General features: G+C 71.3%; 47 protein-coding genes and 1 tRNA gene. 21 read left to right on the top strand and 27 right to left on the bottom strand.

The features are described 5' to 3' along the window. Window positions 1-233: 233 nt before the first annotated feature. Window positions 234-1,265, bottom strand: coding sequence for an aldo/keto reductase (locus DEJ23_RS12070; protein WP_111240511.1), 1,032 nt, complete (start codon window positions 1,263-1,265; stop codon window positions 234-236). Between the two features lie 75 nt (window positions 1,266-1,340). Continuing rightward, window positions 1,341-2,126, bottom strand: coding sequence for an alpha/beta fold hydrolase (locus DEJ23_RS12065; RefSeq protein ID WP_111240510.1), 786 nt, complete (start codon window positions 2,124-2,126; stop codon window positions 1,341-1,343). A gap of 23 nt (window positions 2,127-2,149) precedes the next feature. Between DEJ23_RS12065 and DEJ23_RS12060 the strand changes: the two genes are divergently transcribed. Beyond that, on the top strand, window positions 2,150-2,932 hold the full coding sequence (locus DEJ23_RS12060; RefSeq protein ID WP_111240509.1) for an NAD(P)H-hydrate epimerase: 783 nt from the start codon (window positions 2,150-2,152) through the stop codon (window positions 2,930-2,932). 32 nt (window positions 2,933-2,964) lie between these two features. Here DEJ23_RS12060 and DEJ23_RS12055 read toward each other — a convergent pair whose 3' ends face one another. Further along, a complete protein-coding gene (locus DEJ23_RS12055; RefSeq protein WP_111240508.1) occupies window positions 2,965-3,906 on the bottom strand; it encodes a 2-deoxy-5-keto-D-gluconate 6-phosphate aldolase domain-containing protein in 942 nt (313 codons plus the stop codon). Between the two features lie 65 nt (window positions 3,907-3,971). Further along, window positions 3,972-5,114 (bottom strand): glycerol dehydrogenase, encoded by a 1,143-nt coding sequence (locus DEJ23_RS12050; RefSeq protein WP_111240507.1) that lies wholly within the window; start codon window positions 5,112-5,114, stop codon window positions 3,972-3,974. 90 nt (window positions 5,115-5,204) lie between these two features. On the opposite strand from DEJ23_RS12050, the gene DEJ23_RS12045 reads away from it, so the two are divergent. After that, complete coding sequence (locus DEJ23_RS12045) at window positions 5,205-6,095, top strand: neutral zinc metallopeptidase (RefSeq protein WP_111240506.1); 891 nt, start codon at window positions 5,205-5,207, stop codon at window positions 6,093-6,095. 108 nt (window positions 6,096-6,203) lie between these two features. Here DEJ23_RS12045 and DEJ23_RS12040 read toward each other — a convergent pair whose 3' ends face one another. Beyond that, complete coding sequence (locus DEJ23_RS12040) at window positions 6,204-7,136, bottom strand: thioredoxin domain-containing protein (RefSeq protein WP_181429243.1); 933 nt, start codon at window positions 7,134-7,136, stop codon at window positions 6,204-6,206. A 248-nt stretch (window positions 7,137-7,384) separates the two neighbouring features. Here DEJ23_RS12040 and DEJ23_RS12035 point away from each other — a divergent pair, with 248 nt between their 5' ends. After that, window positions 7,385-8,485 (top strand): ABC transporter ATP-binding protein, encoded by a 1,101-nt coding sequence (locus DEJ23_RS12035; RefSeq protein ID WP_111240504.1) that lies wholly within the window; start codon window positions 7,385-7,387, stop codon window positions 8,483-8,485. 83 nt (window positions 8,486-8,568) lie between these two features. Beyond that, window positions 8,569-9,876, top strand: coding sequence for a DUF4032 domain-containing protein (locus tag DEJ23_RS12030; RefSeq protein ID WP_111240503.1), 1,308 nt, complete (start codon window positions 8,569-8,571; stop codon window positions 9,874-9,876). Window positions 9,877-9,953: 77 nt separating this feature from the next. Here the strand turns inward: DEJ23_RS12030 and rlmB are convergent, their stop codons facing one another. The 4 genes from rlmB to DEJ23_RS12010 are packed head-to-tail and all read right to left on the bottom strand — an operon-like array spanning window position 9,954 to window position 14,123. After that, window positions 9,954-10,964, bottom strand: coding sequence for a 23S rRNA (guanosine(2251)-2'-O)-methyltransferase RlmB (gene rlmB / locus DEJ23_RS12025; protein ID WP_111240502.1), 1,011 nt, complete (start codon window positions 10,962-10,964; stop codon window positions 9,954-9,956). 28 nt (window positions 10,965-10,992) lie between these two features. Continuing rightward, window positions 10,993-12,402, bottom strand: a complete 1,410-nt coding sequence (gene cysS / locus DEJ23_RS12020; RefSeq protein WP_111240501.1) for a cysteine--tRNA ligase — start codon at window positions 12,400-12,402, stop codon at window positions 10,993-10,995. 17 nt (window positions 12,403-12,419) lie between these two features. Beyond that, complete coding sequence (gene ispD, locus DEJ23_RS12015; RefSeq protein WP_111240500.1) at window positions 12,420-13,589, bottom strand: 2-C-methyl-D-erythritol 4-phosphate cytidylyltransferase; 1,170 nt, start codon at window positions 13,587-13,589, stop codon at window positions 12,420-12,422. A gap of 51 nt (window positions 13,590-13,640) precedes the next feature. After that, a complete protein-coding gene (locus tag DEJ23_RS12010) occupies window positions 13,641-14,123 on the bottom strand; it encodes a CarD family transcriptional regulator (protein ID WP_111240499.1) in 483 nt (160 codons plus the stop codon). Window positions 14,124-14,281: 158 nt separating this feature from the next. Between DEJ23_RS12010 and DEJ23_RS12005 the strand changes: the two genes are divergently transcribed. Next, entirely contained in the window at window positions 14,282-14,917 is a 636-nt protein-coding gene (locus DEJ23_RS12005) for a hypothetical protein (RefSeq protein WP_111240498.1), read from the top strand. Window positions 14,918-15,055: 138 nt separating this feature from the next. Here the strand turns inward: DEJ23_RS12005 and DEJ23_RS12000 are convergent, their stop codons facing one another. Both DEJ23_RS12000 and DEJ23_RS11995 read right to left on the bottom strand, forming a co-directional pair. Continuing rightward, entirely contained in the window at window positions 15,056-15,736 is a 681-nt protein-coding gene (locus DEJ23_RS12000) for a response regulator transcription factor (RefSeq protein WP_111240497.1), read from the bottom strand. Next, window positions 15,733-16,899 carry a cell wall metabolism sensor histidine kinase WalK gene (locus DEJ23_RS11995; protein WP_111240496.1) on the bottom strand — a complete coding sequence of 389 codons (1,167 nt, stop codon included), beginning with the start codon at window positions 16,897-16,899 and terminating at the stop codon, window positions 15,733-15,735. Before DEJ23_RS11995 ends, DEJ23_RS12000 begins: the two co-directional genes overlap by 4 nt. Before the next feature lie 158 nt (window positions 16,900-17,057). Here DEJ23_RS11995 and phoU point away from each other — a divergent pair, with 158 nt between their 5' ends. Both phoU and DEJ23_RS11985 read left to right on the top strand, forming a co-directional pair. Beyond that, window positions 17,058-17,729: a phosphate signaling complex protein PhoU gene (gene phoU, locus DEJ23_RS11990; RefSeq protein WP_111240495.1), complete on the top strand. Its 672-nt coding sequence runs from the start codon at window positions 17,058-17,060 to the stop codon at window positions 17,727-17,729. A 105-nt stretch (window positions 17,730-17,834) separates the two neighbouring features. Continuing rightward, window positions 17,835-18,383, top strand: coding sequence for an AAA family ATPase (locus tag DEJ23_RS11985; RefSeq protein ID WP_111240494.1), 549 nt, complete (start codon window positions 17,835-17,837; stop codon window positions 18,381-18,383). An 81-nt stretch (window positions 18,384-18,464) separates the two neighbouring features. Here the strand turns inward: DEJ23_RS11985 and DEJ23_RS11980 are convergent, their stop codons facing one another. Then, entirely contained in the window at window positions 18,465-19,211 is a 747-nt protein-coding gene (locus tag DEJ23_RS11980) for a phosphoglyceromutase (RefSeq protein WP_111240493.1), read from the bottom strand. A gap of 56 nt (window positions 19,212-19,267) precedes the next feature. On the opposite strand from DEJ23_RS11980, the gene DEJ23_RS11975 reads away from it, so the two are divergent. Further along, a complete protein-coding gene (locus DEJ23_RS11975) occupies window positions 19,268-20,041 on the top strand; it encodes a class I SAM-dependent methyltransferase (protein ID WP_111240492.1) in 774 nt (257 codons plus the stop codon). Window positions 20,042-20,052: 11 nt separating this feature from the next. Here the strand turns inward: DEJ23_RS11975 and DEJ23_RS11970 are convergent, their stop codons facing one another. The 3 genes from DEJ23_RS11970 to DEJ23_RS11960 form a co-directional block, all read right to left on the bottom strand. After that, window positions 20,053-21,120: a folate-binding protein YgfZ gene (locus DEJ23_RS11970; RefSeq protein WP_111240491.1), complete on the bottom strand. Its 1,068-nt coding sequence runs from the start codon at window positions 21,118-21,120 to the stop codon at window positions 20,053-20,055. Next, window positions 21,120-21,722, bottom strand: a complete 603-nt coding sequence (locus tag DEJ23_RS11965) for an FABP family protein (protein WP_111240490.1) — start codon at window positions 21,720-21,722, stop codon at window positions 21,120-21,122. The genes DEJ23_RS11970 and DEJ23_RS11965 overlap by 1 nt, the downstream gene beginning before the upstream one ends. A gap of 136 nt (window positions 21,723-21,858) precedes the next feature. Then, window positions 21,859-22,137, bottom strand: coding sequence for a hypothetical protein (locus DEJ23_RS11960; RefSeq protein WP_146240287.1), 279 nt, complete (start codon window positions 22,135-22,137; stop codon window positions 21,859-21,861). A gap of 131 nt (window positions 22,138-22,268) precedes the next feature. Between DEJ23_RS11960 and DEJ23_RS11955 the strand changes: the two genes are divergently transcribed. Genes DEJ23_RS11955 through DEJ23_RS11945 form a run of 3 tightly spaced genes read left to right on the top strand, consistent with a single transcriptional unit; the run spans window position 22,269 to window position 25,857 of the window. Further along, the gene (locus tag DEJ23_RS11955) at window positions 22,269-22,952 is read left to right on the top strand and encodes a response regulator transcription factor (RefSeq protein ID WP_111240488.1); all 684 of its coding nucleotides are present in this window, start codon (window positions 22,269-22,271) and stop codon (window positions 22,950-22,952) included. After that, a complete protein-coding gene (gene mshD, locus DEJ23_RS11950) occupies window positions 22,952-23,803 on the top strand; it encodes a mycothiol synthase (protein WP_111240487.1) in 852 nt (283 codons plus the stop codon). The genes DEJ23_RS11955 and mshD overlap by 1 nt, the downstream gene beginning before the upstream one ends. Window positions 23,804-23,850: 47 nt before the next feature. Next, window positions 23,851-25,857 carry a serine/threonine-protein kinase gene (locus DEJ23_RS11945; RefSeq protein ID WP_111240486.1) on the top strand — a complete coding sequence of 669 codons (2,007 nt, stop codon included), beginning with the start codon at window positions 23,851-23,853 and terminating at the stop codon, window positions 25,855-25,857. Window positions 25,858-26,064: 207 nt separating this feature from the next. On the opposite strand, the gene DEJ23_RS11940 is transcribed toward DEJ23_RS11945, so the two are convergent. From DEJ23_RS11940 to DEJ23_RS11930, 3 genes are read right to left on the bottom strand one after another with little or no spacing between them, the layout of a single operon-like run. Further along, window positions 26,065-30,393 carry an FtsK/SpoIIIE domain-containing protein gene (locus tag DEJ23_RS11940; RefSeq protein ID WP_111240485.1) on the bottom strand — a complete coding sequence of 1,443 codons (4,329 nt, stop codon included), beginning with the start codon at window positions 30,391-30,393 and terminating at the stop codon, window positions 26,065-26,067. A gap of 45 nt (window positions 30,394-30,438) precedes the next feature. Continuing rightward, window positions 30,439-31,908, bottom strand: a complete 1,470-nt coding sequence (locus DEJ23_RS11935; protein WP_111240484.1) for a hypothetical protein — start codon at window positions 31,906-31,908, stop codon at window positions 30,439-30,441. Beyond that, window positions 31,905-34,700: a hypothetical protein gene (locus DEJ23_RS11930; protein ID WP_146240286.1), complete on the bottom strand. Its 2,796-nt coding sequence runs from the start codon at window positions 34,698-34,700 to the stop codon at window positions 31,905-31,907. Before DEJ23_RS11930 ends, DEJ23_RS11935 begins: the two co-directional genes overlap by 4 nt. 273 nt (window positions 34,701-34,973) lie before the next feature. On the opposite strand from DEJ23_RS11930, the gene DEJ23_RS11925 reads away from it, so the two are divergent. Then, complete coding sequence (locus DEJ23_RS11925; protein WP_111240482.1) at window positions 34,974-35,939, top strand: hypothetical protein; 966 nt, start codon at window positions 34,974-34,976, stop codon at window positions 35,937-35,939. Between the two features lie 119 nt (window positions 35,940-36,058). On the opposite strand, the gene DEJ23_RS11920 is transcribed toward DEJ23_RS11925, so the two are convergent. From DEJ23_RS11920 to DEJ23_RS11895, 6 genes are all read right to left on the bottom strand, one after another. Further along, window positions 36,059-37,087: a DUF3592 domain-containing protein gene (locus DEJ23_RS11920; protein WP_111240481.1), complete on the bottom strand. Its 1,029-nt coding sequence runs from the start codon at window positions 37,085-37,087 to the stop codon at window positions 36,059-36,061. Between the two features lie 26 nt (window positions 37,088-37,113). Next, window positions 37,114-37,788 carry a hypothetical protein gene (locus DEJ23_RS11915; protein ID WP_111240480.1) on the bottom strand — a complete coding sequence of 225 codons (675 nt, stop codon included), beginning with the start codon at window positions 37,786-37,788 and terminating at the stop codon, window positions 37,114-37,116. Between the two features lie 160 nt (window positions 37,789-37,948). Then, entirely contained in the window at window positions 37,949-38,419 is a 471-nt protein-coding gene (locus DEJ23_RS11910; RefSeq protein ID WP_111240479.1) for a hypothetical protein, read from the bottom strand. A 64-nt stretch (window positions 38,420-38,483) separates the two neighbouring features. Further along, window positions 38,484-38,810, bottom strand: a complete 327-nt coding sequence (locus DEJ23_RS11905; protein WP_111240478.1) for a hypothetical protein — start codon at window positions 38,808-38,810, stop codon at window positions 38,484-38,486. A 562-nt stretch (window positions 38,811-39,372) separates the two neighbouring features. Then, the gene (locus DEJ23_RS11900; protein ID WP_111240477.1) at window positions 39,373-44,793 is read right to left on the bottom strand and encodes a DUF6531 domain-containing protein; all 5,421 of its coding nucleotides are present in this window, start codon (window positions 44,791-44,793) and stop codon (window positions 39,373-39,375) included. Between the two features lie 164 nt (window positions 44,794-44,957). Next, window positions 44,958-45,239, bottom strand: a complete 282-nt coding sequence (locus DEJ23_RS11895) for a hypothetical protein (RefSeq protein ID WP_058729289.1) — start codon at window positions 45,237-45,239, stop codon at window positions 44,958-44,960. A 252-nt stretch (window positions 45,240-45,491) separates the two neighbouring features. On the opposite strand from DEJ23_RS11895, the gene DEJ23_RS11890 reads away from it, so the two are divergent. The 6 genes from DEJ23_RS11890 (at window position 45,492) to pstB (ending at window position 53,139) form a co-directional block, all read left to right on the top strand. After that, entirely contained in the window at window positions 45,492-47,657 is a 2,166-nt protein-coding gene (locus tag DEJ23_RS11890; RefSeq protein WP_111240476.1) for an RNA degradosome polyphosphate kinase, read from the top strand. Further along, on the top strand, window positions 47,654-48,601 hold the full coding sequence (locus DEJ23_RS11885; RefSeq protein ID WP_111240475.1) for an NUDIX domain-containing protein: 948 nt from the start codon (window positions 47,654-47,656) through the stop codon (window positions 48,599-48,601). The genes DEJ23_RS11890 and DEJ23_RS11885 overlap by 4 nt, the downstream gene beginning before the upstream one ends. A 333-nt stretch (window positions 48,602-48,934) precedes the next feature. Then, a complete protein-coding gene (gene pstS, locus DEJ23_RS11880; RefSeq protein ID WP_111240474.1) occupies window positions 48,935-50,035 on the top strand; it encodes a phosphate ABC transporter substrate-binding protein PstS in 1,101 nt (366 codons plus the stop codon). Window positions 50,036-50,258: 223 nt separating this feature from the next. Further along, on the top strand, window positions 50,259-51,209 hold the full coding sequence (gene pstC, locus DEJ23_RS11875) for a phosphate ABC transporter permease subunit PstC (protein ID WP_111240473.1): 951 nt from the start codon (window positions 50,259-50,261) through the stop codon (window positions 51,207-51,209). 14 nt (window positions 51,210-51,223) lie between these two features. After that, window positions 51,224-52,309 carry a phosphate ABC transporter permease PstA gene (pstA, locus tag DEJ23_RS11870; protein WP_111240472.1) on the top strand — a complete coding sequence of 362 codons (1,086 nt, stop codon included), beginning with the start codon at window positions 51,224-51,226 and terminating at the stop codon, window positions 52,307-52,309. A gap of 50 nt (window positions 52,310-52,359) precedes the next feature. Beyond that, window positions 52,360-53,139 carry a phosphate ABC transporter ATP-binding protein PstB gene (gene pstB, locus DEJ23_RS11865; RefSeq protein WP_111240471.1) on the top strand — a complete coding sequence of 260 codons (780 nt, stop codon included), beginning with the start codon at window positions 52,360-52,362 and terminating at the stop codon, window positions 53,137-53,139. A 220-nt stretch (window positions 53,140-53,359) separates the two neighbouring features. Here the strand turns inward: pstB and DEJ23_RS11860 are convergent, their stop codons facing one another. The 3 genes from DEJ23_RS11860 to DEJ23_RS11850 form a co-directional block, all read right to left on the bottom strand. Continuing rightward, window positions 53,360-54,223, bottom strand: coding sequence for an anti-sigma factor domain-containing protein (locus DEJ23_RS11860; RefSeq protein ID WP_111240470.1), 864 nt, complete (start codon window positions 54,221-54,223; stop codon window positions 53,360-53,362). After that, window positions 54,220-54,819: an ECF RNA polymerase sigma factor SigK gene (gene sigK / locus DEJ23_RS11855; RefSeq protein WP_111240469.1), complete on the bottom strand. Its 600-nt coding sequence runs from the start codon at window positions 54,817-54,819 to the stop codon at window positions 54,220-54,222. The genes DEJ23_RS11860 and sigK overlap by 4 nt, the downstream gene beginning before the upstream one ends. 647 nt (window positions 54,820-55,466) lie before the next feature. Next, complete coding sequence (locus tag DEJ23_RS11850) at window positions 55,467-56,096, bottom strand: DNA-directed RNA polymerase subunit beta (RefSeq protein WP_111240468.1); 630 nt, start codon at window positions 56,094-56,096, stop codon at window positions 55,467-55,469. Window positions 56,097-56,223: 127 nt separating this feature from the next. Here DEJ23_RS11850 and DEJ23_RS15480 point away from each other — a divergent pair, with 127 nt between their 5' ends. From DEJ23_RS15480 to DEJ23_RS11840, 3 genes are all read left to right on the top strand, one after another. After that, entirely contained in the window at window positions 56,224-56,385 is a 162-nt protein-coding gene (locus tag DEJ23_RS15480) for a DUF2207 domain-containing protein (protein ID WP_146240285.1), read from the top strand. A 53-nt stretch (window positions 56,386-56,438) separates the two neighbouring features. Then, window positions 56,439-56,514 (top strand) — tRNA-Lys (locus DEJ23_RS11845). Between the two features lie 236 nt (window positions 56,515-56,750). After that, window positions 56,751-57,071, top strand: coding sequence for a hypothetical protein (locus DEJ23_RS11840; protein WP_111240467.1), 321 nt, complete (start codon window positions 56,751-56,753; stop codon window positions 57,069-57,071). Window positions 57,072-57,176 lie beyond the last annotated feature (105 nt).

The following is a 57,176-nucleotide window of genomic DNA, read 5'->3' as shown; positions in this document are numbered from 1 at the left end:
GAGGGCCCGGACGCGGTCGTCCGGGCCCTCCGGCGCGTGGAACACGGATCAGGGGGCGTTCCGGGCGCTCGACGCGGTAACCAGCCGGTCGTGCATCGATGGTGACACCGGTCCGGGCGACGTGTCCATGGTTCTGCATCGATCCGCGCGATCCCGCACGGATCGATGCAGATCCACCGACGCGTCTGCGCTCCCGCTGCTGGCCCGCGGGGTGCCCGCCGGGCGGCTCCCGGTCAGCGCCCGCCGGTGATGCGGCGCTCGCGCTGTGCGACGCCCGCCGTGCCGTAGGGGTAGTCGTCGACGCGCGGTGCGCTGGCCTCGGTCAGGGTCCGCAGCTCGTCGTCGGTGAGCACGAGGTCGGCCGCTCCGAGGTTGTCCTCGAGCTGCGAGACCGTGCGGGCGCCCAGGATGACGCTGGTGACGGCGGGCCGGGCGAGGAGCCAGGCGAGGGCGACCTGCGACTTCGACGCACCGTGGGCCTCGGCGACCGTGGACACCGCGTCGAGCACCTTCCACGTGCGCTCGTCCGCGTTCCGGGCCTCCCACGCCTCCATGCCGCGCTGCGGGTTCTCACCGAGCCGCGTCGAGCCGGTCGGCGCCTCGTCGCGCTGGTACTTGCCGGAGAGCCAGCCGCCGGCGAGGGGCGACCACGGCAGCAGGCCGATGCCGGCGTCGAGGCAGGCCGGGACGACCTCGTGCTCGATGTCGCGGACGAGCAGGTTGTACTGCGGCTGCAGCGTCACCGGCGGCGCCCAGCCGTGGGCCTTCGCCTCGTACACGGCCTTCGTGACCTGGTAGCCGAGGTAGTTCGAGAAGCCGTACGAGCCGATCTTGCCGGCGGACACGGCGTCGTCGAGGAAGCGGAGCGTCTCCTCGATCGGCGTCAGGGCGTCCCACGCGTGCATCTGGTACAGGTCGATGGTCTCGACGCCGAGCCGTTCGAGCGATGCGTCGAGGGCACGCGACAGGTGGCGGCGGGACAGGCCGAGGTCGTTCGGGCCGTCGCCCTGCGGGAAGCGCCCCTTCGTGGCGAGGACGACCTGCTGCGCCTCGGTCGGGTGCGCGGCGAGCCATCGGCCGATGATGCGTTCGGACTCGTTGCCGGAGTAGACGTCCGCCGTGTCGATGAGCGTGCCGCCGGCGGCGACGAACGTGTCGATGATCTGGTGGGAGGTGGGTTCGTCGGCCTCGCTGCCGAACGTCATGGTGCCGAGGGTCAGCGTCGACACCGATGTCCCGCTGTTGCCGAGGAGTCTGTAGTCCATGGGCGGGACGCTACGCCCGGTCCCCTCCGCCAGCGAGGACCTGCCAGTACCCGTCATGGGGTCAGCGCCGCCCCCTCAGCGCCCCTCGGACAGGAAGGCGATCGCGCGCTCACGGAAGTCACGCGACGTGGGGGCGTTGAAGTGGTTCCGCCGCGGGATCTCGAAGAACGACGCGTCGGGTGCCGCCTCGGCCAGCCGCACGGCGCTGTCCCGGATGCCGTCCTCGCTGCCGGCCGCCATGAGGATCGGCTGGGCCGGCGCGTTCTCCGGCGTCGGCTCCACACTGTTCCGCATGCCCTCGACCATCGCGACGAGTGCTCGCAGGTCGTTCCCCTCGACGTTCGCCGCCATCTGCAGGTACCCGTTCGTGACGCGGTCCTCGGCCGGGGTGCCGTCGGCGATGTACGCCTTCGCCTGGTCGACGGCCACGCGGCGCATCGGGTCGGCGTCCGGGATCCCGCCGAGCACCGCCCGCGAGATGCGGTCGGGGATCCGCTCGGCGGTGTGCCAGCCGACCCGGGCCCCGAGCGAGTACCCGAGGAAGGCGACGTCGTCGAGCAGGTACGTGTCGATGACGGTGGTGACGTCGGCGACGAGCAGGTCCATCGAGTAGGCGGCCGGGTCGTGCGGCTTCGACGAGGCCCCGTGTCCGCGCTGGTCGAGCGCGACGACGCGGTAGCCGGCGCGGACGAGGTCGCGGGTCCAGCCGGAGGCGTGCCAGTTGAGGACCGCACCGGACGCGAAGCCGTGCACGGCCACCACGACGGGGGCGTCCGGGTCGCCGAAGTCGTACGTCGCGAGCTTCAGGCCGTCCGGGGACATCACGGCACGGGGACGGGGCGCTTCGGGGACGAGTGACATGGCGCGACCAGGTTACCGGGGGCATGGTGGTGGGCATGGACGGCTACGGCGGCGATCAGGTCCGGGCGGCGGAGCGGCCGCACCTCGAGGCGGGGGAGCCCCTCATGCAGCGAGCCGCGGACGGCTTGGCGCGGATCGTCGCCGACCTGCTCGACGACCCCGCGGTCCGCCCGCAGGACGGCCCGGGCTCGGTGCTGCTGCTGGTCGGCAGCGGCGACAACGGCGGCGACGCCCTGTTCGCGGGCGCACGTCTGGCGACGGCCGGGAGGCACGTGGCGGTGCTGCGGGTCGGGCCACGTGTCCACGAGGCGGGCCTGGCAGCCGCGCTGGACGCCGGTGCGCGCCTCCTGGACGCGCCGTCGGACCCGCGGGCCGACGCGACCGAGGCGGGGGCCGCGGACATCCTGCGCGCGGCAGCGGTCCCGGACGGCGAACGCCTGGCAGCGGCCGCCGCCGACGCAGCGGCCGGGGCCGACATCGTGCTCGACGGGATCCTCGGCATCGGCGCGGGCGGCGGCACGCCCCTCCGCTCCCCCGCCCGGCAGGTCGTCGACGCGATCCGGGAGCTCGCCCGCGACCAACGCGCCCCGTTCGTCGTGGCCGTCGACGTCCCGAGCGGTGTCGACGCCGACACCGGGGCGGTGGCGGATGACCACGTGCTCCACGCCGACGTCACCGTGACGTTCGGCGGTGTGAAGGCCGGTCTGCTCACCGGACCGGGGGCCACCTTGGCCGGGCGCATCGAGCTGGTCGACGTCGGCATCGGCGACGACCTGGCGGCGGTGGAACCGCTGATCAGCACCTGACGCCGCGCCGCCCCCGGGTCCCGGCCGGTGGGTCAGGCCGCGCCGGCGTCCACCCCGTGGACGACGTCGGGGCGAGCCTCGAGCCAGGTGTCGACGAAGTGCCGGTAGTTCGCGGCGATCAGACGCTCGGCCGCCTCGTGGTCCAGGCCCTGCTGCACCACGTCGTCGAGGGCGTCCTCCCAGTTGCTCCGGCCGATCGCGAAGCCGACGAAGCCGTCGACGGGTGCGGCGACCCGCAGCCAGTGGTCGAGCTGCTCCTCGGGGGCGTCGCGACCGAGCACGATGCACTGCACGCCGTCACGGCCACCGGCGCGGACCGCGGCGACGACCCGCTCGGCGTCCTCGCTGCGGTCGAGGCCCTCGAGCTTCCAGACGTCGGGCTCGACGCCGTGCTCCTGCAGGTAGCCGACCACCTCGACGACGAGCCCGGGCCGGACGTCACGGTCGTAGTCGTCCGTGGACGCCTGCTGCTCGTCGGTGCCGGGCACGAGCAGTTCGACCAGGAACGCCCGGTCGGCCTCGTGCAGGGCGCGGGAGACCTCGGCGAGCCGCTCGGCCTGGGCCTGCCGGTCACCCGCGTCGAACGCGGGGTTGTCCCGGACCAGGACCTTCACGAAGTCGGGGTCGAACGCGTCGACGTGCGCGATCCAGTCGTCGCCGTACTCGAGCTCGAACCAGTCGCGGCCGGAGCGCTCGATCGGCATCGCGAGCTGGAGCCCGGCCTCGCGGACGAGCCGGGCGACGTCGGCGCCGTAGCGCTCGTCGACGAGGACGCCGGTCCGCTCGCGCGACGCCCCCGCGGCGAGCGCGCTGAGCACCCCGCGGTAGACGAGCTGCTTGCCCGCGCGGACGCGTTCGGCGTCGGCCTCGTCGGCGGGCTCGCCGGACTCGTCACCGTAGGTGTGCGACAGGAGCGAGGACCGCTGGTCCATCGCGAGGAGGAAGAGGGGGTGCTGTTCGTCGAGGTCGGCCATGCCGCCATGCTGCTCGCACCCCCTGGCGTGCCGACTCAGTCGGCGTGGGCTCGGTCTGCTCGCGCTCAGTGGGCTCGGTAGGGCTCCGGCTCCGGCAGTCCGTGGGCGGCACGGATGCTGCGCGAGATCCCCTCGATGGCGACGAGCGCGTCGACGACGGCCTCGGCGGTCACCGGGAACGGCATGTTGTGGATGGTCTCGCTCTCCACGGTGGCCGCCTCGGCGACGGCCTGCAGCACGTCGCGGTCGTCGACGGCCAGCCCGATCTCGGTGAGCGTGTTCGGCAGGCCGACCTTCGTGGTGAACACGACGAAGTCCTCGATCTCCTCGGCTGGGGCGCCTTCGAGCACGAGCTGCGCGACGGTGCCGACGTTGACCTTCTGCCCGTGGGCGAGGCCGTGCGCCTGCGGTGCCGCGGTGAGGCCGTTGTGGATGGCGTGCGCGGCCGCGAGCCCGCCGGACTCGAAGCCCAGGCCGGACAGCAGCGTGTTCGCCTCGACCACCTTCTCGAGCGCCGGCGTGACGACCTTCGCCTGCACGGACTCGATGGCCTGCAGGGCGTTCTCGTGCAGGAGTCGCCAGGACAGCTCGGCGAGGGCGACACCGGTCTCGGTCTGCAGCCCACCCGCCATGGTGTCGGCGTTGGCGCGCTTCGCGGCCCTGGCCTCGACCCAGGTGGCGAGGGCGTCGCCGATGCCCGCGACGAGGAACTGCACGGGGGCGTTCGCGACGAGCTTCGTGTCGATGAGCACGAGGTCGGGGTTGTGCGGGAAGAAGCGGTACTCGATGAACTCGCCCTCCTCCGAGTACACGACCGCGAGCGCCGAGGTCGGTGCGTCCGTCGAGGCTGCGGTCGGCACGCTCACCCAGCGGACACCGGCGAGGTGCCCGGACGCCTTCGCGGCGTCGATCGCGGAACCGCCGCCGAGCCCGACGACCACGTCCGACCCCGTCTCGCGGATCGTCGCGGTGAGGTCGTCGATGGCCTGCGGGGTGGCGAAGCGCCCGAAGCCGACGCGTTCCACGGGCAGCCCGGCCCCGTCGAAGCTCGAGCGGACGGCGTCCTCGACGATGCCCCAGACGACGTCGTCGGCGACGAGCAGCGGACGCTTCCCGATCGGCGCGACGAACTCGCCGACCCGGGTGATCGCGTCCTTCCCCTGCACGTAGCGGGCGGGGCTCATCACGGTGCTGACGGGAGTGACCATGGTCCTGTTCCTTCCGGTTTGTGCGACATGTGTCGTCGGTCTTCGACGAGCCCGACGCTACGCGGGCCGGCTCCGGGTACGGTCGGCGGCATGACGTTCAACGAGGACTCGCAGCTCTCCGGCGGGAAGGTGCAGCGCCGCGGTCGGACCGCGGCGATCGGCGGGGGCGGCGTGGGCGTCGCGGCGATCGTGGTGTTCCTCATCGCGCAGTTCACCGGCGTGGACCTCAGCGGCATCGTCGGCAGCGACGGCACCACGCAGATCCAGCAGCAGGACCAGACGGTGCAGCCCGCCGAGGAGTGCCGCACCGGTCGAGACGCGAACCTGCGCGTGGAGTGCCGCATGGAGGGCGCTGCCGAGTCCCTCGACGACTACTGGAGCGACGAGGCCGGCACCCTCGGCATCTCGTACACGACGCCCGGGTTCGTGCTCTTCGACGGGTCGACCGGCACCGGGTGCGGGCAGGCCTCCGCCGCGACCGGACCGTTCTACTGCCCGCCCGACCGCTCGATCTTCCTCGACACCGCCTTCTACGACGACCTGCAGTCCCGCTACGGCTCGTCCGGCGGTCCGCTCGCGCAGATGTACGTCGTCGCGCACGAGTGGGGACACCACGTGCAGCAGCTCCAGGGCACGTTCGCGGACACCGACCGCTCGGGGACCGGGGCGTCGTCGGGCAGCGTCCGCGTCGAGCTGCAGGCCGACTGCTACGCCGGCGCCTGGGTGGGGTCGGCCGCCACGACCGAGGACGCGAACGGCGAGACGTTCTTCGAGCCCGTCACGCGGTCGCAGGTCGCCGACGCCCTGTCCGCGGCGAGCGCCGTCGGCGACGACAGCATCCAGGAGCGGGCCACGGGCCGCGTCGACCCGGACTCGTTCACGCACGGCTCGAGCGTGCAGCGACAGGCCTGGTTCGTCCGCGGGTACGAGCGCGGCGCGACCGCGTGCGACACCTTCAGCGTGCCGGGCTCGTCGCTCTGAGCACGTCGTCGGCCGCAGCGCGCCGACCCGCCAGGGACGGACGGGAGGCTCCCCACCGGTCCGGTGGGGAGCCTCCCGTCGGTCACGTCGCGGCACCGACCGCGTGGATCAGCCGGCGGTCGGGCTCGCCGAGGGCGTGCTGCGGGGCGACCGCGTCGACGAGGGGGTCGGCGTGGGCGTCGACTCCGTCGCGCCGGCCGCCGAGAGCACGAAGGTGCGGAAGTCGTCGTTCGTGATCGGCGAGGTCAGCTCGTACTGCTTGCCGTTCACCAGGACGAGGGGCGTGCCCGGGAACTCGCGGAGCGACGAACCGGGGATCTCCCCCTCGGTCACCTCGGTGGTGCGCTCGTCGACCCACTTCGCGTAGGTCTGGTCCGCGATGCAGTCGCGGATGGCGCCCTTGTCCTGCACGCCGTCGACCCCGGTGACGAGCTGCTGGAGCTGCGCGTCGGTCAGCCCCGTCGTCCCCTCCTCCGGCTGGCGGGCGAAGAGCGCCTGGTTCACGGCGAAGAACTGGTCGGGCGAACGGTCGGCCACGCACGCGGCGGCGTTCGCGGCGCGGAGCGAGTACTTCGTGCCCTGCGACCGGTTCGTCAGGACGGCGACCGGGTGGATGTCGACCGTGGCGGCGCCGGAGTCCACCAGGCTCGCGATGTAGTCGCCGTTCGCCTCCTCGAACGCGCCGCACGTCGGGCAGAGGTAGTCGACGTACATGGTGATGCGCACCGTGCCGGACCCGTCGGTCGCGCTCGGCGACGGCGACGCGGACGACCCGACGGCCTCGAGGTCCTGCCCGATCGTGATGCCGCCCTGCGACATCGTGGCGGGGCCGGGACCGGCGGGCTTCACCGAGTCGACGAGCACGAGCGTGACGATCGTCGCCGCGGCCAGGAGCACGACGCCGAGGCCGATCTGCAGCCCGAGACGGGTCCCGCGCTGCCGGCGCTTCTGCTGGGCCCGCGCGCGTTGGGCGCGCTGGCGTGCGGCTTCCCGTCGTTCGTTCCGCGCGGCGCGGGCGTCACCCTCGGGGAGGTTGGTCATGCGTCGTTGGTCCTCACGTAGTTGCCTGACGTCCGCTCGGCCTCCCCCGGACGCCGGACGGACCCGCCGATCGTAGTGGTCCTTCCTGGGACCAGCCAACCAGGCGGACCGGACACTGGCGCTCGCCCGGGAAGTCGTGTTGTATGAACAGCGATGGTCGACGGCGACCATCCGGGGCCCCCACGGGCAACCGCTTCACTACGGATCGTCCGGCACGTACCTGCCGGTGAAGGAAGGACCGAACGCTCATGGCGTCCGTCACCTACGACAAGGCAACCCGTCTCTACCCCGGAGGCACCCGCCCCGCGGTCGACTCCCTCGACCTGGACATCGCCGACGGCGAGTTCCTCGTCCTCGTCGGCCCCTCGGGCTGCGGCAAGTCCACGTCCCTGCGCATGCTCGCCGGCCTCGAAGAGGTCAACTCGGGCGCGATCCGCATCGGCGAGCGCGACGTCACCGACGTCCCGCCGAAGGACCGCGACATCGCGATGGTGTTCCAGAACTACGCGCTCTACCCGCACATGACCGTCGCCGAGAACATGGGCTTCGCGCTCAAGATCGCCGGTGTCGGCAAGGAGGAGCGCGCCACCCGTGTGCAGGAGGCCGCCAAGCTCCTCGACCTCGAGCAGTACCTCGGCCGCAAGCCGAAGGCGCTCTCCGGTGGTCAGCGTCAGCGCGTCGCGATGGGCCGCGCCATCGTCCGTCAGCCGCAGGTGTTCCTCATGGACGAGCCGCTGTCGAACCTCGACGCCAAGCTCCGTGTGCAGACCCGCACCCAGATCGCCTCGCTGCAGCGTCGCCTCGGCGTCACCACGGTCTACGTCACGCACGACCAGACCGAGGCGCTCACCATGGGCGACCGCATCGCGGTGCTCAAGGACGGCATCCTGCAGCAGGTCGGCACCCCGCGCGACCTGTACGAGAAGCCGAACAACGTGTTCGTCGCCGGCTTCATCGGCTCGCCGGCCATGAACCTGCTCCCGGCGGACGTCGTCGAGGGCGGCATCAAGTTCGGCACGCTGAACCACCCGCTCGACCGCGACACCCTGTCGAACGCCCGTGCCGGTTCGATCACCGTCGGCATCCGCCCGGAGGACGTCATCGTCTCCCCGTCGGGTGACGGCCTGCCGGTCACGGTCGACGTGGTCGAGGAGCTCGGCGCCGACGGCTACCTGTACGGTCACGCCGACGTGAACGGCCAGCGCGCCGACATCGTCGCCCGTGTCGACGGCCGCTCGCACCCGTCGATCGGCGACACGATCGTGATCTCGCCGAAGCAGGGCCACGTGCACGCCTTCGCCACCGAGTCGGGCGAGCGTCTCGACGACAAGGCCGTCGTCAGCGCGTAACACCGGAAGTCGAACAGGAGGCGCGGTGCCGGCGGGCACCGCGCCTCCCGTCTGTCAGACCACCGCACCGACTGGAGCCAACCGTGCCCGACTCCCTCTCCATCACCGCAGCGACCGTCGACCCCGGGCTGCTCGACCTGCCGTGGGACCTGCCGCTCGAGGACTGGCCGGACGACGTCATCGTCGCGCTGCCGAAGGGCATCTCGCGGCACCTGGTGCGCTTCGTGCACCTGAGCGGGTACGTCGCCGCGGTCAAGGAGACCGGCGAGGAGGTCGCGCGGGCCGAGTACGAGATGCTCCGCACCCTGCAGCGGATGGACGTGCCGTGCGTCGACCCCGTCGCCGTGATCACGAACCGGGTCGACGCCGACGGGGAGCCCCTGCACCCGGTCCTCGTCACCCGACACCTGCGCTTCTCGCTGCCGTACCGGGCGCTGTACTCGCAGACGCTGCGCCCGGACACCGCCACGCGACTCGTCGACGCCCTCGCGCTGCTGCTCGTCCGCCTGCACGTCATCGGCTTCTACTGGGGCGACGTCTCCCTGTCGAACACGCTGTTCCGGCGTGACGCGGGCGCCTTCGCCGCCTACCTGGTCGACGCGGAGACCGGCAAGCTCTACCCGGGCGGACTGTCGAACGGGCAGCGCGAGAACGACCTCGAGGTCGCGCGGGTGAACATCGCCGGTGAGCTCCTGGACCTCGAGGCGGGCGGGCGGCTCGACGAGAACGCCGACCCCGTGGACGTCTCGAACCGGATCGTCGCGCAGTACCGGACGCTCTGGAAGGAACTGACCGGCACGGAGCAGTTCGACGTCAAGGAGCGCTGGCGCATCAACGACCGCGTCGAGCGGCTCAACGCGCTCGGGTTCGACATCGAGGAGCTCTCGATCCACACGACCGAGGGCGGTTCGCAGGTGCGGATCCAGCCGAAGGTCGTCGACGCCGGGCACCACCAGCGCCGGCTGCTGCGCCTGACCGGCCTCGACGCCGGCGAGAACCAGGCCCGCCGACTGCTCAACGACCTCGACGCGTACCGGGCGCGGAACGGGCGCGACCAGCTCGACGAGGAGATGGTGGCGCACGAGTGGGTGTCGCGGGTGTTCGAACCCGTCGTCCGCTCGATCCCCCGCGACCTGCGTGGTCGGCTCGAGCCGGCGGAGGTGTTCCACGAGCTGCTCGAGCACCGCTGGTACATGTCGCAGGAAGAGGAGCGCTCGGTCTCGCTCCCGGAGGCCACCACCGCGTACATCAACGACGTGCTGCGGCACCGTCGTGACGAGCGGTTGCTCATCAACCCGCCGACGTCGTCGATCACGTTGCCGATCCCGGTGCTCGACGACGACGGGGTGTCGGACGAGGACGACGTCGAGGACTGGCGCGCGTCGGTGTAGTCGGACGGACAGGAGGCCCGGTGCCGGTCCCCGGGACCGGCACCGGGCCTCCTGGCGGTGCGCTGGTGCGGCCTGCGCTACTCGGCGCGACGGCGTCGGGCGACCTCCCACAGGGTGACGCTCGCGGCGATGCCGGCGTTCAGGGACTCGGTGGCGCTCGAGATCGGGATCGAGACGACCGCGTCGCAGGTCTCGGTCACCAGGCGCGACAGGCCCTTGCCCTCCGAGCCGACGACGATCACGATCGGCCGGTCGGCGAGCTCGAGCTGATCGAGCTGCACGTCGCCGTCGCCCGCCAGGCCGAGCACGAAGAGCCCCATCGACTTCAGCGACTTGAGGGTCTGCGTCAGGTTCGGGGCCATCGCGACGGGCGTCCGGGCAGCGGCACCGGCACTCGTCTTCCACGCGGAGGCGGTCACACCCACCGAGCGGCGCTGCGGCACGATGACGCCGTGCCCGCCGAAGGCCGCGGTCGAGCGGATGATCGCACCGAGGTTGCGCGGGTCGGTGATGCCGTCGAGCGCCACCATGAGCGGCACCTGGTCGCGCGAGAACGCGCGCTCGGCGATGTCCTCGGCGACGGCGTACTCGTACGCGGGCACCTTGAGCGCGACGCCCTGGTGCACGCTGTCGTGCCCCGTGATCCGGTCGAGCTCCGGACGCATGATCTCCATGATCGGCACACCGCGGTGGTTCGCCAGCGCCAGGATCTCCTTGACGCGGTCGTCGACCTCGATGCGGGCGGCGACGTAGAGCGTCGTCGACGGCGTCTTCGTGCGCAGGGCCTCGAGCACCGAGTTGCGCCCGGTCACGAGCTCCGAGTCGTCGGCCTTGCGCTGCGGCGGCCGGCTCGTGCGCTGCTGCGGCGAGCTCGATGCGCCGTGCCGACCACGGGCCGCGTCGAGCCGCTCCTTCGCCGCCTTGCGCTTGCCGGCCGGGTGGTACGGGCGGTCCTCGGCCTTGGGCGTCGGCTTCCGGCCCTCGAGCGCCTGCGCGCCCTGGCCGCCGGAGCCGACCTGCTTGTTGCCCTTGCGGCCGGAGCGGACGGCGCCCGGCCGGCCCTTCTTGCTCCCCGAGACGTTCTTCATTGCTCTCTCCTGTCCGGCACGGCCGTTGTCAGGCGATGCTCCAGCGTGTTCCTGCTGCGGTGTCCTCGATGGTGATCCCCGCGGCTGCGAGGTCGTCGCGCACCCGGTCCGCCGTGGCGAAGTCGCGTGCCGCACGGGCGTCGGCGCGCTCCTGCACGAGGCGGTCGACGAGCGCGGCGAGCGGTGCGGCCGAGACGTCCTGCGCACCGCCGGACCAGTGGGCCGCTCGCGGGTCGATGCCGAGGACCTCGACCATCGCGGCCACCTGATGGTACGCGGTCCCGAGCGCTTCCGCATCGTCGGCGTCGAGGGCCGCGTTCCCCGCGCGGACCGTCTCGTGCAGCACGGCGAGGGCCTGGGGCACCGCGAGGTCGTCGTCCATCGCGGCCGCGAAGGCCTCGGGCACGGACGGGGCGTCCCGGAGCACGACCCCCTCGAGCCGCGGTTCGGCGCGCGAGAGGAACCCCTCGATGCGGTCGTACGCCGCCTCGGCCTCGGTCAGCGACCCCTCGTGGTGGTCGATCGACGACCGGTAGTGCGCGGCGCCGAGGAAGTAGCGGACGACCGCCGGCCGGGCGGACCCGAGGAAGTCGGCTGCGAAGATCGAGTTGCCGAGCGACTTCGACATCTTCTGTCCCTCGACGGTCACCAGCCCGTTGTGCAGCCAGTACGACGCGAACGCGTCACCGGCCGCGGTCGACTGCGCGAGCTCGTTCTCGTGGTGCGGGAAGCGCAGGTCGAGCCCGCCGCCGTGGATGTCGAACGCGGGGCCGAGGTAGCGCCGTGACATGGCGGAGCACTCGATGTGCCAGCCCGGGCGTCCCGGCCCCCACGGCGAGTCCCAGGTCGCGGTGGCGGGCTCTCCCGGCTTCGCGCCCTTCCAGAGCGCGAAGTCCCGCGGGTCGCGCTTGCCCCGCGGGTCGGCGTCCGCCGCCTCGACCATGTCCTCGCGACGCTGCCGGGTCAGGGCGCCGTACGCCTCCCAGCTGCCGGTGTCGAAGTAGACGTCGCCCGACCCGTCGGACGCGGCGTACGCGTGACCGCGGTCGACGAGCCGCTCGATGATCTCGTGCATCTGCGGCACGCTCGCGGTGGCCCGCGGCTCGTAGGTCGGGGCGAGGATGCCGAGGGCGTCGTACGCGGCGGTGAACTCCCGCTCGACGCGGTACGCCCGCGCGAACCACTGCTCGTCGGTGCCCGCGGCGAGGTCGAGCACCTTGTCGTCGATGTCGGTGACGTTCCGCACCAGGGTCACCCGGTAGCCGCGGTACGTCAGCCAGCGCCGCCAGATGTCGTAGACCAGGGCCGAGCGCAGGTGACCGATGTGCGGCGACGACTGCACCGTCGGTCCGCACACGTACATGCTCACCTGTCCGTCGACCAGGGGGACGAGGTCGACGACGGCTGCGGCGCGGGAGTCGTACAGGCGAACGGTCACGGCCCAAGCCTAGGACGTCAGACCGGTCGGACGACGGCCGTCGCGATCGCGGCGAGCCCCTCGCCGCGCCCGGTCAGGCCGAGGCCGTCCGTGGTGGTGCCGGAGACCGCGACGGGAGCGCCGACGACCGCGCCGAGGGCCGCCTGCATCTCGTCGCGCCGGGCGCCGATGCGGGGGCGGTTCCCGATCACCTGGACCGTGACCGAGGTCGGGACGAGTCCGGCCTGCAGCAGGAGCTCGACGGCCCCGCGGACGAAGACGTCCCCGGAGGCGCCGGCGTACCGCGGGTCCGACGTCCCGAAGCGCGCACCGATGTCACCGAGGCCGCCGGCGGACAGCAGGGCGTCGCAGACCGCGTGCGCCACGGCGTCACCGTCGCTGTGCCCGGAGAGGCCGGCCTCGCCCGGGAAGTCGAGCAGGCCCACCCGGCACGGCGACGCCGCGTCGAAGGCGTGCACGTCGACCCCGAGGCCGACACGGACGACCGGTGCCGAGCCGGCGGCGACCTGTCGGTCCGCGACGAGCGCCTCGGCGCGTGCGAGGTCCCACCTCGTCGTGACCTTGAACGCGTCGGCGTCGCCCGGGACCGTGCGGACCGTGCCGCCGGCGGCCCGGAACACCCCGGCGTCGTCGGTCTCGGACTGCACGGCGACCGCGTACGCGGCCCGCAGCGCGCCCAGCGGGAAGACCTGCGGCGTCTGCACCCCGACGAGGGCCGACCGGTCGACGGTCTCGACCACGACGTCGCCCTCGACCCGCTTGACCGTGTCCGTGACGGGCAGGGCCGGCACGACGCCGTCCCCGGTCTCCCGCGCACGGGCGAACACCGCGTCGAACTGCGCGGCCGGGGTCAGGCAGCGCGCGGCGTCGTGCACGCCGACCCACTCGACGCCCTCCGGCAGGGCGTCGAGGCCCGCCTGCACCGAGGCGTGCCGGTCCGCGCCGCCGGCGACGACCGCGGTGAGGTCGGCCGCGGGCCCGGCGACGGCGGTCACCAGCGCGCGGCACTCGTCGAGCCGGGCGGCGGGGGCGACGACCACGACGGCGGTGGGTTCGGCGAGCGTGAACACCGTCCGGAGCGCCCGGGTGAGCATCAGCTCGCCGGCGACCGGGACGAACGCCTTGGCGTCCCCGATGCCGAGCCGGGTGCCGGAACCCGCCGCGACGACGACGACCGCCCTGCTCACCCGTTCGGGGAGCAGGGCGGTCGTCGTCGTGTGGTCCAGCTGCGGTTCGCGCTAGGAGGCGAGGACCTCGTCGAGGACGGTCGATGCCTTGTCCTCGTCGGTCTTCTCGGCCAGGGCGAGCTCGGAGACGAGGATCTGCCGGGCCTTCGCCAGCATCCGCTTCTCGCCCGCGGACAGCCCGCGGTCCTGGTCGCGACGCCAGAGGTCGCGGACGACCTCGGACACCTTGATGACGTCACCGGACGCCAGCTTCTCCAGGTTCGCCTTGTACCGGCGCGACCAGTTGGTGGGCTCCTCGGTGAAGGGGGCCCGCAGGACTTCGAAGACCTTGTCGAGGCCTTCCTTGCCGATCACGTCACGGACGCCGACGAGGTCGACGTTGTCCGCCGGCACCTCGATCGTCAGGTCACCCTGCGTGACACGCAGCTTCAGGTAGACCTTTTCCTCGCCCTTGATGACGCGCGTCTTGACTTCAGAGATGGTTGCCGCCCCGTGGTGGGGGTAGACGACGGTCTCGCCGACCTCGAATTGCATGTATCAGGCTCCGTTCCCAGGACCCCCAGTTTACCACAAGCCCTTTTCGGGTAAGGGGGCCTGGGCACCCCACCACCCCGGTGATCGGTAGGATGGCGTCGGACCGTCCGGTCCACATCGTGATCTTCCGGAGGAATCTCTTGCGAGCTCGGGTACTCGTGTCCGTCGCCGTTGCGGCATCCATCGCGCTCGGCGCCACCGGCTGCGAGTTCATGTCGCCCGCCCACACCAAGGAGATCAAGCAGATCACCGACGGCGTGAACGTGACGACCGGTTCGGTGGACATCCGGAACGCGCTCCTCATCTCCGACAGCGGTGACGCGGCCCGGTTCCTCGGCACCCTCGTCAACACCTCGTCCGACGAGGACGTGACCCTCTCCATCGAGGTCGGCGGCGACACCCAGACCGTCGAGGTCCCGGCCAACAGCCGCCTCGACCTGGCGAACCCGACCGACCCGACCAGCGACGACAGCAGCCAGCAGGGCACGACGCAGCAGGGTTCCGAGGTCGCCACGGGGCGCGAGGTCCTGTTCGACCAGGCGGACGCCACCCCCGGCTCGCTCGTCAAGGTCTACTTCTCGTACTCCGGCGCGGAGGGCGTCTCGGCCAGCGTCCCCGTGCTGACCAGCTCGCTCGAGGAGTACCAGACGCTCGCACCGACGCCGACCCCGTCGAGCACCGCGACCTCGCCGTCCGAGAGCGGCTCGCAGCCCACGGGCGATGCGACCGCACCGGGTACGCAGTCGGACGACTCGCAGACCGACTCATCCGAGGGCGACAACGGCACCGAGTGATCCCCGCGCGCCGGACCGGCGCGACGAACGGACGCAACGCACCGGAGGCCCGGTGCCGGTTCTCGGAACCGGCACCGGGCCTCCGGTGCGTCGCCGGCCAGCGTCACCGGTCGGCGCCGTCGACGACGGCTGGCGGGCTCAGCCCTCGATGCGGTACCCCAGGCCGCGCACCGTGACCAGGATCTCCGGCGTGCTCGGCACGCGCTCGATCTTCGACCGGATGCGCTTGATGTGCACGTCGAGCGTCTTGGTGTCGCCGAAGTAGTCGGAGCCCCACACCCGGTCGATCAGCTGCCCCCGGGTGAGCACCCGACCGGCGTTGCGGAGCAGCAGCTCGAGCAGCTCGAACTCCTTGAGCGGCATCGGCGTCTCGGAGCCGTCCACCGACACCGTGTGCCGTTCGACGTCCATCCGGATGCCGCCGACCTGCAGGATCCCGGTGTCGCCCGGGTCCTCCTCGGTGCGGCGCCGCAGCACGGCACGCAGCCGGGCCAGGAGCTCGCGCGTCGAGTACGGCTTCGTCACGTAGTCGTCGGCGCCGAGCTCGAGCCCGACGACGATGTCCACCTCGGAGTCCTTCGCGGTGAGCATGATGATCGGCACGTTCGACCGCGTGCGGATCTGCCGGCACACCTCGGTGCCGCTCAGCCCCGGCAGCATGAGGTCGAGCAGCACGAGGTCCGGGTTCTCGGCGTCGAACTTCGACAGCGCGGTCACGCCGTCGGCGGCGACGGAGGTCTCGTACCCCTCGCGCTGCAGCAGGAACTCCAGGGGCTCGCTCAGGGCCGGCTCGTCGTCGACGATGAGGATCTTGGTCACGATGGCTGCTCTTCCAGTTGCTCTTCGAGTGCGGTGGTGAGTTCGGGATCCGCCTCGGGCAGACGGATCGTGAAGGTCGAGCCCTTGCCGGGCTGGGACCAGACGCGCACGTCGCCGCCGTGGTTGCCGACGACGTGCTTGACGATCGCGAGCCCGAGGCCGGTGCCGCCGGTCGCGCGCGAGCGTGCGGGGTCGACGCGGTAGAACCGCTCGAACACCCGGTCGAGATCGGCCTCGGGGATGCCGACGCCCTGGTCGGTCACCGCGATCTCGACGAACCCCTTCGACAGCCGGACGCCGACGCCGACGCGGGTGTGGTCCGGGGAGTACTTGACGGCGTTCGCGATGAGGTTCGACACCGCGACCTGCAGCAGGCCCGGGTCGCCCATGACCCGGAGCTTCGACCGCTTCGCACGCACGAGTTCGATGTCACGGGCACGGGCGACGACCTCGTTCGCGTCGACCGCGGCCTGCACGATCTTGTCGACCGAGGTCTCCTCGCTGTTCTCGAGGGTGTCCACCGACTGCAGCCGCGACAACTCGATGATGTCCTTCGTCAGGGCGCCGAGCCGCTCGGACTCGGTGATGAGCTGCGTCGCGAACTTCTTCACGTGCTCGGGGTCGTCCGCGGCGAGCACGAGGGTCTCGGCGAGGAGCCCGATCGCCCCGATGGGCGTCTTCAGCTCGTGGGAGATGTTCGCCACGAAGTCCCGCCGGACCTCGTCGATGCGTCGGCTCTCGGTCAGGTCGTCGGCCGTGACGAGCACGTAGCGGTTGCCGAGCTGCGCGGCCCGGAAGCTCAGGTAGCCGACCAGCTCGCCGCTGCGTCCGCGCGGGAGCTCGAGTTCGTCGGACGCCATCTCGCCGCTCCTGCGCACCCGGTCGACGAGCTCGGCGAGCTCGTCGTGCACGAGCTTCCGCCGCACGACCAGCCCGACCGTGAGCGCCTGCGGCGACGCGGCGACGACCGTGTTCGACGGGTCGACGACCACGGCCGGGTTGTGCATCGTGGCGATGACCGCGGCGACGCCGTCGGGCAGCGTCCGTTCCGCGACGTCGGCTGCCCGGGCCGTGCGCTCCGCCGTGATGATCAGCACCACGACGCCCGCGCCGAAGACCCCGCCGAGGAGCATCGACAGTGGCACGAGCCACGCGTTGTCCATGCCGCCAGTGTAGGGATCGTCACACGGGGTTCCGACGCCGTTCACCCCGTGGTGGCGGGATTCCGGGTCCGGATCGCGATGTGTTCAGCCGCAGGTCACCGTTCGTTCACCTGGGCTGACGACACTCGACCGGTACGCATCAGAGAGGCACATCCCCCATGCGCGAAGTCTTCCAGCAGGAGCTCCAGGACGTCCAGGAGCGTCTGACCGAGATCGCCGGGCTCGTCGAGTCCGCGATCACCCGTGCGACCCAGGCGTTCAGCGAGTCGGACGTCGCCCTCGCCGAGGAGGTGATCGCCGACGACGCCAAGATCGACGCGGCCGCGAACAGCCTCGACGAGATCGCGATCGACATCCTCGCGCGGCAGGCACCGGTCGCCCGCGACCTCCGCGTCGTCGTGACCGCCCTGCGCGTCAGCTCCTCGCTCGAGCGCATGGGCGACATGGCCGAGCACATCGCCCAGCTCGCCCGGCAGCGCTTCCCCGAGAAGGTCGTGCCGAAGGGGCTCCGCGGTACCTTCAAGGAGATGGGCGCGCACGACGTGCAGATGGCCCAGAAGCTCACGCGGCTGCTCGCGACCGAGGACATCGCCCTGGCCGCCGAGATCCGCGACGAGGACGACGCCGTCGACGAGCTGCACGCCAGCGTGTTCGACTTCGTGCTCGGCGAGACCTGGAAGGGCAACCCGATCGACACCGTCGACGCGACCCTCGCCTCGCGCTACCACGAGCGCTTCGCCGACCACGCGGTGTCGATCGCCAAGAAGGTCGAGTACCTGGCGACGGGCGACTGGGCCGGTGCGTCCTCGGTGACGACCTCCCCCGCCTGATCCCGCAAGACGCAACCTCGGCGGTTGCCCGCAGCGCTGTACCGCTGCGGGCAACCGCCCTCGTTCCGTTTTGCGAAGGGGTGCCGAGGACGCGAGGATCGGGGCATGGCTCAGGTCGCGATCGTCGTCAACGGGATGCCCGGCTCGGGCAAGAGCACGGTGGGCGCAGCCCTCGCCGAGGTGCTCGGCTGCCCCTTCCTGTCGAAGGACCGCATCAAGGAACCCCTGGCCGACGTGGTCGGCCCGATGATCGGCTCCCGCGACCTCGGCGGCATCGCGATGGACACCATGTGGTCGATGGCCCGGGCCGTCGAGAACGGGGTCGTCCTCGACGCCGTCTGGCTGCCGTCACGCGACCGGGACCGTCTGGAGGCGGGACTCGCCTCCGCCGGGTCACCCCGCGCCGTCGAGGTGTTCTGCCACGTCGACCGGGACACCGCCGCGGACCGGCTGCGCGACCGGTACGAGCCGGGCACGCTGCCGGTGCGGCACGAGGTGCACGGGGACCTGTCCGACGTGCTGGCGTTCTGGGACGAGCACGGCGCCGAGGCGGAGCCCGTCGCGCTGCCGGGCGTGCCCGTCGTGCGGGTCGACACCGCACGGCCCTACGACGTCGGGGCGCTCGTCCAGGAGATCGCCGCGCACTTCGTCTGAGCCCGCAGACCCCGCTGCCCGGAGCCCCCAGGGCGCAGGAACGCCCCGCCGGTCACCGGCGGGGCGTTCGTCGTGCGGGTGCTACTTCTTGGCGCCCTGCGCGGCCACGGCGGCGGCACCGGCAGCGGCGGCCTCGGGGTCGAGGTAGTACGAGGGCTTCGTCGGACGGAACTCGTCGTCGAGCTCGTACACGAGCGGGATGCCCGTCGGGATGTTGAGGCCCGCGATGTCGTCGTCCGAGATGCCGTCGAGGTGCTTGACGAGTGCACGGAGCGAGTTGCCGTGCGCGGTGACGAGGACGGTCTTGCCTGCGGCGAGGTCCTTCGTGATGTCCGACTCCCAGTACGGCAGCAGTCGGTCGATCACGAGCTTCAGCGACTCGGTGCGGGGCAGCTGGTCGCCGAGGTCGGCGTAGCGGCGGTCACCGGCCTGCGACCACTCGGCGTCGTCGGCGATGGGGGGCGGCGGCACGTCGAACGACCGGCGCCACTCCATGAACTGCTGCTCGCCGTACTGCTCGAGCGTCTGGGCCTTGTCCTTGCCCTGGAGGTCGCCGTAGTGGCGCTCGTTGAGGCGCCAGTCGCGCTTGACCGGCAGCCACGCCAGGTCGGCCTCGAGCAGGGCGATGTCCGCGGTCTGGATGGCGCGGGTCAGGAGCGACGTGTACAGGACGTCCGGCACGATGCCCGACTCGGCGATGAGCTCGCCGGCGCGCTTCGCCTCCTTCTCGCCCAGCTCGCTGAGTCGGACGTCCACCCAACCGGTGAACAGGTTCTTCTGGTTCCAGTCACTGTTGCCGTGACGGAGCAGGACGAGCGTGGAGGTCATGCTGCCGAGTCTACCGAGCGCCGTGCCGACGTTCCGGGCGCCCGTACCCTGGACGCATGCCCATCGGGAACGTCACGCGCGGGACCACCGGCTACAACCGACTCCGCCGTGTCGACCGGTGGATCGCCGCGCTCCCCGCCCTCCGCCGCACCGCGGACCCGCTGGTCGCCGACGTCGGGTACGGCGCCCGCCCCACGACGACGCTCGAGCTCCGCGACCGCCTGGCGAGGGTCCGCCCCGACGTCGAGGTGACGGGCATCGAGATCGAGCCGGCGCGCGTGGCCCTGGCGAACGCGGGGACCCGCGACGGCGTGACCTTCCGGCTGGGCGGCTTCGAGACGCCGACCCCGGGCGGTCGGCGACCCGCCGTCATCCGGGCGTTCAACGTGCTGCGCCAGTACGACGAGGCCGCCGTCGTGGACTCGTGGCGCATCATGCAGGACCGCCTGCAGCCCGGGGGTGCGCTCGTGGAGGGCACGTGCAACGAGGTCGGACGGGTGGCGTCCTGGGTCACGCTCGACGAACACGCTCCGCACACCTTCACGGTGTCGCTCCGTGTCGCCGACCTCGAACTGCCGAGCATCGTCGCCGAACGGTTGCCGAAGGCGTTGATCCACCGGAACGTGCCCGGCGAGCGGGTGCACGCGTTCCTGCTGGACCTCGACCGGTCGTGGGCGGTGGCAGCGCCGCTCGGCACGTACGGGCCGCGGCAGCGCTGGATCGCGACCGTGCAGGGCATGCGCGACCGCGGGTGGCCGGTCCTGCACGGCGTCACGCGGTGGCGGCTCGGCGAACTCAGCGTCCCCTGGTCCGTCGTGGCGCCCGCCTGAGGCCGCTCGGTTCAGGAGCGGCGGACGGCTCCGAGTCGCGGCAGGCGCGGCACGTTCGCGGTGGCTCCGGCACCCGGCGGCACGATGACCTCCTGCGCCGCGGTGACGACGACGTCGTCCACCGTCAGCGTGAGCGTCGCCGCGGGGTCGAGCGAGCGCTTCACGACCGCGAGCCCGATCGGCCCGAGTTCGTGGTGGAGCGCCGACGCGGTGAGGCGCCCGACCTCCTTCCCGTCGAGCTCGACCGTGGTGCCCGGAGCCGGCAGCACGCCGTCCGAGCCGTCCAGGTGCAGCATCGCGACGCGGCGGGGCGGGTGCCCGAGGTTGTGCACCTTCGCGACGGTCTCCTGTCCGCGGTAGCAGCCCTTCGACAGGTGCACGGCGGAGCGGAGCCAGTCGAGCTCGTGCGGGATGGTGCGCTCGTCGACGTCGGACAGCGCGGGGCGCCAGGCGGCGATCCGCAGCGCCTCGACCGCGAGCAGCCCCGCGACCGGCGCGTCCGACGCGGCGATCGCGGCAGCGGTCTCCGGGGTGACCACGTCGATGCGGAGGGTCCAGTCGGACGCGGGGTGGGCCTCCAGGGCGGCGTAGCCCCACCCACCGGGCGTCACCGACGACCACGGGTCGACCCACTCGACGACCACGTCGTCGGGCGCTGCCGAACCGTCGAAGCGGCCGAGCGTGACGAAGTCGGCCGAGCGATCGGCGACCTCGACGCGGAGCATGAAGCGCATCGAGTCGAGCCACCCCGCGAGCGGTGCTGCGTCGGCGGCCTCGGTGAGGAGCCACGTGACCTCGCCGTCGTCGACCACGCGGGCGGCGTGCTCGACGCGGCCGGACTGGTCGAGCACGAGCGTCTCGGTGCTCTCCCCGGGCGCGAGCCCGGTGAGCAACTGGGACGTGATCGAGTTGAGCCAGGACAGGCGGTCGGGCCCGCTGACCGTGACGACCCCGAGCCCCAGCTCGACGACCGCACGACCGGACGCGAGCGCCCGTTGTTCGCCGGTCGGGTTGCCGAAGTGGGCCGCCGGACCGGCCTCGGTCGCGACGAAGCCGTCACGCCCGCTGAAGGCGGACATCAGTCGACCTTCGCGAGCTGCCCCGACGCGTGCGAGGTGAGCTGCTGCCCGAGGGCGGCGATGTCCCACGCCCAGAACAGCTTGCCCTCGACCAGCCCGTACAGGCGGGTCGCGGCGGAGTAGTCCTTCGCGTTCGGCGAGCGCATCACGGCGTCGGTGGCCAGGTCGATCCGGCCCTTCTTGACGCGGCCGACGTAGAGCTCGTTGACGCCCGTCGGGTGGATGATGGCCGCTTCGACGTCGAAGCCGTCGGTCGTGTTGCGGAGCGTCTCGACGCTCTCCACCGTGCTGAACGGGGCCGGTCCGTCACCCATGAGCATCCCCGGACCGCGGTCACCGGGCTCGTTCGGTCGGTCGATGCGCCAGTAGCCCATCTCCGCGGCGAGCGGCGTGTGCTCGTCGTCGAGCAGCCACGTCGTCGAGGAGTAGTTGAGGTAGGGCAGGCCGTCGTGGCTGAAGCTCACGCGCTGGCCGAACTCGTACTTGCGGGGCTCGTCCTCGTCGCCCACGGGGTACTCGACCACGCCCGTGCCCTCCCACACGCCGACGAGCCAGGACAGCGGGACGAGCTCGGGCGCCAGGCCCTCCGGCAGTTCGATCAACGCTGACCCTTGAAGAGCTTCACGACGACGACGACCGAGATGAACGCGATCGCGAGCGACGCCAGGCCGAGGAGGCCCACGTAGAACAGCTCGAGCGCAAGCAGCGAATCCATGCGGCGAGTCTACGCGTCGGACCTCATCGCGCCAGGAGCACCACGGCGGTGACGAGCACGACGACGAACGCCCCCGAGGACGCGATGCTGATCCGCTCGACCAGTCCGTCCTTCGTCGCGGTGATGAGCTGCAGCACGAAGCTGACGAGCACGCAGAGCACGAACACGAGCAGCAGCCACGCGAAGTCGTCCTTCTCGGGGAGGGTGAGGACGAGCACGGCCCCGACGACCGCGAGCACCCACACCGGCAGCACGGACGTCAGCCGCAGTCGGCGCTGGTCGAGGGGCGTGGGCTCGGTCACGCCCTCCATCATGACAGGACGACGGCAGGACGCACTCCGGACCGCCCCCGACCGACCGACCGGCCGGTCGGCGGTCGACTGCGCGGGCATCACTAGGATGGCTCCACGCGTCCCCTCGTCCTGGAGGTCCTGTGGCCCAGCTCCTGGTACTCACCTCAGCCGCGCCCGGCGACGTCCTGCCGAGTCTCGGCCTCCTGAGCCACCGGATCCGCCACGTCCCCGCCGAGGCCGCCCAGCTGGTGAACGCCCCGCAGAGCGACCTGATGTTCGTCGACGCCCGCCTGGACCTGGTGAGCGCGAAGGCCCTCTGCAAGATCCTCGCGACGAGCGGTTCGACGACGCCGGTGATCCTGGTCGTGACCGAGGGCGGCCTGACCGCGGTGAACAGCGAGTGGAACGTCGACGACGTCGTGCTCGAGAGCGCCGGCCCGGCCGAGGTCGACGCGCGCATCCGCCTGACGACCGGTCGCGCCGCGAGGAACCCGACGGGTTCGAAGATCCAGGCCTCGGGCGTCGTCATCGACGAGGCCAGCTACTCGGCGAAGGTCCGCGGCCGGCCACTCGACCTGACGTTCAAGGAGTTCGAGCTCCTCCGCTTCTTCGCCTCGCACCCGTCTCGGGTCTTCACCCGTGAGCAGCTCCTCAGCGAGGTCTGGGGCTACGACTACTTCGGCGGCACACGCACCGTCGACGTGCACGTGCGGCGCCTCCGCGCGAAGCTCGGCGACCTCGAGTCGCTCATCGGCACCGTCCGCAACGTCGGCTACCGCTTCAACGTGCACGACGACGAGGCCGAACGCCTGGCGGGTCAGTAGTGCTCGCCGTCGTCGAGATGCTCGCCGCCGCGTCGGTCGCGGCAGGCGAGGCGCCGCCGTTCTCCGACCAGACACTGGTCGACGTCCGCGCAGGGCGCGCCACCGTCGTCGGTGACGAGCGCGGTGTCGCCGTGGTGCGGGACGGCGAGCTGGAGCTCGTGGTCGCCCGGGAGGCCCGTGGCCGGGGCATCGGGTCAGCCCTCGTCGAGCAGGTGCTCACCCCGGGCGGCGGGGCCGCCGCGTCCGACCGCGACGTACCGCGGCTCGCGTGGGCGCACGGAGACCACCCGGCGGCGCGCGTGCTCGCCGACCGGCACGGCTGGTCCGCCGTCCGGACGCTCCTGCAGCTCCGCGCTCCGGTCGCGTCGGACGGGTCGGACGTGCTCGACGCCGGCGTGCCCGCGGGGTACTCGCTGTCGTCGTTCCACGCCGGCGACCCCGACGACGAGGACGCCTGGCTCGCCCTCAACGCCGCAGCCTTCGCCCACCACCCGGAGCAGGGGCGGATGACCCTCGAGGACCTCCGTGCCCGCGAGGCCGAGTCGTGGTTCGACGGCGAGGACCTCCTGCTCCTGCGTGACGCCGACGGTGCGCTCGCGGGCTCGTGCTGGCTCAAGGTCGAGGACGGCGTCGGTGAGTACTACGCGGTCGCGGTCCGCCCGGACCTGCAGGGCCGGGGGCTCGGCGGCGTGCTCATGCGTGCGGGGTCGGCACGGCTCGCCGGTCGCGGTCTCGACGCGGCGGCGCTCTACGTCGAGGGCGACAACGAACCGGCGCTCGCGCTCTACCGCCGCTCCGGGTTCACCCAGCACGCGATCGACGTGCAGTACGCCGCGGGCCCCGGCCGGTAACATGACGCGAGGTCGACGAGGGGTCGGCCAGGGCACTCGGGGGCAACGTGACGGACCAGGGGCGGGCGCAGTACGGCCGCGGTGAACCGCTCGGTGCGTCGTACCGGCTCGTCGACCTGCTCGGCACGGGCGCGACGGGCGAGGTCTGGCGCGCCGAGCACACCGCGACCGGCGAGCACGTCGCCGCGAAGCTCCTGCGTGCGGAGCTCGCCGCCGACCCCGCCATCGTCGAACGGTTCGTCCGCGAGCGCACCGTGCTCCTCGGTCTGCAGCACCCGTCGATCGTCCGGGTCCGCGACCTGGTCGTCGAGGGCGACCGGCTCGCCATCGTCATGGACCTGGTGGCCGGCGGCTCGGCGCGCGACGTGCTCGTCACCGCCGGCACGCTCCCACCCCGTGACGCCCTGACGATCACGGCCGAGACGCTCGACGCTCTCGCCGCCGCCCATGCGCAGGACGTCACCCACCGCGACGTGAAGCCCGACAACGTGCTGCTCGCGACGCCGTTCACGACCGGGGCCACCGGTGACGTCCGGGTGTCCGACTTCGGCATCGCGTCCGTCGTGGCCGACCGGCAGCGCACGACGACCGGACTGCTCGGCACCCCGCAGTACATGGCGCCCGAGTCGATCAGCCAGGGCCGGTCCGGTCCCGCGGCCGACGTCTACGGCGCCGGCGTCATGCTCTACGAGCTCCTGGCCGGGCGCACGCCGTTCGCCGGGCCCGGGACGGACTTCGCGGTGGCCTACCGGCACGTGACCTCGGACCCACCGCGCCTCGACGTCCCCGAGCCGCTGTGGTCGGCGCTCGCGACGATGCTCGCGAAGGACCCGTCCGCACGCCCGGCCGCCGCCGACGCCGCCGCGACCCTCCGTCGCCTCGCGCGGCAGCTCGCCGACGCCCCGGCACTGGCTCCGTCGGCCGACCCGGACTCGTTCACCGAGGTCGAGCGTCCCGCGACCGTCGTCCGCGGTGTCCGGCAGGACGCCGCCGAGTCCGGCCCGACGTCCGCCGAGGACGCCGGGCCCGCGCCCGAGCTCGGCCCGGCAGGGTCGCAGACCGTCATCCGTCCGCTCGCGCGGCAGCCGTTGCCGGTCGAGCGCGAGCCGGAGGCGCCGCCACGACGCCGCTGGCAGCGCCCCGACTGGCTCACGAACCGGATGCTCGGGGTCGGCGCACTGGGCGTCGTCCTCGTCGCCGCGCTCGTCGTCGGCGGTGTCGTCTGGCTGCCGGGTGCCCTCGGCGGCGACGGGACCCCGAGCGATGCGCGCACGGCGCAGGCCGCGAGCGCGTACCAGCAGGACCGCCCCCTGCCGACGGGGCTGTCGACCACGCGCAAGGCCACGATCGACCCCGAGCGCGGGACGGTCGAGCTCGCGATCACGTACGCCGCGCAGTCGGCGACGCTGCGCGGCCCCCTGCTCGAGGTGCTCCCGGGCGCGGACGGACGAGCCGACTGCCCCGCGGCGACGTGGACCGGGGACGAGGTCTCCGGCGCACGGAACCAGCCCTCGCTGACCGGGGTGGACGCCCGGTGTGCGTGGGCGCTGTCGGACGTCGTCGTCCCCGCCGGCGAGGACCTCACCGTGCAGGCGACCGTGCAGCTGGCCGACGTCCTCGACCAGGCCGGTCTGCAGGAGTGGCTGGACGCCGCCGGCGCCGCCACCACCGCGGCCGTGACGGACGACACCGTCACCGGGACCGCCTACCCCGTGCAGCGGCTGCAGGGCGTCGAGGTCCGCACCCCCGACCGCACCGTGAGCCAGACGACGCTGCCCGTGACGCTCGTGCCGGTGTGGCCGAGCGGCGCCGACGAGCTCAACCCGCTCTACCGCAGCCCGTCGACCGGCCGGCCGTCCGAGATGCTCACCGACGTGGCGGGCGGCGAGTCCGGCGTCCGCTTCGCCGACGGGTGTTCGGGAGCGCTGGCCGTGTCGTCGGACGGGTTGGTCGTCACCGCGCTGTCCGTCGCGCCCTCGTGCACGGTCCGGGCGACGGTGGGGAACTTCACGAACCTCGAGAGCTCGCCGTTCGGCATCACGACCCGCGACTGAGCCCGCGGACTCCGGCCCCACGGCCTCGCCCGTGCCGCGTCGTCGCCGTCCGTCCCTCGTCTTCCTCCTGTGGAGCAGCAGACGTCGGGTCTCGGCGCACGAGGCGACGTCTTCTGCTCCACCGAAGGCGTGTGCGGGCCGCGGGCCCACCGGACGGGAGGCGCGTGGCGGCGGGGTGCCGCGCCTCCCGTCCGGTGGGAGCGGCGGTCACGCGCCGGGCGCTGCCGTCTGCACGAGTCGGACCGCACCGCCCGACGCGGCGTAGCCGCGACCGACCGACAACGCGACCGGTGCGCGACGCGGCAGGGTGACGCCGAGCAGCTCGCCGTCGTAGTCGACGTCCGGCTGCAGCAGCACGCCGCACCGCGACTTCCGGACCGAACGCGTCCAGTGGCTGTAGAGCGAGCGGAGGTCCGCGGAGCGACCAGCGGCGACCACGCACAGGCCGGGGCGCTCGGACGACAGCAGCGACGCGATCGCCTGGTCGCCGTCGTCGAAGCGCTCGGCGTCGTCGACGAGCAGCAGCACGGGGCCGCGTTCCAGGCGGATGCCGGCCAGCAGGGCGGGCACCTCGTCGGCACCGACCGCGACCCGGTCGAACGTGGCGTCCGCGAGCGGGGACCGTCGGTCGCAGATCGCCCAGACCGCCGGCCTGACGCCCTCTGCGGAGCGTGCCAGGTCGGCCAGGGCGAGGAGCACCGTGGACTTGCCGGAGCGGGCCGGGCCGGCGACGAGCACGTGCTCGCCGTCGTACACCTCGAGCGCTGCCGTACCGAGGTCGTCCTCGGCGATGCCGACCGGCAGGCGCCAGGGCTCGGTGGCGAACTGTGCCGCGGCCCCGAGGTCCTGCACGCGCACGGCGTCGGGCAGACGTCCGACCGCGCTCGTCTTCGGGGCGGTGTCCGGCCAGGCCGCGGCGACCTCGGCGACGGCCTCCGCCAGCGACACCGTCGGGGTGGCGATGTGGCTCTGGAGCTTCGTGGTCGCATCGACGTACCGGCCAGGCACGGGCGGCGGGACGTCCTTCGGGCGCACCCCGATCGACGCGTAGTCGTAGGGGTCGGCCAGGCGGAACATCCACTTCTGCGTCGTGACCTCGTCCATCGCGGACGGCACGGCCTTGGCCCGGGACGTCGAGACGGCGAAGGAGATGCCGAGCGCCGGGCCCTCCGCGTAGACGCGGTACAGCGCGTCGAGCAGCTGCTGGCCCTCGAAGTCCTGGTACTCGTCACGCAGGGCGGCGAGCCCGTCGATCAGCACGACGGCACGCCGACCACCGGGGCTCGCTCGGCGGCGCTCGAGGTCTGCACGCAGGTGCCGGAGGAACCGGGCCTGCAACTCCCCCGCACCGGCACCCGACCCGACGTAGGCGGTGGTGTGCGGCAGCTGCGCGAGCGGCGCGAGGTCGCCGGGGCCCATGTCGAGCACGAGGAGGTCCAGGTCGTCCGGGCTCGTCGTCCGCGCGAGGCGCAGTGCGACCGCGGACAGGGCGGTGCTCGTGCCGCTGCCGGGGATGCCCATGAGCACGAGGTTGCCCTCGTCGAGGTCCCAGCCGCCGGCCACCTGCCGCTGGTGGTCCGGGTCGTCCGCCAGGGCGACGGCGACGAAGCGGTCGTTCCGGGCCCCCGGTCCGGACGTCGGGAGCTCCGGGACGGCCGCCAGGTCGACGCGTTCGCCGAGGGCCTCCGGCCAGATCGGACGGGGCGCCGCGTACCCGGCGGCGTCGTTCGCCCGTCGGATCGCGTCGATGAGGACGTCGAGGTCCGTCTCGTCCGACGCGCTCGGGGCCGGAGCCGGGTGCGGCGCCGGGACGCCGAAGACGTCCGTCGGTCGGACCGACACCGCCTGCTCGACCCGCTCGTCGCGGGCACGACCGGTGACGAGGGCGGTCTGCACCGGCGTGATGTCGTCCTGGCCGAGCTTCACGAACGCACGACCGGTCTGCTGCCGACCGATGCCCGCAGCGGCGGGCACACCGATCACGTTCGTCGAGTCCTCACGGCTCTGCACGCGCAGCGCCACCCGGAGGTTCGTGTTCGCGAGGATGTCCTCGCTGACGACACCCGCCGGTCGTTGCGTGGCGAGCACCATGTGCACGCCGAGGGTCCGACCGACCGCGGCGATCGCGACGAGCGAGGTCAGGACGTCCGGGAACTCCTTCGCGAGCATGGCGAACTCGTCGACGACGAACAGCAGGCGGGGCATCGGCTCGGTCGGGTTCGTCGCGAGGTACGCGTCGAGGTTGTCGATGTCGGCGCCCGCGCTCGCGAAGACCCGCTGGCGACGCTCGAGCTCGGCCTCGAGCGCTCGGATCGCCCGGTCGGCGAGCTGCTCGTCGAGGTTGCTGATCGTGCCGATGGTGTGCGGGAGCCGCTCACACGCGGCGAAGGCCGCACCGCCCTTGAAGTCGACCAGCAGGAAGTTGAGGCGGGTCGGGTCGTTGCGGGCGGCGAGCCCGGCGACGAAGGACCGGAGGAACTCGCTCTTGCCGGAACCCGTCGTGCCGCCGACCAGACCGTGCGGGCCGTCCCGCACCAGGTCGATCTCGAGGACGCCGGACTCCGACGATCCGACCGGCGTCGAGGTGCCGGTGCGGGCCTCCCAGAGCGCGCGGATGCCCTCGGGCGTGGTGGTGTCGACGGTGGTGTCGGCAGTGCCGTGCGCCCCGCCCGCGCCCGTCCGGCCCGCGCTCGTCCGGCCCGCGCTCGTCCGGCCGAGCAGCTCGGGCAGGCGCACGAGCGACGGCAACGACGCACCCGGCACGGTGAGCTCGGGGTCGTCGAAGTGTGCGACCGCTCGGGCGGTCCGTTCGGCGGTGTCGGTGGCGAGTCCGGCGAGCACGACGTCCTCGACCCGGGTGCGGTCCTCGGGTCGGTACACGGTCGCGGCGGCATCGGTGGCGACCGTGATGATCGAGGTGCACGCGGCGGGCAGCTGCTGCTCGTTCGTCGCGATGACGATGCCGCTCACCCGCTGCCGACGCTCCCCCGGGCGGAGCGAGACGCCGGGCACCGAGCGGCCCTGGCCGAGCAGGCTCCTGGCGGGGGCGTCGCGGCCCTCGGTGAGCACCTCGGAGTCCACCACGACGAGCAGGTTCGGCGTGGGGAGTTCGTCGAGCGACTCCTTCAGCCCGCGCAGGACCGCCACGCTCTGGTCGCGCTGCGCCGACATCCACCGCGCGCCGGTGCTGCTGCCCGCGACGCGGGTGTGCGGCAGCCAGGAGGCCCAGGACCAGTCCTGCTCCCGGCCCGCGTCGCAGAAGACACCGACCGTCAGGTCCGCGGGGCCGCAGTGCACGGTCGCCTGCGCGAGCAGGCTGCGCGCGAGGGCGAGTGCACCGTCGCGGTCCCCCACGATGCCGACGACGCCCGCGTCGGACAGGTCGGCGACCACGGGGGCGGCGGTCAGGCGGCTGTCCGCGATCGCGGCCTTCGCCTCGTCCTCGAGCTTCGTCGACGCCGCACGCTGGTCGACCTCCGGCCGCCACGGTGCGTCACCGGTGCCTGCGTGCAGGCTGAGGAAGTCGTCGTCGTCCGAGCGGCGCTGCCACAGGTCGGTCGTCGGCAGGAGCGCCCGGCGCACGACGGTCGCGGGGTCGGGCACGAGGTCCTGTCGGCGGGCCGCCTCGATGGCCGCGGCGGCAGCGATCTCACCGCGGAAGGTCTCCACCGCTTCGGCGAAACGGGTCTCCTCCTCCTTGAGGTTCTTCGCGCGGCGGTGCTTCTGCTCGAACCACATGCCGATCGCGGTGACCGGGCTGAGCAGGGCGAACAGCGCGAAGCGTGGGTCACCGAGCAGGAGCACCATGGCGCCGGCGAGCACGAGCGGGGCGGCAACCGTGATCCAGCTGAACTTCGATGCCGGGGCGACGTCCTTCCGGGTCGGCGGCGAGACCGGTTCGGAGTCCGTCAGGCGCCCCGGTCGCGGCGGGCGGTTGAACGGTGCGGTGGCAGCCGGCGTGAGGTTCGGCAGCGAGCCGGCCGGCGGTACGGTCGTCTCCCGGAGCTCGGGACGGACCAGCAGGACGGCCCCGCCGACGATGACGCTCGTGGTCCCGGTGAGCAACACGCCCTCGTCGTCGATCCGCTCGCCCGCGATCACCGTGCCGTTCGTCGAGCCGGCGTCGCGCACCCGGACGCCGTCCTCCTCGCGCTCCACGGTGCAGTGATCCCACGACGCGCTCTCGGTCGGCAGCACGACGTCCGCCTGCGGGGCCCGACCGATGACGAGCTTGCGGCTCCGCGGCACCGGCACGACGAGGCCGGTGTCGAGGCCGCCGGCCAGGGTCACGCTCCAGCCGTCGATCGTGCGCGGCGGCTCCTCGGCGGTCCGTGCCACCCGTGACCCCTCGAGCAGCACGAGGTCCCGCAAGGGTGTGTCGGAGCTCGTGTGGTGTCCGTCGACCGCCAGCGTCGTGCCCGGGTCGAGCGAGGTGCCGGTCGTCGCCGCGACGAGCTCGCCCAGCGTCGAGGTCCCCGCCCACCCGTCGGCCTCGATCGTCTCACGGCGGTCGTCGAGCTCGATGAGCAGGCGCATGGTCGGTCCTCCCTGGGGTGGTGCGGCGGAGCGGGTGGGACGGGATCAGTCCGTCGAGTCGGAGAACCAGACGAGCGCGGGCGTCGCCCCGTCGTCCTCGGACGCAGCGGCGGGCCGGAGCCCGAGGTCCTGAGCGGAGGCGGCGAGCACGCCGGCCGGGTCGGCGAGGGCCTGCTGCGAGCCGAAGTCGAGCGCCGGACCGGCGAGGCCGTCGTCGGCCCCGAGGTCGAGCCCCGTCAGGGCGTCCGACACCTCGGCAGGGTCGGTGCTCCGGGCTGCGCCGACCGCCGTCACGAGGGCGACCACGGCATCGTGGCTCCGGGCGTCCGCGACCGCCGCGACCTCGTCGAAGGTCCGGTCTCCCGTCAGGTTCTCTGCGTCCGCGTCGTCGGCGAGGACCCGGACGCCGCCGAGGAACGCCGACATCGCGCGGCCCTCGGCGTCGGACGACAGGGCGCGGGCGTCGTCGGTCTCGACGCCGACGGTGCGGAACGTGCCGCTGAGGCTGCCGCCGGCCTGGGCGAGCGCCGCGGCGAACGCGGGGCTGGTGGCCTCGGGGGTCAGGACCACCGGCGCGGTGACGTTCGCCTCCTGGAGTGCGGCGACGAGGGCTCCCTGACGAGCGCCCGCGCCGCTGACCACGACGGCGTCGGAGTCCGGGGCGGCCTGTTCCGTGGTGTCCTGTGCGCTGCCGTCCTGCGCGCCTTCCTGCGCGCTGCCGTCCTGGTCGTCGGTCGACGTGGCGTCGGTCGAGCCGGCCGCGGCACCGGTCCGCTGGGCGATCGTCGTCGCGAGCGCGCCCAGGTCGGGTGCCCGCGTGGCGTCGAGGACGTGGGCGAACCGCACGCCGGACGGCGCTCCGCCCCCCAGGTCGACGAGCAGCGGGGACCCGGCGTCGCCGAGCGCGACCTGCAGCGCCGCTGCGACCGAGTCCGTGGACGGCGCGGTCGACCAGGCGTCGTCGTCGCCCGTGGTGTACGGCGCGACGACCGGGATGCCGGCATCCGCGGCGGCGGCGAAGGCACCGCGGACGTGTTCGCCGGACGTCGCCACGACGATGCCCGAGACACCGTCGGAAGCGAGCGCCTCGACTGCCTTGCGGGCGCCGTCGACGGAGCCCCCGTCGTTCTTCGTCACGAGTTGCACGTCGGTGCCGCCGAGCTCCAGTCGACGCTGTGCGACGAGCGCTCCCTGAGCGGCGTCGTCCCACTGGGCGCCCTCGCCGTCACCGAGCGTGACCACGACGCCGATCTTCGTGCCGTCGGGGACGTGTGCGACGTCGATCGGCACCGGGGCCGTCGCGGAGACCGCCTCGGCCGGGGTCGATGCCGAGACGCGCACTGCGAGCACCGCGGTGACGACGGCGGCGACCACGAGGACGGCGACCGCGACGATGATCGCGGTCCGGCGACGCTTGCGGGTCCGGGCCGCGTCGGTCGCTGCGGCCGTGGCCGGCTCGTCGGTGCGCTGCTCGTCGGGGGTCGACTCCGTCGACTGGTCCTGCACGTGGCTCATCGCTCGGCTCCGATCCGGAAGGCGTAGAGCGTCGTCGACGTCGCGCTGGACGGCACGTCGAGACGGAATGCGGGGAGCTTCGCCGCTCGGTCGAGCGACGCACGGAACTGCTCCTGCTGCAGGAGGATGCCGGCGACGTCCTCGGCGCGGACGTTCGCGTAGCCCGAGGCGTTCTGCGACGCGAGGGCCAGCTGGTAGTCGGCGGAGTCGGACTTCGCCGCGCTCGTCGCCATCGCGCCGAGGATGCCGGAACCGTTGACCTTGCGGTCGCCCAGGTCGAGCATCACGCGGTTGAGGTCGCCGGTGAGCAGCGTGCTCGCGCCCTCGACGTCGCGGACGGAGGCGCTGGTGCTCGCGTCGATGCGCTGCAGGCTCGCCGCGGTCTGCTCGTCCACCGCCGAGGCGAGGCCGCTGCTCTGCTCCTCGAGCGAGCCCTTCTGCTCGTCGATGGTGCCCTTCGACTGCTTCGTCACGTCGTCAGCCGTGGACCGGAGACCGGCGATCGACTTGTCGAACGCGTCACGAACCTCCGACGCATTCGTCGACGCGGACTTCGACACGTCCGTCACACGTTCGTCGAGCAGCGCCCGGATACTCGACTCCACGCCCTTCTGCTGGTCGTCCGCAGTCTCCCGGAGCTTTTCCTTGACCTCGTCCTGCTGGGCTTTCAGATCGTTGAGATCCGCACTGACAGCGTTCGACTGGGCGACCGCAGCATCGATATCGGTCTTCAACTCATCGAGCTGAGCGGCGGCGCCCACACCGTCCGAGCCCGCACGTCGGACCTCCTCCACAGCCGTACGAACGGCCGCGACTCGATCACCAAGGTCGACGAAGGCTCGACTGAACTGGCTCTCCGGCTTGTCCAAGTCGGTCGACTGCGCAACCTCATTCCAAGTGGCTGCCTGATCCTTCAGGCGCTGCTCCAGCGGCTCGGAGAACGGGAACGGAGGCTTCAGCGCCCCGGGACCGTCCTCCGACTCGTCGCATGGAGTTTCCGTCAGGTAAGCCCGCAGGTCGTCCGCCTGTTCCTCAGTCAGACCAGAAGCCGGGCCGCCGATGATGGGAAGGTCGATCTCGGAAGCACCGTCGTTTTCGCGCTTCGTGACGAGCGCACAGATGGCATCGGCGAGTGCCGCATTCTGCGCTTGCATCGAAACGGCATAGGAGAAATCGTCGGCAACGCCGACGATCTTCCGAGCAGCGTCAGCCTTGCCGTGGACTGCGCTGATGTCCTCCCTGAGCCTTTCGATGCTCTGCTCGACGGCATCGATGCTCGCGTTCAGTTCGCGGAGAGAATCGTCGAGCGACCCTGACGCGGAACCGGCCTGTGCCGCGAGGTCCGAGAGCGCCTTCTGCAGGGCTGAGACCGTGTCAACCGCGGCATCGGCCTTCTCTGTCTGGAGGGAGTCCGCGAGCGCCTTCCCGCTGCTGGTGACGACGAGGGCACTCTCCGTGATGTCCTTCGAGGACAAGAAGAGCGCACAGGTGAAGGACGTGGAGCCCTCAGGGCAGACAGCGTCGGTGGGGTCTGCGGGACCGATGGAAGCCGCAAGATCGCTGGTGAGCTCCTGCTTACATGCCTCGCTCGCCTCGGCGTAGCCCTCGAGCTGTGCGGACACGCGCAGCAGGTTCCCGTAGACGCTCGAGCCCGCCGCACCGGTCTGCGGCACGGCGTTGCATCCGTCGTCTTTCAACACGGGCTTCGGGGCGGTCGCCGAGGTGTCGCCGAGCAGCGCGTCCAGGCTGCCGGTCGTCTGCTGCAGCTGCTGCAGGACGGTCGACTGCGTGGCCTGCACGGTCGAGCCGAGGTCCCCGTTCAGCGAACCGAGCTCGCCGGACAGCGACTGAATCGTGCTCGCGAGCGAGGCGCTGCTCTCCTGCAGCCGCTCGGCGGTGCGCACGCCGAGGGTCTCGGACGTCGACTCGAGGTTGGTGCGGACCTCGGTGATCGTGCCACCGGCACGGGCGAGGACCTCGTTGACCTGCGCGATGAGGTCGATCGTCCGGCGCTGCAGTGCGAGCTCGGAGTCCGTCTCGGACCCGAACGCTCCGTTCATCACGCCGGTGCTCGAGAGGTCCGTCGTCAGCCCGGGCTGCGCGGCGATGTCGATCGCGGGCGTCGAGAAGTCGCGGACGTCGGCGACCAGGTGGAGCGTGCTGCTCGCACCCGAGGTCGGCGGTGCCAGGAGGCGACCCCACTGGACGACGGCATCACCGGACGGGTCCGTGCTCACGACGCCGTCGGTGGCCGCCCCGCCGTCGACCGACTCGGTCACGATGCGGTCGGGTGCGACCCCCTCGAGCACGGTCGATGCGGCGACGCTGAACGGTGCGCCGACCAGGGCCGGGGTGGAACGGGAGGCTCCTGCGACGTCGTAGGACAGGTTCTCCGACCGGACCGTCAGGTTCTCGACGGTCACGTCGATCTCCACACGCCCCGAGTACCCGTCGAGGTCTGCGAGGTCCGTCCCCGACCGCTTGTCCGTCGTGTACTGCGTGGTGATGCGGAGGGGCAGGTCACCCGCTGCCTTCGTCACGTCGTGGTCGACGGTCTTCGAGGACGACCGCTTGCCGGCGACCGAGATCGTCGTGTCCGACACGGCGTTGACCGCGCCGTTCGTGGTGAGCGTCGTGTCGACGGTCTGCAGCACGCGCGACGGATCGGTGACCTGGTCCTGGTCGGCGGTGCACCCCGCGAGGACGAGCGCGACGGCGCCCGTCACGGCCACCACCCCTGCGATGCGGCTCCCTCGCTGGATCCCGGTTCCCCCGGCGCGCGTCAACGTCACGATCGTCCCCCTCAAGAATCGACTGCGTGCTCGATCCTAACCGCTGAAATACCGTGAGGTTCCGTCCTCCCCAGGAGAAGACCACCCCCGTTCGAGCCACAGGACAGCGACATACGAACTTGCGGACGGTTCCGGAATTGATACTCTGCACAACGCAACTGGGGGGACCGCGAACGCCGATCGCGTTCGGGGATGCAAGATCGAGTGGCCGACCGTTCTGAACGTGTCGGTCGGCCACTCGGTTCAGTGGCCGCGGCACGAGGGGGAGAACACGTGTGGATCACGATCACGTCCGTGGGCATCGCGATGATCGCGGCGTTCGTCATCACGAGGTCCGTGACGGCCGCGACGCGGAACAGTGACCGCCGCCGCCGTGAGCGCGGGGAGTCGCTGCCCAACGAGGAGGGCGCGGTCGTCACCGTCCGACTCCGGACCTTCCAATGGGTCCTCATCCGCGTCGTCAGCATCCTCTTCGTCGTGGTCGGTGCACTGCTGTCGCTCGGCGCCGCCACGATGATCTCGACCGGCGTCGAGCCCAGCCTCGTCATCGTGGCGATCATCCTCCTGCTGGCAGGCATCGGGGGCGTCGTGCTGTCCCGCTCGATGCGCCGAACGCGGGTGCTCGCGATGGACGACCACCTGCTGGTGCGACAGGGGTTCCGCCCAGAACGTCGCGTCGACCTGGGCGAGATCGCTGCGATCCTGCCGATCGCGAACCAGTACGGCGGCCTGCAGGCGCGCGACACTACGGGGACGCGGCTCTTCCACGTGATGGGTCTGGCCCGCGGCTACGCGGAACTCGAGGCGTACCTGCAGGAGCGCGTCGTCCGCCCTCGCGCGACGGCCCCCGCAGCGCTCGGACCGAACGGCGTCTCGGTCCCGCCCTGGCGCGGTGTCGCGTGCAGCGCCGACTGGACCACCGCTCCGCTCGGCCCTGGCGGTCGCCTGCATCCGGTCATCCGGCTGTTCGTCGGAGGCGACGTCGTCGTGCTGCACATCTCCGAGGTCCGGGCGCTCATCGACGGCCGGAGGGCGGTCGCTGAGTCCGACTCGCAGCCCCTCGCGTTCCTTGCCAGCCCTGCGCTCGTCGACCCGTCATCGCTCGGCGGTCGGCAGTTGGCCGGTCTGCCGCCGGAGAGCCTCGCGCTCCTGTACGACGCGCAGGACGCACCGGCGGTCGTGCTCCGCGACGGCGACGCCCTCACGTTCCGCGCGTGGGTGAGCGGGCTTCCGCGCTGACCGTCGGCGCCTGATCCCACGACCCGGTCTGGAGGCGCGGTGCAGGCCCGACGGACGACTCACTCTGTCGGGTCGGTCGCCTCACTCTGTCGCCAACTGCTCCTGCAGGGGTTGCGTGATCACTCGGCCGGCGTGCGCGGCTCGCGGGGCGACTGCGCGACGCTCGGCGGGAAGACTCCGGCGCGGTGGGCTGACGCGACACCCTCGGCCAGCCGTCGAGCGCGCCGTCGAGCGGCGAGCACCTGTCGTCTGGCCTTCGCCCAACGCCGGGTGTGCCTGGTCCGGATCCTCCGCGTGATGCCCTCGACCGTCTGCACCGCGAGGAGCGGCGCCCCGACGGCCAGCAGCGGCAGTGCGGTGAATGCGTAGTTGCGACCGTCGTCGACATTGCGCACGAACATCCCGTGCAGTTCCTCAGAGCGGACCCCGGCGGTCGTCGGATCGTCCGGGTCGACCATGATCACCAAACGCTGCCCGACGCGGTAGAAGTCGGGATCACTCGACACCGCGTACTCGTCGAGCGCCGTCTCGTACTCCACGCCCTCGTACCGTTGCCGCGTCACCGGCGTGTACTCAGTGTGCCCACGTCCCTTGTAGCCCGTGTAGTGCACACGTTCCACGTCCACGACCTCGCCACTGACGACGACCCCGGTCCGGCGGAGCGCGTCGTCGTAGCGCAGTGTTCCTGCCCCCTCGCTGTGCAGGAGCGCCCCGATCGCGGCGACGCAGAACGCACCGATGCACAGCATGAACGGGCCGAGCTCGCGCAGCCACTCCCCGCCAGCCGTGCGCAGCTCGCGGCCCGTCGTCTCCTTGCGCCTCCGACCCCCGACGCTCGGCAACAGCACCCTGGCGAGGAACGCACCGCCGAGCACCGCGGGCAGCCATCCGTACTGCAGCGGCCCCCAGTCCGACGCATGCTCGACCAGGACGCCGAGCACCACGAAGCTCCCGAGGAACAGCACCGTCGGCACGAGGCAGCCCGCCGCGCCGATGCGGACGAGCGCCGCGCCGTGAGCGAGCCCGACGACGGAGACGATCGCGAACGCCCAGACCGGGACGTCGAAGTGCTCGACCTCGATCCACGCACTGCTGGTCAGGGCCACCGCCGCGAGCAGGGTGTGGAAGACCCGGCGTGCTGGGGTCACCGCGCGTCAGTCCTGCCGCTCGGGTGTCAGCAGTCGGCGGTGGTGACCGCGAAGTCGATAGTGCGGTCGGTGCCCTCGAAGACGTACGAGTAGCGCATCACGATCGCCTTCGACAGCAGGTCGCGCGACTCCTTCTTCTGGCAGACGTTCGACACGACCGACGACTTGAGGTCCGCCGCGGTCAGGCTCGCCGGATCGACCGAGGAGTCGATCGTGTAGGCGTAGTCGAGCTCCGCGCCGTCCGCTGTCACGCCGTCCCACCGCGTGACCTCGTCGAGTTCGAGCGGGAACGTGTAGTTCTCGTTGACCTGCTTCGCCGCTTCGGTCGCGAGCGCCGACGGCGAGGGCTCCGCGGTGGCGTTGAAGAGCGCGCGGACGCCCACGGAGGCACCGACAGCGGCGAGGACGGACACGACCGGGATGAGGATGCGGAGCGCGACGCTCTTCCCCTTCTTCTCCGGGGTCGGCGGCTGCCAGGCGGGGACACCGGAGCCGGTACCGGCGTAGGGCTGCTGCTGGTACCCGGGCGTCTGCTGGTCCGGCTGCCCGAAGCCGGGTGCCTGCTGCTGGTTCGGCTGCCCGAAGCCGGGCGCCTGCTGGTTCGGCTGCTGGCTCGGCTGCTGGAACCCGGGCGTTTGCTGGTCCGGCTGCGCGTTGTTCGGCTGCCAGTCGCCGGGCTGCCCGTTGTTCGGCGTCGTCATGATGGTCCTTCGCGGTCAGCACTCACGCGCCGGACGTCCCCGAAGTTCCGTGCTCCTGCCGCCCCGCGGCCGGTCGTACACGCCCCCTCGAGCGCCGGCGCCCCCTGTGCGCGGTACTCGATGTCAGGCGCCGGCAGGGCCAGCACCTGCATCCAACGTATCAGGTGGGGATGGCTCCGATCCGGCTCCCGCCCCCGACACGGTCAACCGCGGCAGCATCGCCGCATCGGGTCGCTTCGCGTACGAAGACGGCCTGTCGCACGCGGTGGAGCAGATCCCTCAGCTCGTAGGAACCGCGACCGACCGTGAAGCACCACCTTCCACCAGCGTCGAGACGTCGGGTCGTCTGCTCGATGTTGGCGCCCGTCACGCCCCAGCGGAGCGCGAGCGGCCCGCAGTCCTCCGTCTTGATGGCGATCCCCAGCGTCGAGGCTCCGACGCCTCGCGACGAATACGAGGAGTCGGTGCTCGGCTCCGCCGACGAGACCGAGCAGACAATCTTGATCTGATGGCCAGCGTCGTAGCTCTTCAGCGTGATCGGTCCGACGTAAAGGAACAGGGCCGGGACGACCAGGAACACCACGAGCAGCAGCGCGGCGACGACGCGCCCGCGCAACACGCGCCTGTCCATCGTTCTCAGCCTTCCTCGAGCCGCGGCTCAGGGGCAGCCATCGCCTCTGCGATTCCCCGATCTGTCATCGGCCGACACCGCTGTGAGGCAGATCGCGATCGTGGAGCCGACGAAGCAATGCCCCAAGTACCCAACCAGCCATGATCCCGAGGAACCAGACCCGAACAGAGAGCACCGCTCCGACGAGGACGAAGCGGGTCAGGATCGGACCGAGAAAGAAGAGCAAGACGGCCCCCGCCACGGTCCAGCCCGACCCGATGAACGCAAGCACTCCCGTTATCACGATCGCGATCGCCAGGTTGAGCAGGACGATCGAGAGCGTCACCTGCGAAAGACCGAGCACCATCGCGGCGCTTATCGCGAACGCGACGAGCACGAGATTGCCAAGCACTGCACTATTCGTCAGAGGACGGTAGACCCGCACCATCTTGACCTCAGCAGCCAACCTCACTCCGCTCCCTGCCTTGACGCCACCGCCGGTCCCATCGGGCCTCCGCCTCCCGCGCCGGGAGCGACACTGCGCGATGGGCGCCCCCATGATGCGGGCACATGGAGGAAGCAGGTAGCGGTCGCGCCGCAGATGCACCGGTTTTCCTCGATAGTCACTCGGCGTCATCCCGTGAAGGTTCGCAGCCAATCACGCCATCGCGACTGCGAAGTCAATCGATACAGACGGTCAAGAGATTCCTTGTACCTGGTTGTCGCCTCGACATCCGGTTTTCCTGTGGCATCGGTCAACACAACGCCGAGTGGGCCTCCAGCCCCAGCCGAAACGGACTCGTGTATTGCCCGGATCAGCGCGACCCGTTCAACCCCTTCGTCGCTCCTAAGCGCCGCCGCCTGTTGCTCGTACCAGCGAGCGGCCTGTACATGGTGCGCCCCGCGCAGGTAACCGCTGACCTCTGCGCAAAGCCGGGACACTTCCTCGTAGTTCGTACTCATTGGTCCTCCGATCACGGCACCAGCGACCAGTATCCCTTCACGTCCGTGGCAGCGTAGCCGCCGGGCACGTACGTCTGATTCGTGCCACCCCGCCAGTAGTCGCCATCAGCGCCAGTCTGTGGAGCAGTCAAACCCTTGTAAGCAGGCATCTTCTTCGTGAACTCTGCAGCGAAACCAGCGTTCTGAATCGAATCCTGACCGCTACTCGCCCACCTGTATGGAAGCGCCTTGTCTTCGCGCACCTGGCTGACGCTTCTGGGCATGTCCGTGGACCAGAAATTACCCGAATGGAACCCGTTCACATCTCCTGAACGGAACATCGTCGTTCCTTCCTTCACGTAAGTCGACCGGTACAGTCCCCCGGCGAAGGTCGACGCATCCGCGCGCGAGAGCCACTTCGGTCGGTACGCAGTGGAACCGCCACTCAAGGCTCCGATTGTGGCCTGCGTCGCGGTGGCCTGAACAAAGCCGTTGACGGTGTGGGGCCCGGGCGAGGTCGCGTAGTTGAGCGCTCCCGTACCACCGCCTTCCACCATGCCGCTTGCCGCCCCAGTCGCGGCACGGGCCGCGAGTCCCGTTCCCATCTTCGCGGCGAGTGCGGCACCCGTTCCCGCTCCGAGCGCCCCTGTTGCGGTCCCGATGAGAGCGTCCTTCCCGACGGTGCCCCAATCGACTTGCCCAGTTGTGGCTTTCTGCGAAGCCACCGAGATCCCGCCGCTCATCAGTCCGCCTGCCAGTGCCATCGCCGCAATCCCGGCAGGGCCTCCGATCCCCGTTGCCATGAGCGCAATCCCGCCCACGATGGCGACTCCGGCGGCGATGTACTCCCAGTTGTCCCCGACCCAGTTCGCAGCCCGCGACAGGAAGCTCTGGTTCGCATCCCGGTACGCCGCCAGGTCCTTGTCCGTCGCCGGTCGGAGCCCCAGGGGGTCGATCGCGTGCATCGGGTCGTTCCCGGCGTACGAGTACGGGTTCCCCGACCACGCTGCGCCGAGTACGGGCGCCAACGGGTCCGTCGACAGGAAGCCCCGCGCCGCCGGGTCGTACACGCGCGCCCCGAGCCACTCCAGCCCCGCGATCGACAGCCCGCCGTCAGCGGTGAGCGAGACGCCAGTGGGCAGCGCCGTTCCCTCGACCGATGCGAGCACCGCCCACGGGTCCGATGCATCCGTTGGACGCGCACTCCGCCAGCCGGCGGTCGACCAGGCGTCTCCGAGTGCGACCGCGCCGCCCGGCAGGTCGAGCACGCTCTCCCCGCCGATCGACACCATCGCCGGCAGGGCCGCAGCGGAGTCCCACCACACCTCGGCTCCGCCGACCTCGGCGAGCTCTCCGAGCACGTCGATCCATGCCTCGACCCGACCGGTCTCGCCGTACGAGCGATCCCGCGAGACGACGGCGGTCAGGGACCCGAGGTCGGACCACGCGTACTCGGTGGTCGAACCATCGGGGTGGGTGCGACGTACCCGTCGGCCGAGTCCGTCGTACAGGTACTCCGTCCGCTCCCCGCCCCGGACGGACGCGACGAGTTGCCCGGCCGCGTCGTACTCGAAGGTCGTCTCATCACCGGCGACGACCTCGCGGAGCAGCCGCCCGCCGTCGCCGAACTCCCACACGGATTCGCCCGCGCGGACGAGTTGCCCAGCCGCGTCGTACTCGTACTCGACACGTCCGTCCGGACCGTCGATCGCCGTGATCCGGCCCTGGTCGTCGCGCTCGATGCGCGTGACGGTTGCGCCCTCCGGCGTCGTCGTCGTGTGCGCGACCAGCGCGCCGCGCTCGTACGACCACGACTGGACGACGTCGCCGGTCGACGCCTGCACGATCCGGCCTGCTGCGTCGTAGGCGAAGGTCGCCGCGGCGAGCCCCTGCCGCTCGACCGCTACAGCACGACCCACTGCGTCGCGGTGCCACTCGGTCCGCATGCCCGCCGGGTCGATCCGCGCGGTCCGGTTACCGTCGGCGTCGTACTCCCACCGCACGGAGCGTCCTCCACGGCTCCGACGGACGAGGAGCCCTCGGCGGTCGTACTCGAGCTCGTGGTCGACCGTCCGACCCGCACCACGCGTGTGATCGGTGACGACGACGGTGCGGTCGACTGCGTCGCGTCGGGTCTCGCTCACCAGCTGTCCGTCGACCAGGACCTCGGTCGCGCGGCCTGCTGCATCGAAGGTCCAGCCGGTGGTCCGGCCTTCGGGGTCGGTCTGCTCCACCTGGCGACCGGCCGCGTCGTACCGCGCCGTCGTCTCACGGCCGAGCGGGTCGACGACCGCGACCACGCGGTCTGCTGCGTCGTACCGACGCCGCGTGACACCGCCGGCAGGGTTCGTCACCTCGGTCAGCCGGCCCCGCTCGTCGTAGGCGAAGCGGGTGGTGCCCCCGAGCCCGTCGACGGCCTCGACCAGCTGCCCCGCGGCGTCGTAGCGGAACCGTCGCTGACCGAAGCGTGCGTCGTGGCTGGAGACGAGCCTCCCGGCCCGGTCGTAGCGGTACCGGCTCGTACCGGACCCCGCGGTCGTCTGCGCGACCACGCGGCCGACCGCGTCGTAGGTGGTCTCCTCGACCTCGCCGGTAGGCAACGTGCGGGCGACGACGCGGGAGTCCGCATCGTACGTGAGCGTCGTCCGCGCTCCCGTGGCGTCGACCGCTGCGGACGGGCGCCCGCAGGCGTCGTACTCGTAGGTCGAGCGGGCGCCGGACGGGCTGACGACCGCGGTCACCCGACCACCCAGGTCGCGCTCGATGCGCGTCAGGCCGCCCTCGCCGTCGACGAGCTCCACGGGCCGTCCGGCTGCGTCGTACGTCACCAGCTCGGATCCGGTCTCGTCACTCGTCTGTTCGACGGGTCGCCCGAACTCGTCGAAACGGAACGTGGTGGCGGAGAACGCGTCACGCAGCGTCGCGACGCCGGTCGCAACGTCCCGTGCGACCTCCTGCCGCACGCCGGTCGGGTCGACGGTGGCGGCGAGGCCTCCGTTGGCGTCGTACTCGCGCCGCCACGTGGCACCCGTCGGATCGGTGACGGCCTGGAGGCGCGACAACCCGTCGTGCGCGAACGTCCAGACCGCGTCACCCGGCAGGGCGAGCGCGGCGACGTTCCCCTGGTCGTCGAAGGTCCGCGTCACCCGCCGACCCAGGGGGTCGACGGTGGTCGCGAGCTCACCGTTCGCCGCGTACTCGAAGGTGGTACGGGCACCGAGCGGATCGGTGACCGCCGCGACCCGCCCACCGGCCGTGTACTCGTACCGCCACACGGCACTATCGGCATCGCGGCGCTCGACGAGGAGCCCCGCCGCGTCCCAGCGGTACTCGGTCCGGGCACCGGACGGGCTGACCGCGGCGACCGGACGACCAGCGGCGTCGCGCTCGATCCGAGCCGTGTCCCCCACCGCGTTCGTGGTCGCGACCAGCTCGCCGAAGTCGTCGTGCTCGAGGTCGAGGACGACGCCGGTCGGGTCGACCACGTGGGTCAGGACCCCGTGCGTCCACGTGAGCTCGGTGCGACCACCGACCGGGTCGACGATGACGGACGGGTCACGGTCGTCATCGCGGTACTCGTAGGACACGACCGCGCCGGCCTCGGTGACGACGGTCGTCACTCGGTCCTCGTCGTCGTACCCGTAGGTGATGTCGCCGCCTGAGGGGGTCACCGTGCGGGTCCTCCGACCGCGCTCGTCGTACGCGTGGACCGTGACGGAGCCGTCGCGTTCGGTGGCCGACACCAGGTTGCCGTGCCGGTCGTAGCTCATCGACTGACGGTGATCGTCCGAGTCGATGAGGCCGACGAGCCGACCCTTCGCGTCCGCGATGTAGGAGTTCGCGCGCGAGCCGTCGTGGTCGGACACGACCGTGACGCGACCGGGCAGGTAGGCGAAGCGCACGGCTCGGCCGTGCGGGCTGACCTGCTCGACCACACGGCGCTGGTCGTCGTAGGTGTTGTCGACCTCGACGACCCCGGCAGCCGACGTCACGGTGACGATGAGGTCGTCGTCGTTCCACCCGTAGGCGCGGGTGCCGACGGGGTCGGTCACGCTGACGAGCCGCCCGCGGTCGTCGTAGCCGTACTCGACGCGTCGCCCGTCCGACGCGCGGAGGACCGCGACGCGTCCGTCCAGGTGGTCGATCTCGACCCAGCGGCCGCGCTCGTGCTCGAGGCGGGTCACGCGGTCGTCGGCGCCGCGGACGACCCGGACGCCCGTGCCGGTGCCGCCGCGCTGCCCCGTCCAGAGACCGGACGGGGTGAAGTCGATCCGGCCGCCGGCGTTGTCGCGCACGACGAGCAGGTCGCCCTCGGCGGCGAGCCAGCGGTTCTCGCCGACACCGCGGTCCCAGCCCTCGCCGGAACGCGGGAAGCGGATCTGCCGGCCGTCGGCACCGACGAACGTCGCTCCCTCGTCGTCGAGGAGCAGGCGCGTCTCGAGGATCGACGACCAGCCGGGGCCGAAGAGCCCGACGTGCTCGTCGAGGGAGTTGTACATGCGGGTGACCTCGAGCGAGGCCGAGGCACCGGTGAACCCGAGGTCGAGCTCCGGCTCGAGGAAGTTGCCGGTCGTGGTGTTGACCGGATCCATCGAGAAGCCCGTCGTGGGCTGGGCGCCGTACGCCGACGGCGGCTCGAACTGCAGGTCCTGCCGGGTCTGGGAGACGCCGGCGGCAGCGAGGGCTGCGGCGAGCGCCGAGTCCGCGACCGTCGAGACGTTGCCCTCGCCCCCGGCCGCGGCGAAGGCGTCCGCGATCGTGGTCGCCCACTTCGCGTCCTGGTCGTTCGCGTCGAGCCACTGCTCGAAGGCGCTGACGACCCCGTCTGCGTCGATGTGGCCCCACGAGCACCGAGCGGCGAAGTCGGTGAGCTTCCCCCGCAACGCCGAGGGCCGACCGTCGAGAGCGCTGTTCAGCGTCGTCGAACCGGTCGAGAACGATCGGAGGTCGCTCGGGCGCGCCGAGGAGGTCCCGCCGCCACCGCCACCGCCCGAACCGGGGTCGGGGGTCTCACGGGGCTTCGGGCGCACGTCCGGCTGCTCGAACTTCGGCGCCGGTTCGTTCTTGATGTCCGGCATCGGGTCGTAGTGGAAGGTGTCGTTCCAGAAGTCTTGGAAGCCGTTCCGCTCGTCCTCGCGCGCCTGCCACTCGCGTGCTCGTCTGCGGTTCTCCCGCTCCTTCGCCGCAGCTTCCTTCATCTGGCCGACCCAGCCGGCGACGGTCTCCAGCGCGTCCGAGATCCGGCCGGCATCGGCGTCGGCGACGTCTGCGTTGGCCGAGAACAACTGGGCGAACCGACCGCGGAACTCCTGCGACGCGGTGGAGACGTAGGAGCGGCGGGACCCTCGCTGACCGTCGATCGCTCCGGCAGCCGACTTCAATGCGCTCTGCAGCGCATCCGCCGTCGCGTCGTCGAACTCGATCGGATCCATGTTGGCGTGGATCTGGGCCATGGTCGTTCCCCCCGGAGCTGGTGCTGGTCGCGCTGGTCGTGCTGAACGTACTGATCGTGCCGGCCCTGCTGGCCGCACGGGTCGTGCTCGTGCTGCGGTGCGGTCGGCCCCCGACCGCGAACGCCCGGCCCACCCTGACGGTGGACCGGGCGTCGAGTGGGTGCTTACGCGCCGCCACCCGCGGTGAAGATGTCCTGCGAGATCTTGTCGAGCTGCGTGCGGAGCTGCTCGAGCTCGGTCTTCGCCTTGTCCAGCGCAGCCTTGGTCTCGGGCCAGGTCGAGCCGCGGAACGTCGAGGCGAGCGGACCGTCCCACACGTTCGAGTCGGACAGGATGCGCCCCTGGGCGTCGAGCTGCGAGATCTGGTCGGTGAAGCCGCCGTTCACGATCGACTGGATCTGACGGATGGCGGTCTTCGCCTGCTCGGTGGAAAGGACACGCGACATGGTCAACCTCATTCTCTTGGTACCTGCACCCCCGCGCAGTGGAATCCCCCCGGAGGCCTGAACGCCGCCCACCATACCCGCCGAACCCACCAATGTCACCGTCCGTATATCGTGACGTTTCCTCCCCCAGTCCGATGGGCACGCCCCGAGGACTCGGCAGACGCTCCTGCACAGGGCGGCCGTTCACGGCGGGTTTCCACAGCGTCCATGTGCGCTCCTCCGGGCGGAGGGGGCTGGTGGCAGGATGTCGGCATGGACACCGAACCGCAGCTCGACGGCGACTCCGTCGCTCCCGACCTCGACGACTTCGACGAGGTCGTCGAGATCGAGCACGAGTCGCTCCCGTCGGACCGCTACTTCGACCGCGAGCTGAGCTGGCTGCGTTTCAACCAGCGCGTGCTCGAACTGGGCGAGGACCGCACGCAGCCCCTGCTCGAACGGGCGAACTTCCTGGCGATCTTCGCGTCCAACCTCGACGAGTTCTTCATGGTGCGCGTCGCGGGTCTGAAGCGTCGCATCGACACCGGTATCGCCGTCCCGACCAACGTCGGTCGTGCTCCGAGTGACGTCCTCCGGGACATCGCGGGGAAGGCGCACGAACTGCAGGACCGGCACGCCGCCGCCTTCATCGACTCGCTGAAGCCCGACCTCGACGCAGCGGGCATCCACATCGAGCACTGGTCCGACCTCGACGAGGCCGACCGGCTCCGCATGCGGGAGTACTTCAACGACCAGATCTTCCCGGTGCTCATGCCGCTCGCGGTCGACCCGGCACACCCGTTCCCCTACATCTCGGGCCTGTCGCTGAACCTGGCAGTGCGCGTCCGGAACCCCAAGTCGCAGCGGCAGGAGTTCGCGCGCCTCAAGGTGCCGCAGAACTTCTCCCGCTTCATCGCGCTGCCCGACGACGGGTCCGGCCGCTTGCGCTTCATCCCGCTCGAGGACCTCATCGCGAACCACCTCGACGACCTGTTCCCGGGGATGGAGGTCCTCGAGCACCACGTCTTCCGCATCACCCGCAACGAGGACGTCGAGATCGAGGAGGACGAGGCCGAGAACCTCATCCAGGCGCTCGAACGCGAGCTGCTCCGTCGCCGCTTCGGTCCGCCCATCCGCCTCGAGATCACCGAGGACATGGATCCGGTGACCCTCGACCTGCTCGTCCGCGAACTCGACATCACCGAGCAGGAGGTCTACCGGCTGCCGTCGCCGCTCGACCTCGGCGGCCTGTTCGAGATCGCGAAGATCGCACGGCCCGACCTGCACTACCCGCGCCACGTGCCCACGACGCCCGTGCAGTTCCAGCCGGGCGAGCCGAACACCAAGCCCGACCTGTTCCGCGCCATCGCCTCGCGCGACGTGCTCGTGCACCACCCCTACGAGTCCTTCGCGACGAGCGTCCAGGCCTTCCTGGAGCAGGCGGCCGCCGACCCGAACGTCCTGGCGATCAAGCAGACGCTGTACCGCACCTCCGGTGACAGCCCCATCGTCGAGGCCCTGATCGACGCCGCCGCCGCGGGCAAGCAGGTCCTGGCGCTCGTCGAGATCAAGGCGCGCTTCGACGAGCAGAACAACATCACCTGGGCCCGGAAGCTCGAGAAGGCCGGCGTCCACGTCGTCTACGGCCTGGTCGGACTGAAGACGCACTCGAAGCTCGTCCTCGTGATCCGGCAGGAGGGTGGCACGCTCAAGCACTACAGCCACATCGGCACCGGCAACTACAACCCGAAGACCTCGCGCATCTACGAGGACATGGGCCTGTTCACCGCCGACGACACGGTGGGCAAGGACCTGACCCGTCTGTTCAACGAGCTGTCGGGCTACGCGATCGAGAAGAAGTTCAAGCGTCTGCTCGTCGCGCCGCTGCACCTCCGCAAGGGGCTCGTGAAGCGCATCCAGGCCGAAGCCGCGAACGCCCGGGCCGGCAAGCCGTCGGGCATCCGCATCAAGGTCAACTCGATGGTCGACGAGCAGGTCATCGACGCCCTCTACCTCGCGAGCCAGGCCGGCGTACCGGTCGACGTGTGGGTCCGCGGCATCTGCTCACTCAAGCCCGGGATCGAAGGGGTCAGCGAGACGATCCGCGTCCGGAGTGTCGTCGGCCGGTACCTCGAGCACTCGCGGGCCTTCGCGTTCCACAACGACGGCGACCCTGTGGTCTTCATCGGCTCGGCGGACATGATGCACCGCAACCTCGACCGCCGCGTCGAGGCCCTCGTGCGGCTCGCCGACCCGGCGCACGTGGCCGAGGTCGAGGAGATGTTCGACCTCGCGATGGCCGAGACGACGAGTTCGTGGCACCTCGAGTCCGACGGCGAGTGGACACGCCACTCCACCGACCCGGACGGACGTCCGCTCGACGACGTGCAGAATGTGCTCATGCGGAAGATCTCGGCCCGGAAGCGCTCGGCTCGGTGAGCGGCGGCCCCACGGGGCCCGTCGTCGCGGCGGGCGCGGTCGTCTGGCGCGAACGGGACGGCGTCCCGCTGGTGCTGCTCGTCCACCGGGACCACCACCAGGACGTCTCCCTGCCGAAGGGGAAGGTCGACCCCGGCGAGAGCGTCCCGACGACCGCGGTGCGTGAGATCGCCGAGGAGACCGGGTACCGCGTCCACCTCGGTGCACCGCTCGGGACCGCCGAGTACGTGCTGCCGAGCGGCCGCGACAAGGTGGTGCACTACTGGTCGGCCCGCGTCGGTTCGAAGGAGTACGAGCGCGCCGGCAAGTTCCACCCGAACGACGAGGTCGCGGCGATCGAGTGGGTGCCCATCGACCGGGCGCGCGCACGGCTCACCTACGAGCGTGACGTCGCGATCCTCGACCGGTTCGCCGAGCGGGTGGCGGCCGGGGAGCACCGGACCTTCGCCCTGATCGCCCTCCGGCACGCGAAGACCGTGCCCGGCTCCGACTGGGACGGCCCGGACGCCACGCGACCGCTGCTGCCCGTCGGGCGGTCGCAGGCCAAGGCCGTCGCCGCGCCGGTCGCGGCCTTCGGTCCGAAGAAGATCGTCAGCAGCACGGCGGCACGGTGCCTCGCGACCGTCGAACCGCTCTCGTCACGGACGAAGGTCGGCGTCACGAGCACGACGGACATCAGCCAGGACGCCCACGACCGCGGCGCCGCCGACGTCAAGGGCGTCGTGCAGAAGCGGATCGCGAAGGCGAAGTCGGCGGTCCTCTGCTCACACGGCCCCGTCCTGCCCGACATCATCGCCCGCATCGCCTCGGCCACGGCGGACGACCGTCGTCGCTTCGACCTCCGCCGTGCGGCGATGCTCTCCGTCGGGGACTTCGCCGTGCTGCACATCGCGGGCGAGAAGCTCGTCGCCGTGGAGACGCACCGCAACACGATCCCGGCCTGAGCCGGGCGCGCTGCCCGACGTCCCAGCGGACGTGCGCAGCGTGAGCACGGTGGCGGGGACGAGCCGCGCCTCCGGATCGAACGTCGACACCCGGCGGCGGACGCCGTCGACCGATGCGTCCGCATCGTCCGCGTGGACGCACGATGTCCCGATCCTGCACCTGCTCCCCGCGATGCGCACGGCCCCCCGACCGACACAACCCCTCGTTCACCTTCCGTTCACCGATGAGCGTCATCCCCGTCACCTCGCGTCCCTACAGTCGCTCCCGGGTCAGCACCGGCCCGAGGGACCAGCAGCGGTCCCACCTGCACCGACATTCCCGAAGGGACCCCTGTGAACATCAAGCGAATCGGTTCGGTCGCGGCGATCGCGATCGCCGGCGCGGTCGTGCTCTCCTCCTGCGCGGCGAACGAGGGCGGCAGCGGCGACGCCGCCACCTCGAGCTCCGGCACCGACTACTCGAAGCTCTCGGGCACGCTGACCGGCTCCGGCTCCTCCGCACAGCAGACCGCTGAGGCCACCTGGGCCGCCGGTTTCCAGGACGCCGCCTCGGGCGTGACGGTCAACTACTCGCCGGACGGTTCCGGCGCTGGTCGTGAGAACTTCATCTCCGGCGCGGCTGACTTCGCCGGCTCGGACGCGGCACTCAAGGACGAGGAGCTCTCGGGCTCCTTCGAGCTGTGCACGGACAAGGCCATCGACATCCCGGTCTACATCTCCCCGATCGCCATCGCCTACAAGGTCGACGGCGTCAGCGACCTGACCCTCGACGCGAAGACCATCGCGGGCATCTTCTCCGGCAAGATCACGAAGTGGAACGACTCCGAGATCGCCGACCTGAACGACGGCGTCGACCTGCCGGACTCGAACATCACCGTCGTGCACCGCTCCGACGACTCGGGCACCACGCAGAACTTCTCCGAGTACGTCTCGGCGAACGCGTCGGACGTCTGGACCGAGGAGCCGAGCCAGACCTTCCCGTACCAGGTCGGTGACTCGGCCAAGGGTACGTCGGGCGTCGCCTCGGCGATGGCCAGCGCCTCGAACGCCATCACCTACATCGACGACTCGGGCGCCGGTGACCTCGACAAGGCCAAGCTCATGGTCGGCGACACGGCCACCGAGATCTCGGCCGAGGGCGCTGCCAAGGTCGTCGCGGACTCCGACACGGTCGCCGGCCGCGAGGAGAACGACCTCGCGATCGACATCGACCGCAAGGACACCGCCGAGGGCGCATGGCCGCTGGTGCTCGTCTCCTACGCGATCGCCTGCCAGGAGTACAAGGACGCCGACAAGGGTGAGCTCGTGAAGGGCTACCTCGACTACGTCGTCTCGAAGGACGCGCAGGACGCCGCCGCGAAGGAGGCCAAGTCGGCCGCCCTCTCGGACGAGCTCTCGGAGAAGGCCGCGCAGGCCGTCGCCTCCATCAAGTAAGTCCCACTGAGCACCCGGACGCCGGTCCCACCCACCTCGACCGGCGTCCGGGTTCTCGCCCGTCCGGCACACCGTGGCCGGATGCGAGCACCACCACGGTCCGCCCACGACGGACCTGCAGCACCACCACGGTCCGTCCACGACGGACCTGCAGCACCACCCCCCGTCGCCTCCCCCGGCCGCTCCCGAGACGGAGCCCGGCCTCCCCTCCGACAGGAGTCCCATGACGACCGCACCGGCCCAGCCAGGGGCCACCGTCTCCCCCACCAAGCCGAAGGCCGTCGTCCGCATCGGCGACCGCGTGTTCTCGACCGCCTCGGTGGTCGCGGGCAGCCTGATCCTCTTCGTGCTCGTGCTCGTCGCAGCTTTCCTGGTGTGGCAGAGCCTCCCCGCCTTCACGGCGAAGGCCGGCGAGCTGCCGAACAACGCCACGAGCTTCTGGGACTTCGTCGGTCCGCTCGTCTTCGGCACCGTCTACTCGGCGCTCATCGCGCTCGTGATCGCCGTCCCGCTCTCGCTCGGCATCGCGCTCTTCATCTCGCACTATGCACCCCGGCGGATCGCTCCGGTGCTTGGGTACGTCATCGACCTGCTCGCCGCGGTCCCCTCCGTCGTCTACGGCCTCTGGGGCATCGTGGTGCTGGCGCCGTTCCTCAAGCCCTTCTACGCCTTCCTCAACGAGTACCTCGGCTGGTTCCCGCTGTTCTCCGGACAGGTGTCCGGCACGGGCCGCACGATCCTCACCGCATCGATCGTCCTCGCGGTGATGGCGATCCCGATCATGACCGCCGTCATGCGCGAGATCTTCCTGCAGGCGCCGACCCTCAACGAGGAGGCCGCCCTCGCCCTCGGCGCGACCCGGTGGGAGATGATCCGGCTCTCGGTGCTGCCGTTCGCGAAGTCCGGCATCGTGTCCGCGATCATGCTCGGCCTCGGCCGTGCCCTCGGCGAGACGATGGCGATCGCCCTCGTGCTGTCGGTCTCGACGAACGTCACCTTCCAGATGCTGACGTCGCTCAACCCGTCGACGATCGCCGCGAACATCGCCCTGCAGTTCGCCGAGGCGTCCGGCACGGTCCTCAACGCACTCGTCGCGTCGGGCCTGATCCTCTTCGTCATCACCCTGGTCATCAACATGCTGGCGCGCTACATCGTGCGCAAGCGGGTCTCCTGAGAGGTCACGTCCCGATGTCCCTCGCGCTCCGTCAGACCGGCGTCGCCGGCAACGTCTACGCCAACGGCAAGCTCCACAAGTCCGTGCCGTGGCTCCTCCTCGTCGGCTCCTGGGTCGCCCTGATCGCGGTCTTCGCCCTGCTCAACGCGGGCGGTTCGGTCAAGGACTTCAACGTCGTCGCGGCGCTCTTCCTCGGCACCGTCCTGTTCGACGTGCTCATCGTCGTCATCTCGCGCATCGTCGAGGGCGGCCGGAAAGCAGTCGACCGCCTGATCACCTCGCTGGTCATCACGGCGTTCGTGATCGCGGTCCTGCCCCTCGTGTCCCTGCTCTGGACCGTGCTCGCCGACGGTCTCGCACGCTTCGACGCCGAGTACTTCAACTCGTCGATGCGCGGCGTCATCTCCGAGGGCGGCGGCGCGCTGCACGCCCTGATCGGCACGCTCGAGATCACGCTGTTCGCGGCGATCATCTCGGTGCCGATCGGCCTGCTGACCTCGATCTACCTGGTCGAGTACGGCAAGGGCGCCCTGGCGAAGGGCATCACCTTCTTCGTCGACGTCATGACGGGCATCCCCTCGATCGTCGCGGGCCTCTTCGCCTACTCGCTCTTCGCGCTCTTCCTCGGCCCGGGTGCCCGCTTCGGCCTCGTCGGTTCGATCGCGCTGAGCGTGCTGATGATCCCCGTCGTCGTCCGCTCCACCGAAGAGGTCCTGAAGATCGTCCCGATGGAGCTCCGCGAAGCGTCGTACGCACTCGGCGTGCCGAAGTACCTGACGATCCTCAAGGTGGTCCTGCCGACCAGCCTCGCCGGCATCACCACCGGCGTCATGCTGTCGATCGCCCGCGTCATCGGCGAGACCGCCCCGCTGCTGGTCACGGCCGGCTTCACCGCGAGCATGAACTACGACCTGTTCAAGGACCCGATGATGACGCTGCCGGTCTTCGCGTACACGCAGTACTCGCAGCAGGGCGCCAACCCGGTGCCGTTCGTCGACCGGGCCTGGACCGCGGCACTGCTGCTCATCCTCATCGTGATGCTGCTCAACCTGCTCGCCCGCTTCATCACCCGACTCTTCGCCCCCAAGCTCCCCCGCTAGCGCAGCGCGCCAGCGAAGCGGCAACGACCACCCACCCCGAAGGAAACCACGTGTCCAAGCGCATCGAGGTCGACGGCCTCAACGTCTACTACTCGAAGTTCAAGGCCGTCGAGGGCGTCGACATGACGATCGAGCCCCGCACCGTCACCGCCTTCATCGGCCCGTCGGGCTGCGGCAAGTCCACCTTCCTCCGGACGCTCAACCGCATGCACGAGGTCATCCCCGGCGCGTACGTCGAGGGCTCCGTGAAGATCGACGGCGATGACCTGTACGGCGCCGGCGTCGACCCGGTGCTCGTCCGTCGGCAGGTCGGCATGGTGTTCCAGCGTCCGAACCCGTTCCCCACCATGTCCATCCGGGACAACGTGCTGGCCGGTGTGAAACTCAACAACAAGCGCGTCTCGAAGTCCGAGGCCGACGACATCGTCGAGCGCTCGCTGCAGGGCGCGAACCTGTGGAACGAGGTCAAGGACCGCCTCGAGAAGCCCGGCATGGGCCTCTCCGGCGGTCAGCAGCAGCGTCTCTGCATCGCCCGTGCGATCGCGGTGCAGCCGGACGTCCTGCTCATGGACGAGCCCTGCTCGGCGCTCGACCCGATCTCGACGCTCGCGATCGAGGACCTCATCGAGGAGCTCAAGAAGGACTTCACGATCGTCATCGTGACGCACAACATGCAGCAGGCGTCGCGCGTCAGCGACAAGACCGCGTTCTTCAACATCGCGGGCACGGGTGCACCGGGCAAGCTCATCGAGTTCGACGACACCGCGACGATCTTCTCGAACCCGTCCGTGCAGGCGACCGAGGACTACGTCTCGGGTCGTTTCGGTTGATCGGCGCTCGGACCGTCTCCTGACGGTCGGCCTGGAGGCCCGGTGCACGTCCGCCACGGACAGCACCGGGCCTCACTGCGTCGCTTCCGGCGCGTGCTGCATCGGTTCCGGCACGCCGATGGAGCAGAAGACGTCGGGTCACCACACGGGACCCGACGTCTTCTGCTCCATGAAGAGAGAGGCGGACGAGGACGGGCCCGCCCGAGCCCGCGAGCGCGTGCTACGCCTGGGTCGTGGGGACGGCCATCAGCGGCGTCGTGGTCGGCTGGTCGGAACCGCCCTCGGGCTCGACCGTCATGCCGATGGAGTCACCGGGGGTCAGTTCTCCCTCGAGGACCGCGGTGTGCACGCCGCCCCGAGCGCCGTCGACCAGACCGGCCGGCACGACCTTCGTGCCCTCCGACCCGATGTACCAGAGCTCGTACGTCTTGCCCTCCGGCGCCTGCTCGACGCCGTCGAGGATCACGGCCGACTTGCCGACGTCGTGCGACCAGACGACCGTCGCGGATCCGCCACCGGGGACCTCCGCGGTCGTCCGCTGGAAGTCCGACGCGGCGTAGATGGAGTCGAGCGAGCCGGAGGCCTGCGTGGTCTCGGGGCCGGTCCCCTCGGACTGGCCGAAGTTCGTGCCGACGCCGAGCCCGACGCCGAGGAACACCACGGCCACCGCGGCGGCGGCGGACAGAGCGGCTGCCGGACGCTGGAACCAGCGACGGCGAGCCGTGGCTGCTGCGCGACCTTCGACCGGAGCCGGGGACGTGACCGGGGCGGGCGTCGTGGCGGGGGCGAGCGGAGCCTCCAGGCCGGTGACCGCTGCCGGGACGGCGGCGACCTGCTCGTCGGGTGCCGCCTGCGGTGTCCGGGCGATCTGGGCCATCAGCGACGACTTCAGCGCGGCCGGCGGCTCGATCGGCTCGACGGCGTACGCCAGCTGCAGCGCGGTCTCGCGCAGCGAGTCCGTCTCGGCCTGCAGTTCCGGCGACGTCGTGAGGACGTGCTCGAGCAGCGCGCGCTCGTCGTCCGACAGGGCGTCCAGTGCGTGCGACCCGGTGAGCAGGGCAGGGTCGTCGTGCCGTTCGGTCATGACGTCACCCCCATCTCGTCTCGGAGTCGGATCATCCCGTCACGGAGACGGGTCTTGACGGTGCCGATCGGGACACCGAGCCGTTCGGCCATCTCGCTGTGCGAGTAGCCGCCGTAGTACGCGAGCTGCACCGCCTGCCGCTGGAACTCGGTCAGCCGACCGAGCGCGCGACTGACGCGTTCGTGCTCGATCCGGATCTCGACGGACTCGGAGACCTGGTCGAACCCGGCCTCGAGGTCGCGGATGCCGACCCTGGTGTCGCGGTCGTGCGACGCCTGCGACGCCCGCACCCGGTCGACCGCCCGCCGGTGCGCCATGGTGAGGACCCAGCTGGCTGCGGTGCCGCGCGACCGGTCGAAGCGGGTGGCCTGCTGCCAGACCTCGAGGAAGACCTCCTGCGTGACCTCCTCGGACTGCGCACGGTCCTTGAGGAGCCGGGTCACGAGTCCGAGCACGCGGCCGGACAGGGCGTCGTAGAGCTCGGAGAAGGCGGACTGGTCGCCGGTGGCGACACGGGCGAGCAGATCGTCGGGCGACACGGGTGCCGGCTCGGCGGAGCTCCAGGCCTCGGTGTCTCGTTCCACGATGGCAAGCATTGCAGGTTTCCCCCCTCTCGGTGGCATCGGCGTCGACACGTGCGTGTACTTCGCAGGTCGGGTGCGGGTGGTCCGGGTCCTCGCGGCGGTCGTTCGTGGGGCGAGGGCAGCGCGGCCCGCAGGGAATTGACCGGCGGGTACCGGACCGGGTCACGCTGGCCCTCGCTGTGACGTCCGCGAGGAGCGTCACACCCTCTGTTCGGCACCGTCGCCCGAGTGGATTGCCCAGGATCGCGTCGTGTGGTCCTCGACGTCCGGTCCGGCGCTGTCCATGGCACGCCCGACCGCACGCCGTGTCCACCGAGAGTGAACACGCTCGCCTGCACAGCACGTGTCTCGTAGAATCGATCTCGCCGGGCCGCAGCAAGCCCCGGGCTCCAAAATTCGCCGCTTCGAGCGGCCTCGCGCCGAGAGGCGCTTCTGCGGCCCGGTCTTCGCATGTCCGGGGACGGTCCGGACGTCCGTCCGGAGCGTCGCTGTCGCAGTGTGGACGTCGGACCAGGTGTCGACGTCGGACTGGAGGCGCGGTGTCCGCCCGCCCCGCTGCACGCCGGGGTACTGGCGGTCGCGCCGGGTTCGGGTTGTCGCGCCGGGTACTGGCGGTCGCGCCGGGTCCGGGCTGTCGCGCCGGGTCCGGGCTGTCGCGCCTAGTCCAGGCTGTCGCGACGCCAGAGCGCCGCCGCCTCCGTCAGGTCGGCCGCCAGTTCCGTGAGCCGCAGCGCCCGCCGCGTCAGTTCGCTCGCGCGCTCCCCCGAGGTCAGGTCCGCGTCGTCGGCGACGGAGGTCGCCCCCGCCGCGGTGAGCCGGCAGAACGCCGCACCGCGATCGAGTGCCACGGCGAGGTCGCCCGTGTAGAGGCCGTGCAGGATCCGGTCCGCGAGCGTCAGGATCTCCGCCGGACCCGTCGGCTGCTCGGCACCCGCGACGGCCTCGTCGATGGTGCCGATGCGCTCGGTACCGCGCTCGAAGAAGTACGCGATCTCCTCCGGGTTCTGCCGGATGACGACCCGCACGAGGTAGATCCGCCACAGCGCGCCGGGAAGGGTGTGCGCCCCCACCCGCGCCCACAGTTCCGCGATCGCGTCGATGCCGTGCACGTCCGTGTAGGTCACGAGCCGCTCGACCACCGCCGGGTCCGGGTCCTGCCGCACACGGTGCAGCAGGGCGTTCGCCGTCTCGTGCGCGACACGGTTCACCAGGGCCGGATCGTCGCCGCCCTGGATCGCGGCGAACTCCTGGTCGGTGAAGTGGACGGGACGGTGGTGATCGCGAGGCACCCGGCGAGTGTAGGCGCGGCCTCCGACCCGCACGTCCTCCGTTCGCCGTGAACGGAACGAGGCGGTCCCGCGTACCGTGCTCCCGCAGGGAGGAAATCTCTCCCGGACGTGAAGAAGAGGACACTCCATGAACGCCCTGCTCGTCATCCTGGCCGTCATCGCGGTCATCCTGCTGTTCGTCGGTGGGTTCACCGCGAGCCTCAAGTTCCTGCTGTGGGTCGGCATCGTGCTGCTCGTCATCGCGGTGATCATGTGGCTCCTGCGCACCCTGACGGGGCGGCGCAGCTGACCGACCGCACTGGTTCTCGTCTGGAGGCCCTCACCCGCTAGCCTTGCGGGTGAGGGCCTCTAGCTCAGTTGGTAGAGCACCGGACTTTTAATCCGAGGGTCGTGGGTTCGAGCCCCACGGGGCCCACCACCTTCCCGAACCCCGGCCCTTCATCCGAGGGTCGTGGGTTCGAGCCCCACGGGGCCCACCACCTTTCCCACCAGCGAGACCGGGGTACAACCGGGACTCAGCAGGTTCATGGTGCGTCTTGTGCACAGTTCAGACCCTGTTCAGCGGTTTGCCTGCCCAGCGCCGATAGTGTCGTTCCCGGTCCTGATCCAGGGGCCGAACAGCACCGCAGCACCACAGAACGAACGGGGTACACCGTGACCGAGCCCATCGACGCCACGCAGACCAGCACCACCGGTGACGCGCGCCGCATCGTCGAGCTCGCCGCAGCGACGAACACCACGATGAGCAACCAGCTCCTCCTCGACACCCTCCGCCGGAACGCGCGCGTCACCACGCGCCACATCCGCACCGACTTCATCGAGGTCGCCACCGCCACCGCCGTGCTCGGATACGTCTGCCGGCAGGGCAAGGAGTACGTCGCCCTGCGCGGCGACGACCCGGCGTGGGCGCGAGAGATCGGCCGCTACGGCACCGAGTCCCTCGCGGTCGAGGCACTGCGGATGCGCCGCGCCTGAGCCGCGTAGCACCGCCCGGACACACGACGAAGGCCGCCCCACGTGGGCGGCCTTCGTCGTGTGTCCGCCCGCGGCTACGCGGCGCAGGCCGGGTGCCGCCGCAGG

Origin of the sequence: Curtobacterium sp. MCSS17_008, from assembly GCF_003234185.1 — a bacterium.
GTDB lineage: Bacteria > Actinomycetota > Actinomycetes > Actinomycetales > Microbacteriaceae > Curtobacterium.
Note: the sequence above shows the minus strand (reverse complement) of the source record. Positions and strands in the feature narration are given on the sequence as shown.

What these genes read in the sequence shown, in the direction of transcription:
- DEJ23_RS12070 (WP_111240511.1), bottom strand. Translation starts at nt 1,265, where the DNA reads ATGGACTACAGACTCCTCGGCAACAGCGGGACATCGGTGTCGACGCTG.
- DEJ23_RS12065 (WP_111240510.1), bottom strand. Translation starts at nt 2,126, where the DNA reads ATGTCACTCGTCCCCGAAGCGCCCCGTCCCCGTGCCGTGATGTCCCCG.
- DEJ23_RS12060 (WP_111240509.1), top strand. Translation starts at nt 2,150, where the DNA reads ATGGTGGTGGGCATGGACGGCTACGGCGGCGATCAGGTCCGGGCGGCG.
- DEJ23_RS12055 (WP_111240508.1), bottom strand. Translation starts at nt 3,906, where the DNA reads ATGGCCGACCTCGACGAACAGCACCCCCTCTTCCTCCTCGCGATGGAC.
- DEJ23_RS12050 (WP_111240507.1), bottom strand. Translation starts at nt 5,114, where the DNA reads ATGGTCACTCCCGTCAGCACCGTGATGAGCCCCGCCCGCTACGTGCAG.
- DEJ23_RS12045 (WP_111240506.1), top strand. Translation starts at nt 5,205, where the DNA reads ATGACGTTCAACGAGGACTCGCAGCTCTCCGGCGGGAAGGTGCAGCGC.
- DEJ23_RS12040 (WP_181429243.1), bottom strand. Translation starts at nt 7,136, where the DNA reads ATGACCAACCTCCCCGAGGGTGACGCCCGCGCCGCGCGGAACGAACGA.
- DEJ23_RS12035 (WP_111240504.1), top strand. Translation starts at nt 7,385, where the DNA reads ATGGCGTCCGTCACCTACGACAAGGCAACCCGTCTCTACCCCGGAGGC.
- rlmB (WP_111240502.1), bottom strand. Translation starts at nt 10,964, where the DNA reads ATGAAGAACGTCTCGGGGAGCAAGAAGGGCCGGCCGGGCGCCGTCCGC.
- DEJ23_RS12010 (WP_111240499.1), bottom strand. Translation starts at nt 14,123, where the DNA reads ATGCAATTCGAGGTCGGCGAGACCGTCGTCTACCCCCACCACGGGGCG.
- DEJ23_RS11995 (WP_111240496.1), bottom strand. Translation starts at nt 16,899, where the DNA reads ATGGACAACGCGTGGCTCGTGCCACTGTCGATGCTCCTCGGCGGGGTC.
- phoU (WP_111240495.1), top strand. Translation starts at nt 17,058, where the DNA reads ATGCGCGAAGTCTTCCAGCAGGAGCTCCAGGACGTCCAGGAGCGTCTG.
- DEJ23_RS11985 (WP_111240494.1), top strand. Translation starts at nt 17,835, where the DNA reads ATGGCTCAGGTCGCGATCGTCGTCAACGGGATGCCCGGCTCGGGCAAG.
- DEJ23_RS11980 (WP_111240493.1), bottom strand. Translation starts at nt 19,211, where the DNA reads ATGACCTCCACGCTCGTCCTGCTCCGTCACGGCAACAGTGACTGGAAC.
- DEJ23_RS11975 (WP_111240492.1), top strand. Translation starts at nt 19,268, where the DNA reads ATGCCCATCGGGAACGTCACGCGCGGGACCACCGGCTACAACCGACTC.
- DEJ23_RS11970 (WP_111240491.1), bottom strand. Translation starts at nt 21,120, where the DNA reads ATGTCCGCCTTCAGCGGGCGTGACGGCTTCGTCGCGACCGAGGCCGGT.
- DEJ23_RS11940 (WP_111240485.1), bottom strand. Translation starts at nt 30,393, where the DNA reads ATGCGCCTGCTCATCGAGCTCGACGACCGCCGTGAGACGATCGAGGCC.
- DEJ23_RS11935 (WP_111240484.1), bottom strand. Translation starts at nt 31,908, where the DNA reads ATGAGCCACGTGCAGGACCAGTCGACGGAGTCGACCCCCGACGAGCAG.
- DEJ23_RS11915 (WP_111240480.1), bottom strand. Translation starts at nt 37,788, where the DNA reads ATGACGACGCCGAACAACGGGCAGCCCGGCGACTGGCAGCCGAACAAC.
- DEJ23_RS11910 (WP_111240479.1), bottom strand. Translation starts at nt 38,419, where the DNA reads ATGGACAGGCGCGTGTTGCGCGGGCGCGTCGTCGCCGCGCTGCTGCTC.
- DEJ23_RS11900 (WP_111240477.1), bottom strand. Translation starts at nt 44,793, where the DNA reads ATGGCCCAGATCCACGCCAACATGGATCCGATCGAGTTCGACGACGCG.
- DEJ23_RS11895 (WP_058729289.1), bottom strand. Translation starts at nt 45,239, where the DNA reads ATGTCGCGTGTCCTTTCCACCGAGCAGGCGAAGACCGCCATCCGTCAG.
- DEJ23_RS11890 (WP_111240476.1), top strand. Translation starts at nt 45,492, where the DNA reads ATGGACACCGAACCGCAGCTCGACGGCGACTCCGTCGCTCCCGACCTC.
- pstC (WP_111240473.1), top strand. Translation starts at nt 50,259, where the DNA reads ATGACGACCGCACCGGCCCAGCCAGGGGCCACCGTCTCCCCCACCAAG.
- pstA (WP_111240472.1), top strand. Translation starts at nt 51,224, where the DNA reads ATGTCCCTCGCGCTCCGTCAGACCGGCGTCGCCGGCAACGTCTACGCC.
- DEJ23_RS11860 (WP_111240470.1), bottom strand. Translation starts at nt 54,223, where the DNA reads ATGACCGAACGGCACGACGACCCTGCCCTGCTCACCGGGTCGCACGCA.
- sigK (WP_111240469.1), bottom strand. Translation starts at nt 54,819, where the DNA reads ATGCTTGCCATCGTGGAACGAGACACCGAGGCCTGGAGCTCCGCCGAG.
- DEJ23_RS15480 (WP_146240285.1), top strand. Translation starts at nt 56,224, where the DNA reads ATGAACGCCCTGCTCGTCATCCTGGCCGTCATCGCGGTCATCCTGCTG.